Consider the following 57,671-nt stretch of genomic DNA (forward strand, 5'->3'; position numbering starts at 1 on the left):
TCTTTTGGAAACACAGATGCTAAGCAGGTAATGCATCCTCGTATGGATATTTTTGCATTAAATAGTGCAACTGCATATCAGGAAATTCTTCCTGTGGTTATCGAAAAAGGATACTCCAGGATCCCGGTATATGAGGATAGTATTGATAATGTAATTGGGGTTCTATATGTAAAAGACCTGTTACCTTATATTAATACACCTTCTTTTGATTGGACGTCTTTATTAAGATCGCCGTATTTTGTGCCAGAGAATAAAAAACTAGATGATTTACTTAATGATTTTAAAGATAAAAAAAATCATCTGGCTATTGTTGTGGATGAGTATGGGGGAACCAGTGGTTTGATTTCTCTCGAGGATATTATAGAAGAGATTGTAGGAGATATTAGTGATGAGTTTGATGATGAAGATTTAATATTCTCAAAATTGGATGATCGAAACTATGTTTTTGAAGGAAGAACAGCTTTAAAAGATTTTTATAAAGTACTGAAACTCGAAAACAATGGTGTTTTTGAAGAAAAAAAAGGAGATGCAGAAACCATAGCAGGATTGTTATTGGAGATTTCTGGGAGTTTTCCGAAACGTGGAGAAATTATCGTGGTAAATCAGTATGCGTTTAAAATAGAATCGTTGGATAACAAGCGAATAAAACAAGTGAAATTGACCATTAACGAAAATGAAAATAGTTAGATTTTTTATAGTGACCAGCGTATGTATGCTATTTTCTTGTGGAGGCGAAGTATTGCCTAAGCCAGAAGGAATGCTACGATTAAGTTATCCTGCTCCCGAGTATAAAGAGCTGGCATTGCCTTGCCCTTATTCTTTTGAAAAGAATGAATTTTCAGAACTTCGTAGAGCCAGAAGGAATAAAAATTGTTGGTATAATCTTGAGTATAAGAAGCTAAGAGCTACAATGTATATTTCTTATTATGAAATTAACAATAACCTGGATTCATTACTTAGGGATGCTCAAAACCTTACTCAGGAACATGTGATCAAAGCAGATGGCATCGTGCAAACGCCCTATGCAAATGAAGAAAATAAAGTATATGGTATGTTTTATGAGGTTTCTGGCGATGCTGCTTCTCCATCTCAGTTTTATGCAACCGATAGTATTAAGCATTTTATAGTAGGTTCTATGTATTTTAAGGTGAAACCTAATTACGATTCTATACTTCCTGCTGCAAATTATTTGCGTAATGATATGAGGTATTTTATGGAAACTCTTCGCTGGAAAGAGTAAAAACTTCAAATACGTTTATTAATAGAAGTGAAAAGAATCGTTTTGTGACAAATTGAAAAAAAACTAAACCATTTTATAGTTAATTTTCTTCCAAAAGGTATTCTGTGTACTTATAATTTTATCACTTTTGCAACTTACTTCGCAAAAATGCAAAACACAAAATTAAAATGGATATATCTGGCAGTACTTTCTCTGGTTTGGGGTAGCTCATTTATTCTTATCAAAAAATCATTGATCGGACTTACACCGTTGCAATTGGGTGCATTAAGAACGCTATTTGCGGCAACATTTTTATTCTTGATCGGGTTTAGGAGTATGCGAAAAATAGCAGCATCAGATTGGAAATGGATAATCATATCTGCATTTGCAGGAACATTCATTCCTGCGTTTTTATTCGCCTTTGCCGAGACAGAAATTGATAGTGGTATAGCGTCAATCCTTAATTCTACCACGCCATTGGTTACTTTGATCCTGGGGGTGTTGATTTTTTCTATGCGATTTAATAAAAACCAATTTTTTGGTGTGATTGTAGGGTTAATTGGTTGTGTTGCTCTGATATTAGAAGGCGCTTCGGTTAATCCCAATCAAAACTATTGGTATGCGTTATTAGTGCTTTGTGCTTCGGTATGTTATGCGGTAAATGTAAATATCATAAAAAGATATATGCAGCATATCTCACCTATGGCAATTGCTAACGGAAATTTTGTTGTATTAGTGATCCCGGCTTTAATCGTCTTATGTTTTTCAGGTTTTTTTAAAACAGAAGTAGTAACTAGTCCAAAAGTACATATGAGCTTAGGGTATGTTTCTATACTAGCGGTAGTAGGTACAGGTGTTGCCAAAGTATTGTTTAATAAACTGGTGCAGATCAGTACTCCGGTATTTGCGACTTCGGTAACCTATACGATTCCTATTGTAGCCATGCTGTGGGGGATATTGGATAATGAGAAATTTACATTTTATCAAGTGCTTGCTTCTGGAGTTATTATCCTGGGAGTATATTTGGCTAATAGGAATAGGTAGTTATCTTATGTTGCTGTTAAACAATAAATTAACAAGCTTTTAAGGTTAAAAAACTCTTAAATTTCTTACTTTTAAGAGAGAATCCTAAAGAGCGAAACCATGAAAAAATCAACTATTCCTGTTATATATGGACTCCTTATTGCTATTGGACTTATTGCGTATTTTTTAATCCTTTCTTTGATCGGTGTGCAAACAGAACCTGTTTTTAGTTTAGGAAATGGTGTTATAGTTGCTCTTGGTTTGTACAAAGCCATGAAAAACTACAAGCAGGAAAAAGGAAGTAATTTTGAATATCAAAAAGGATTTATGGCGGGACTTTTTACTGGGTTTAATGCTACAATTGTTTTTATCGTTTTCTTTGCGATCTATGTAACTAATATCAATACTGATTTCTTACCAGAAATGCTGGCGAATTGGAGTTCGCATTATCATGTGGGAGTAGGAATAGTTGTGTTTGTTGCAGCAGTTATGGGGTTTGCCACTACTTTTGTGCTTACGTTATCTTTTATGCAATTATTTAAAGAAAGTTGGAATCCAAAAAAAAACCACAATTCAAAGCCCGTAGAGGCATAAAATATTTGTCATTTAATTAATTAGCAGTATATTTGCACCCGCCTATTTAAAAATAGGTGCAGTTCTTTATTTATAAAAATAATTAATTAAACGTTACGCTATGTACGCAATTGTAGAGATAGCAGGGCAGCAATTTAAAGTTGCAAAAGACCAAAAAGTATTTGTACATCGTTTAGCAGGAGAAGAAGGAGACAAAGTCTCTTTTGATAAAGTTCTTCTTGCAGCAGATGGAGATAAAGTTACTTTAGGCGCCCCAGCTATAGATGGAGCTCAAGTAGGAGCAAAAATCACAAGACACCTTAAAGGTGATAAAGTTATTGTTTTCAAGAAAAAGAGACGTAAAGGATACCGTGTTAAAAATGGTCACCGTCAATCTCTTACAGAAATTATTATCGAAAGTATAGTAACTTCTGGAGCTAAGAAAACAGCAGCTAAAAAAGCTGAACCAAAAGCTAAGGCAGAGAAAGAAGTAAAAGCTTCTGCTCCAAAAGCTGAAACTAAAGCAGCCGCTCCTAAAAAAGAAGCAGCAAAGCCAAAAGCTGGTAAAGAAGATTTAAGCACTAAGACAGTAGCTGAATTAAAAGATATGGCTAAAGCTCAGGGAATCTCTGGTATTTCTTCTATGAAGAAAGCAGAATTAATTGAAGCTTTACAAGGAAAATAAAAAACGGCAGGTAACCCCTGTAAGTATTAACAATATAAAACCGAAAGAAAATGGCTCATAAAAAAGGAGTTGGTAGTTCGAAAAACGGTAGAGAATCAGAATCGAAACGCTTAGGTGTGAAGATATTTGGTGGACAAGCTGCCGTGGCTGGTAACATCATTGTAAGACAAAGAGGTACAGCTCACAAACCAGGCGAAAATGTATACGCTGGTAAAGATCACACCCTACATGCTAAAGTAGATGGTTTAGTGAAATTTACTAAAAAGAAAGACAATAAATCCTATGTTTCTATAGTTCCATTTGAAGCATAAAGGATCTTTCCTTTGTAATATAAAAAACCCTTTTCTTATATAGAAAAGGGTTTTTTGTTTGTTATAAGCTCTCTATGCGTACTTTGTGTTTAAAGAATTTCTGTTTTGACCTTTCAGAACCGAGTGGTTAAAGACTTTTTCCCTATTCTTAAAAAAAAGAAATATATTTATCATCAAATTTAAAAACCTAATCATGAAAAAGTTATTATTATTAACATTGCTAATGACTGTTACCCTTGCTTTTAGTCAAAAAAGAAAAGATCAAGAAGGAAGTATTAAAAATCTGAAAGGTATCACAGCGTATAATTTAGTTTTCGATTACGAAAATCTTAAAGTTGACAAGTTTGATACTGAAGAAGAATTCCTGAAAAATAAAATGGATAAGCGAGAAGCTAAAGAAGCTGGTAAAGGTGAAAGATTTAAAAAATCCTGGTTCGCTGATCGCGAAAATTTATATGAGCCAAAATATATAGAGTCTTTCAATAAACGTTTTGATGGAGGGGCTGTTAAAGTTGAAAAAAACCTAGATGGCGCTACCCATACTATGAAAGTTAAGACAACATGGATTTATCCAGGTTATAATGTAGGTGTTATGAAACAACCATCTAAAGTAAATGCAACAATTATTATATATGAAACTGGTAATCCTGATAAAATAATATTCTCTACAAAATACTTTAAGGTGCCAGGAAGTAATTTTTATGGAGCCGATTATAACTCTGGATACAGAATAGCCGAGAGTTATGCTAAACTAGCTAAGGAAATGGCTAAATATATCCTTAAAAAGGCAAAGTAATCCCTAAATATACATTCGAAATCAAAAAACAATGATGTTGAATGGATATGAGAAATAAAAAAATAAGTACACTTTGTGTTTTTATTTACTATTTAAAATGCAAAGTGTACTAAATACATAGAAAAACTATGAATACTATACTAACCAAAACAGTATCTTTTATCTTCTTTTTATGCATTGCCTTTACTGCTACTTCGCAAGATATTCCTAAATATGATTACCTCGAGGTTATTGTAATTCAAAAAGCAAACAATAGAGGTAAGATAAAAAGAATTAAGGTTGAAGAACAGGCATCTTTGGTAGGTAAACAAATAACCATTAAGCAACTAGAGGACATAGAGAGAACCTCGGATTTGTTGAATTATATGAATGCCGCTAATTGGGAGTTTGTAGATCGACAATCTATTGTTTCTGAAGAGAATGATCCAGTATGGATGAGCTATATCTTTAGAAAAAAGAAGTGACCCAATATTCTTTTCTTAAAAAAAGAGCATAACATAAAAATAATAAATACGTAACAGTAAAAAATTGTGTGCATCATAGATTTGTAAGATTTTGCAAAATCTAGGGGAATTATTTTTTTCACACAAAGTTTTATGAAACGTATACAGGAACCTATCTTCATTTTATATTGGTTAGTGATAACTATTTCTTTTAGTTCATTTACACAAATCAATCAGGTTCAAGAAGAAGAAAAGAAACAAGTAGATTCTGCATTTCTATCTTTGAGAAGAGAATTAGAAATTTCTCAACAAAATAAAATACCGCATATCATTGCCAAAAAACATCTCCAACTTGGTAAGTTTTATCATAAAGCAAGAGTGTATAATGAAGCTATAGAACACTATAATAGCGCACTTGCATTGATCAAAGAGAATGATACTTTGGCCATTCTTCTGAAAAATGAAATCGGTAAAATATATCTATCCTTAAAAAATAGAAGCAAAGCAAAGGTTTATTTTGATCAAAGCAGATCGATGTCTTCTAAGTATGGTTATGTAAAAGGAGAAGCTATAGCAAAAGAATTATTAGGTTCTTGTTATGAAAAAGAAGGAGAATATTTAGAAGCACTTAAGTATCAAAAAGAAAGCCTTGAATTGTTTGAAAAACTAAATGATAAGAAAGGCGTAGCGGTTGTAAATGAAAATATAGGAAGTATTTATGAAGACCTTGAGCAGTATGATCTGGCGTATACTTATTTTAAAAAATCAGCTGAATATTTTGAAAATGTTAATGGAAGTGAACGAATAAATGTTCTGAATAATTTGGGAGATATTAATCGAAAAACGGGTAATTATCCCGACGCTCTTGAGTATACTCTTAAAGCTTATAATTTGGCAGTAGAGGCTCAAGATATGTATCAGCTAAAAAGTGCTCATAAAGATTTGTCAAAGACATATGGGTTTATGAGAGATCATAAAAAAGCGTTTGATCATCTTTTAGAATCTGAACGAATTAATGAATCATTAATTTCTTCTCAAAATATAAATCAATTAAATACGCTTCAAGCTGTTTATGAAACGAAACAAAAAGAAGTACAAATCAATTTACTTTTACAACAAAAAGAAATAAGCCAGGCGAATCAGGATCTTCTACTTGTTAGCCTTGTAGCAACACTGCTTATTGCGATCATATCGTTTTTATATTTCAGAAGAAAAAGAAAAGAAAATTCAAAAATACAAGAATATAAACAGCGAATGTTGAAAGCAGAATTAGAAAAAAAGGCATTCGAAGAAAAGAATTTACAAGACGAAGTACATGTAAAAACATCTGCTTTGTCTAGATACAGTTTGCATTTATCGCAAAAAAATAAAATATTGTCTGATTTGTCTCTTAAGCTTACCAATATTGCAAATCGAAAGAACATTGATGTAAATACTAATATCAAAAAAATAGTAAAAGAAATTAATTTCGACCTGAAACAGGAACGAGAGTGGGGCGAATTCAATAACTTTTTTAGAGAGATTCATCCAAATTTCATCAAAAAATTATCCTCATTATCTGAAGAAAATTTATCTCCCGCAGAGTTACGTCTTGGTATGTTGCTGCGTCTTAATTTATCATCAAAAGAAATTGCATCAATTTTAAGAGTTACACCCGATAGTGTGAGAGTTGCCAGATATCGTCTAAGAAAAAAACTTCCGATAGATCAAAAAGAAGAGCTTGTTAATTTTATGATAGCCTTGTAAAAAGGTTATAAACCTGTCTTTTTTGTAAATGTTATTGCAATGTAAATAAATCTTAATTGTTGCCTTGTTGTTTCTCTTAATACAGCCAAATGTTTACCCTTTGTTGCTTTATGTTTTATCCTTATATCCTTTTGTGCATATAGCTTTGTCTCGACTTTTAAATTTATAAAAATGATACCATCCGGATTTTTAAAATTGACTTTTGTAACGCTAATAATGATTATAAGTTTTAATACATTATCAGCACAAAGTGGTTCTATAAAAGGAACTATTACAGATGAGTACGGGATATACATACCCGGAGCCTCAATATTGATAAGTTCAATAAAAAAAGCGACAGTTTCTGATCAAAATGGGATATTTACACTTGTAGATGTTCCCGAAGGAACTTACACTTTGAAAATAGAGTATTTAGGATTTTCAGATATTGAACAAGAAGTTAGTGTACATGCATCTAAGACAGTGTCTGCTTCTGTTGTGTTAAAACCAGAGAGTGTTCAGCTAGAAGATGTCCAAATTATAGGAAGAGCAATTAGCGGGCAAGCAAAGGCATTAAATACTCAAAAGAATAACATTAACATTACCAATGTAGTGTCTACCGATCAGATAGGAAAGTTTCCTGATGCAAACATAGGCGATGCAGTAAAGCGTATTCCTGGTATAACGATGCAAGTTGATCAGGGAGAAGCTCGTAATATAATTGTTAGAGGTCTTTCTCCACAGTTAAATTCTGTAACGCTTAATGGTAGTAGAATCCCTTCGGCAGAAGGGGATAATCGAAACATTCAAATGGATCTGATTCCTTCAGATATGATACAGACCATAGAAGTTAATAAAGCAGTAACACCCGATATGGAAGCCGACGCGTTAGGAGGATCGGTAAACCTAATCACCAGAACTGCTCCGCAAGGGTTTAGACTTTCTGCTACTTTAGGTTCAGGGATCAGTTTTATTACAGACAAAAGAATACTTAATGGATCATTTCTTATTGGAGATCGATCTAGAAACAAAAAATTTGGCTGGATGCTATCGGCCTCTATTACCGATAATGATTTTGGCTCTGATAATATAGAAGCAGAATGGACCAATGAATTCGAATATTATACTGGGGTTGATGATGCAGATGGAGAACCAATTCTCGAAGAGGTTTCTGTAAATCCTTATACTAAAGAATTTCAAATACGTACCTATTTGGTACAGCGCATAAGAAGGAGTTTTTCTGCCAATTTTGATTATCACTTTGATGATAACCATAGCATGTACTTAAAAACGATGTATAATTGGAGAGATGATAGAGAAAATAGATTTCGTTTGGAGCATGAAATTTTGGATGGTGAGGATATCGGAATTGATGATTTCACAGTTGTGAATAGAAATCTTACTCGTTTTCCGGTAGAAGTAAAGCGCCAAACCAAAGGTGGGATTGATAATAGCCGAAATAAAAATAGAAGGTTAGAAGATCAACGAATGCAAAATTACAGCTTAGGAGGGGATCATTTATTTGGTAATGTTAAGGTAGATTGGATGGCTTCTTTTGCAAAAGCATCAGAAGAAAGACTTAATGAAAGATATGCTAAGTATGAGTCTGAATATATTGTAAACAATGATAATTCTGATCCCGAATTTCCAGTTTTTACTCCTGTAAATGGTGCTGATGTCAATAATTTTTCTGGTTTTGAATATGGAGAAATCACTGAAGAAAACCAATATACAGAAGAAGAAGACATAAACTTTTTTGCCAATGTAGAACTCCCTTCTGATTTCTTTGGAAAAGGAAATGGAACTCTGAAATTTGGGGTAAGAAGCCGTTTGAAAAAAAAATTGAGAGATAACAATTTTTCTGAATTTGATTTAGAAGATAATTTTCCAACACTTGCAGATGTACCTGTGCGAAATTATACCGATCCAGATTTCTCGGCCGGAGATCAATATCAAGCAGGTTTATATGCTGATGAAAACTGGTTGGGAGGATTAAGTCTAGAGAATGGAGAATCTGTGCCTGATGAGTTTTTGAGAGCAAATTTTGATGTAGAAGAAGATGTGTTGGCGGGGTACGCAATGACGAACCAGAAGCTATCTGGTAAATTTGGTGTTCTGGCTGGTATTAGGGTAGAACATACGATGATTAATGCTACCGGAAATCAAATTGAAGATGAAGAGAACGTGATAGGTAAAATTACAGAAGAAAAATCGTACACCAATGTGTTGCCAGGTGTTCACTTTAAATATGATCTGTCTCCTCAAACAATTTTTAGATTTGCCTGGACCAATACACTGGCACGGCCTAATTATGTAGATTTGGTGCCTGCTTTGGATGTTGTATTGGGTGATGAAGAAATTTTTGTAGGGAATTCTGACCTTGACCCTACCACTTCTATGAATTTTGACTTGTTGACAGAGCACTATTTTAAATCTGTTGGTATCGTATCTGGAGGATTATTTTACAAAAAAATTGATAACTTCATATATACTTTTAGAGGAGAAACCACTGATGATACTTATGGAGCAGGAACCTCGGGATTTGATATTTTTCAACCACTTAATGGTGATAATGCTTCTATTTTTGGGGCAGAAATTGCTTTTCAGCGTAAAATGGATTTTTTACCTGGGTTTGCAAAGAATCTAAGTATCTACCTTAATTATACATACCTTACTTCTAGTGCAGATGGAATTCGTAATGAAGATGGTGAAGAGCGTTCTGATTTAGGTCTTCCAAATACAGCACCTAATATGTTTAATGGGTCATTGGGGTATAATGACAATAGATTTAGTATGAGGTTATCTGCCAATTTCTCTGATGCTTATATTGATGAGATTGGAGGGGATACTTTTGAAGATCGTTATTATGACAAACAGTTTTTCCTTGATTTTAATGCAAGTTATGCGATTACAAATAACCTTAGAGTATATGTAGATGTAAACAATATCACGAATCAGCCTTTGCGTTTTTATCAAGGAGTTTCACAACGAACGATGCAAGCAGAGTATTATGAGCGAAGACTTACTTTTGGTTTAAAGTATGATTTGTTTAAAAAATAAAATCACAAACTTTTTTTCTAATTAATTTATATCCATAATATTTCAGTAAGATTTTAAACACATGAGAAATTCTATTATACTAATTGTAGCCATTATATTTTTATCCTGTGATAAGAAACTACCTCCTGTAGATCCTGATATTGTTTCAGAAAAGGTGCAATATGATACCGATGACCCTGCTATATGGGTTCACCCTACAGATGCTTCAAAAAGTATTGTCTTTGGTACAGATAAGGATACCAATGGAGCAATTTATGCTTTTGATCTAAAAGGAAAAGTAATTGCAGGGAAAACAATAAGAAATATTAAATATCCCAATAATATTGATGTAGAATATGGCTTTAGGATTAATGATTCTATTACTGTTGATGTTATTGTTTTTACAGAAAGAGAACGAAATCGAATTCGCCTGTTTTCTGTTCCGGATATGAAACCTTTGGATAATGGAGGTTTTCAGGTCTTTGAAGAAGAAACTGACTTTGAATTAAGAAGGCCAATGGGGATAAGTTTGTATAAAGATCCCGTGAGTAAGAACATTTATGCAATCGTAAGTAGAAAATCTGGCCCTGCACATGATTATTTGCATCAATATCAGTTCATAAGTGATAGTACGGGGATAAGAACCAAGCTGGCAAGAAAGTTTGGAAAGTTTAGTGAAGAAAAGGAAATCGAGGCTATTGCGGTAGACGATGAATTAGGTTTTGTTTATTACTCTGATGAGGGAGTAGGGATTAGAAAATACTATGCAGACCCGGCAAAAGGGAATGAAGAACTGGCAGTGTTTGGAGGAGAGTATTTTAAAGATGATATAGAAGGAATTGCTATAGCTGCAAAACCTAACGGAGAAGGAGTTCTTATTGTTTCAGACCAACAAAAAGGACAGTTTAATTTATTTTCGAGAAAAGAAAATAGTTTTATTAGAGCAGTTAATTTAGGAACGATTGCAACAGATGGGTGTGATGTAGTTACGATTCCACTAAATACTATGTTTACCGAGGGGCTTTTTGTTGCTATGAACGAACAACGAGATTTCTATTTTTATAATTTAGAAAAATTAGGACTTTAATTTTTTTCAATCAAAAACCCCTTATCGAAAGATAAGGGGTTTCTTGATTTATTTCTAAAATCTAACCGCTACAGCGATCTTTTTTAGTATCTGTAATATTCTGGTTTGTAAGGTCCTTCAACAGTTACACCAATATATTCAGCTTGATCTTTGCTAAGGTCGGTAAGTTCTACTCCAATTTTAGCAAGGTGTAATTTTGCTACCTTTTCATCTAAGTGCTTCGGAAGCATGTATACCTTGTTTTCATAACTTTCGAGATTAGTCCAAAGTTCAATTTGTGCTAAAGTCTGATTGGTAAATGAATTACTCATTACAAAACTTGGGTGTCCTGTTGCGCAACCTAGATTTACTAAACGACCTTCGGCAAGAAGTATAATGTCATTACCTCCAATATTGTACTTATCTACTTGAGGTTTGATCTCAATTTTCTCGCTTTGCGAATTTAACCAAGCCACATCAATCTCATTATCAAAATGTCCAATATTACAAACAATGGTTTTATCTTTCATTGCTTGAAAGTGTTCTCCACGAACAATATCTTTATTTCCGGTAGTGGTAATAACAACGTCTGCTTTTCCAACAACAGTTTCTAGCTTTTTCACTTCAAAACCGTCCATGGCTGCTTGTAAAGCGCAAATCGGGTCAATTTCAGTAATAGTTACTATAGAACCGGCTCCTCTAAACGATGCAGCAGTACCTTTACCTACATCTCCATATCCACAAACAACAACACGTTTACCAGCAAGCATTACATCGGTAGCACGACGAATCGCATCTACAGCACTTTCTTTACATCCGTATTTATTGTCAAATTTTGATTTAGTAACACTATCGTTTACGTTAATCGCAGGCATAGGAAGCGTTCCATTTGCCATACGCTCATATAGTCTATGGACTCCAGTAGTTGTTTCTTCAGATAAACCATTAATTCCTTCTACTAATTCAGGATACTTATCTAACACCATATTAGTTAAGTCTCCCCCATCATCAAGGATCATATTTAAAGGTTTGCGATCTTCACCAAAAAATAGAGTTTGCTCTATACACCAATCAAACTCTTCATCATTCATACCTTTCCAAGCGTATACTGGGGTACCTGCTTCTGCAATAGCAGCTGCAGCTTGATCTTGAGTAGAAAATATATTACAAGAACTCCAAGTTACTTCTGCTCCAAGAGCCTGAAGTGTTTCTATTAACACTGCAGTCTGGATCGTCATATGAAGACAACCTGCGATACGAGAACCTTTAAGAGGTTGTTCATCTTTATATTCTTCACGAAGAGACATAAGCCCTGGCATTTCTGCTTCAGCTAATTCGATTTCTTTTCTTCCCCAGTCAGCTAATGAAATATCTTTCACCTTGTAAGGAACATAAGGTACAGTTTTGGTACTCATAGTAGTTAATTTTATGTTTATGAAGTGCTTTCTGGTATTTCGCACTAAATTGTTCTAAATTCGCTCCCGAAAAATCGAATAATATTCCTTTTTCGGTTTGCAAAGGTACATAATAACTTTAAGAATTTAAATGCCTCTTTACAAAACTATAACAGTAGATGAAAGTACTAATGTGTTGATTTGGAAGATTGAAGAATCTTACGAGTCCCTATGTCAGGGAATAGAATTAACACAACACTGCCAGAATAGAGTCGATAATATGAAATCGGATATGCATCGCAGAGGCTTTATGAGCGTTCGACATCTGCTAGCTGCATTTGGTTATACCGATCATGATCTGTATTATGATGAATTTGGAAAACCACATCTTAAGGATGGAAAACAAATTTCAATCACCCACTCTTATGAATTTGCAGGAATCATAATTAGTGATAAACTTGTTGGAATCGATATCGAAAAACAAAGAGAAAAGATTCATAAAATTGCGCATAAGTTTGTGAATGAATTTGAGAATGATTCTCTAGAAAAACAAAGCCTGGATAAGACTCGTGCATTAACTATAATTTGGGGAGCCAAAGAATCTTTGTATAAGTTATATGCAACGGCAGGCTTGAGTTTTGAACAGCATATTTTTATTTCTCCTTTTACATTAGAATATCCATTTGTTTATGGTGCTGTTAATTATAAAGATGAAATAACTCATTATGATATGGCATTTATAGAATTTGAAGGGTTTACCTGCGTATATGCTTTACCAGCTTCAGAAATATGAATTTTATAACCACGAATACATGAATATTTTATGGGATATATCATATATAAAAAGATAACATGCAAATATCAATAGAATTAACTCTTACTCCTCTTCAAGCTGATTTTGAAGAATATATTATTCGTTTTATAAAACGGTTACGAGCATCAGAGTTTACAGTTTTAGAAAACCCTTTAAGTACTCAAATTTATGGAGAGTATGATAAAGTAATGCCTTTTTTGACTTTAGAAATTAAAAATGCATTTGGCGATATGGATCACGTTTTGGTGTATATGAAAATGGTAAAAAGTAATAGAAGTAATTATGAACCCCATTTTTGAATTTTTATTTGGGCAGTATTCAGAATACTCCGATTTACACATAGCTCTCGAGATTATAGCGGCACTTTTTGGCTTGTTAAGTGTGATCTTTGCTTGGTTTAATAAGATTTGGGTGTATCCAACAGGTATTATTAGCACTGCAATTTATGTGTATTTATTATTGCAATGGTCATTATTAGGAGATATGATGATCAATGCGTATTATTTCATAATGAGTATTTATGGGTGGTATATCTGGACCCGAAAAGTAGATGAGACACATGTTACTCCAATTGCAAGAACAACTTCAGAAGAAAAGAACATATCAGCAATAATTTTTGTCATGACCTTGCTTTTTGTGTATGGAGTTTATGTTGTTTTTGATAAGCTAAATGATTGGACGGCCTATATAGATACTTTAACTACGGCAATATTCTTTGTTGGGATGTGGCTAATGGCAAAAAGAAAAATCGAAAACTGGGTATTTTGGATTATTGGAGATATTATTTCGGTACCGTTATATTTTTATAAAGGATTTACATTTACCAGTTTGCAATATGTATTATTTACGATTATCGCAATTTTTGGATATATCACATGGAAGAAAAGCTTAGACAACAACAACCCGGCAATTGTATAAAAGTAGTATTGTTTGGCCCAGAATGTACGGGCAAAACTACATTATCTAGGCAATTGGCAGCGTATTATAACACCGAGTGTGTACCAGAATATATGAGGGAATATTTGCAAAGAAAATGGGATGAGACCAAAGAAGTATGTGTATACGATGATATGCTTCAGATTGCAGAAGGTCAAATGAAATTAGAAAATGAAGTCGCCCAAAAAGTTAACACCCTGTTGTTTTGTGATACAAACCTTTTGGAATTAAAAGTATATTCAGAGGCATACTATGATGGGGCAGTTCCCGAAACCTTAAATAAAATTTCATTAGAAAATGTTTATGATTTGTATCTTTTGACTTATATTGACATTCCTTGGATTGCCGATGATCTAAGAGACAAACCCCACGAACGAGAAGAAATGTTTTTAAGATTTAAAGAATGTCTTGAAAAACATAATCTTCCATACATCGTCATAAAAGGAGATAAAACATCTCGTTTTGAAAAAGCATTGACACATATTAGCCAACTAATAGAAGATAAAAGTGAATATAACTGATAAAGATATTAAGTTAATTAAATCAAAAGGATTAACGATTGATAAAGTACTCTCACAAATAGAAATTTTTAAAAATGAAATCCCTTTTGTTGCATTAAGAAGTGCAGCAACACTGGATAATGGAATCCTTAAGTTTTCTGAACACTATCACTCAGAACTTACCAAGTTATACGATTCTAGAGTGTCGCATCTTGATACTATAAAGTTTGTTCCTGCATCTGGCGCAGCTACACGAATGTTTAAAGATTTATTCCGGTTTCTTGATAATTATGATTTTAAAAAAGAAAGCCTTAATTCTTATACAAATCATGAAAAAGCCAATGCAATACGTCTTTTTTTAATAGGCCTGGAAAAATTTCCATTCTATGATATAGTTATGGAAAAAGTAAAAAGCGCCTACCCTAAATTTAGATCCTTATCCGAAGGGAAGCAATTGTATATTTTTGTCGAAATGATGTTGAAGGAAAAAGGATTAAACTATGGGACTTTTCCTAAAGGGTTGTTTCCTTTTCATAAATATGATGATAGTATAGCAACCTCTTTTGAAGAGCATTTATATGAAGCAGCAGGTTATAATGCTAACAATAAAGGCGATTCTAAACTACATTTTACGATTTCTAAAGAACATCTCGAAGCTTTTAAGGGAGAATTTGAAAGAATTAAGAAAAAAGTTGAAGAGAAGACCAATACTAGTTTTAGTATTACATATTCATTTCAAAAAACAGAAACAGATACTATTGCAGTAACAGAGGATAATGAACCGTTTAGAAAAGAAGATGGATGTTTATTATTTAGACCTGGAGGACATGGAGCGTTGATCGAAAACTTAAATGATTTGGATGGGGATATCATTTATATTAAAAATATAGACAATGTAGTAGTGCGTAAATATCAGGATGAAGTTTCGGGATATAAGAAAGTGCTTGCAGGTAAGTTAATCGAAATTCAGGATGAAGTATTTAGGGTATTAAATGCGATTGATGAAAAGAAACCATCAGAGGCAGAATTAAAGGATATCAAGAAATTTTTAGTGAAGCAACTTAATGTTAGGTTACCATTAGATTTTGATAAGTTTTCTGATACATATAAACTTCAATTCTTAAGAGAATCTTTAAATCGACCTATTCGGGTTTGTGGTATGGTGATTAATGAAGGAGAACCAGGAGGAGGACCATTTTGGATAAAGCGCGAAAACGGAAGATTGGTGTTGCAGATTATCGAGGCACCACAAATTGATAAAAAAGATCGTAGGCAAGAAGAGATTCTTGGTAATGCTACTCATTTTAATCCAGTTGATTTGGTATGTGGTGTGCGGGATTATAATGGAAATAAATTTAACCTGCTCGATTTTGTAGATCCTGATGCAGGATTTATTACAGAAAAAACTATGAATGGTAAAATCCTAAAAGCATTGGAGCTTCCTGGATTATGGAATGGTGCAATGGCAAATTGGATTAGTGTGTTTGTAGAAGTGCCATTAACTACATTTAACCCTGTAAAAACAGTAAATGACTTACTTAAGTCGGCGCACCAGGTAACTCTTTTTTCGTGAATACTTCAGTAATTATAAATGAACTAAAATTTAAAGCCATTCGAAGCTCTGGGTCTGGAGGTCAACATGTAAATAAAGTATCTTCAAAAATAGAGTTAACTTTAGATATTATTACATCTACAGGATTTACCGATGATGAAAAATTAAGGTTAAACCAGAAACTGTCTTCCAGATTAACCAAATCTGGTGTTTTAGTATTACAATGTGACGATAGTAGAAGTCAACATAGAAATAAAGAACTGGCAATTAAAAGGCTTTTGGATATTCTTAAGACTAATCTCCATATTCCTAAAAAAAGAAAACGAACTAAGCCCTCTAAAGCAGCTATCAAAAAACGCCTAGATAACAAACAAAAGCATTCGTTAAAGAAAGCTAACCGTAAAAAACCTTCTTTATAAGTGAATTTCTTTTCTCAAAACGTGTAATATTTCTACACTTTTGTGTGGATTCTACATTTTCTACACTTAAAGGATTGTACATGTAAAAATAACAAAACACTGATATTCAGTGTTTTAAATTATTTTTCTTTTAGGTTGCATCTTTGGAACAATTATTACTATTTATTAACTGTAGAAATAATTCAGTAACCCAAAATGAAAAAGTTACCAATGATAGTAGCGATTGTAGTAAGTATCTTTTCGGCACAGGGTGTTGTAGCTCAGGACGAATTAGCCGTTCTAAGTGATGATCTCGAGTTTAGAGATTATGAGTATGAGCAGCAGGAATATACTGAAATCAATATTGTAGAACTGCCATTATCAATCCAAGAAGCAGCTGCCAAAGATTTTGCAGAGTTAAGGATTGTAAAAGCATATATGTCTAAGGATAATACATATAAAATTATCTTACAAGGTAAAGACGATAATACAAAAGTTGTATTTGCAAGCGCTAATGGCAAATGGATAAAGCCAAACGACAATAAATCTTAAATCTAGGGGTAGAAAAGAATATCGTTTTGCAACCAAGGACGATATAAAGTTGTTTAGTGCTAAAAAAGAGACTCAATCCCAAGGGTCTCTTTTTTTATGTTTTTATTCGAACTAAGTATTTTAAATTGTAATTTTATACAATAGCTTTTTTTAGGTAATAAATTTTTAAATATGTCTAAGATACTTATCGTTGAAGATGATGTGGCTTTTTGTACAATGCTCAAGACCTTTTTGCAAAAAAAGGAGTATAAGGTCTTTACAGCATTTTCTGGTAATGAAGCTATTCAAAAAATTAAGAAAGACACTTTTGATGTTGTACTTTCTGATGTAAGATTACCTGATAGTGATGGTATTACCTTATTAGCCGAAATTTTAAAACATAATTCGGATACTCAAGTGATTATTATGACGGGTTATGCCGAAATCAATATGGCCGTTAGTGCCATTAAGCAAGGAGCTTTTGATTATGTTTCAAAACCATTTAATCCAGATACTATACTACATACTATAGAAAAAGCACTATACAAACAAGGAGCGATATCAGACAAAACAGTTAAAGAAAAAGAAACGAGTGTAACACCGCCTAAAATACCAAAAAGAGCTAATAATTCTTTTGTTCGCGGAGTTAGCGATGCTTCCAAAAAACTAAACGAATATGTTGCTCTGGTAGCCCCCACACGTATGTCTGTTTTAGTAATAGGTGATAGTGGTACGGGTAAAGAATATGTTGCAAGTAGTATTCATAAGGCAAGTAAGAGAGCAGACAAACCATTTGTTGCAGTAGATTGTGGAGCTATTCCTAAAGAAATAGCCTCTAGTGAGTTTTTTGGCCATATAAAAGGATCCTTTACCGGTGCGGTAAATGATAAAGTAGGTCATTTTGAGGCTGCAAATAAAGGCACACTGTTTTTAGATGAAATCGGTAATCTAAGTTATGAGTTGCAAGTTCAATTGTTAAGAGCGCTACAAGAACGAAAAATTAAACCAGTAGGTAGTAATAAAGAAATAGAAGTAGATATTAGAGTAATAGTTGCTACTAATGAGGATCTTAGTCATGCTGTAAAGGAAGGAGATTTTCGAGAAGATCTATATCATAGATTAAATGAATTTTCTATCAAGGTGCCACCGTTGCGAGATAGAATTGAAGATTTGATGCTTTTTGCGAATCACTTTCTTGAAGAGTCAAATATCGAATTAGAAAAACATGTAGTTGGATTCGCTGATGAAGTATTAGAAGCGTTTAAAAAGTACAATTGGCCTGGCAACTTAAGAGAATTAAGAAATATGGTAAAACGATCTGTTCTTCTTTCTCAAAGCGATATGATTACACTAGATGTATTGCCAAATGATATTGCGTATGCTCCTCATAACGCAAAACAAACCTATGGTTTGTTTAAAAATCAGAATGAACAGGAGTTGATTCTTGATGCGTTAGAAAAAGCAAATGGAAATAAGGCTAAAGCTGCCAGAATGCTTTTAATAGATCGAAAAACATTGTACAATAAATTAAAACAGTACGATATTAGTCTTTAATTTTCTACCTTTAATTTATCAATTAAATCTTCAATTTTTTCGATACCATCATTTGTTAGATTCAGTATAGCTTTTTTATTGAGATCATATTGATCAGGGTGTTCTAGTTTTTCTAGAATAGGAACTACTTCTTTTGCCTTGATTTGTTTAAACATAGGAAGCATTTTGTGGGCAATCTTTTTAATATGATAGGTATCTTTTTTTCTGATTGTCATTTTTAATTCTTTAACATTGCCAATAGTGCTTTCATAAAATGTATCTAGAATTGCATATAGAGAATCAGAATCACCCTGTGCAAAAAGCATTAAATCGCTAAGAGAGTATTGCTCATCAGAAAGGTTAAGATCATTATGAGTTGTTCCATTATAATTGATTAAATCAACGTTAAGTACCTTGGCAATAAGGTTAATTAGTTCTGTTGGAGCATATGGTTTTCGTAAGCTAGCAGCAAATCCGGCTTCTTGGTACTCCATAAAAGAAGTATCTGTTCTACCAGATAATGCAACAACTGGTATGTTGGATTGGTTTGCATTACTTTTTATAGATTGTAAAAGTTCAAAGCCGCCCATTTTTGGCATTTGGATATCGGTGAGTACAAGATCGTATGTATTAGTCTGTAATAATGAGATGGCCTCAATACCGTTTTTACAAATATCATAAGTTAGACCGGCTAATGTAGCTACCTCGCTAGTTAAAGCTAATTGACTTGGGTCGTCATCAACAATCAAAACCTTCTTATTTGTAAAATTTTGTATTTCTGAAACTTCTGATTCTTCTTCTGGGATTGATATATCAGACTGTTTAAGAGGGATGTAGAAAGTGAATTTACTGCCTACATTGAGCTCGCTATCTAATTCAATCTTACCTTTTAAGAGTTTAATTATTTTTTTGGTAATAGCAAGTCCTAAACCAAAACCGCCATATTTTTTCTCAGTATTATCATCTCCTTGAGAAAATTCTTCAAAAATATAATGCTGTTGCTCCTTTGTAATTCCGATTCCTGTGTCTTTTACAGATATGACCAATTGTTTTTCTGATAAGCCGTTTTCGATAACCTTACTGTCAATTGTTATAGAACCTTCATTAGTAAATTTATAAGCATTGTTTACCAAATTTGTCAATACTTGTTTTATTCTAAAAGGATCTCCTAAATACTGTTTTTTTAATTGATTTTCTGTTATAATCCTGATATCAAGATTTTTCTTGTCATTTATAGGAATAACACTGGAAATTGTATTTTCTATTAATTTTTTTGGAGAGAACGGAAGCTCTTCAATTACCATTCGGCCAGCTTCAAGTTTTGATAAATCAAGAAGGTCATTTACCAGGTGAAGAATATAGTCAGATGATTTCTTTAAGTGATCCAGATAATGCTTTTGCTTATTGTCTAGCCCAGTTCTTTCTAACAAATCTGAATATCCAATAACCGTATTCAAAGGAGAACGAAGATCATGAGTAACCGTGTTAATTAAAGATTCTCGTGTTTTTAAAAGAGATTCAGTATATGTTTTTTCGGCTTCGAGTTCATTACGATATTTTTGACTTTTAGAAACATCTTTAGTAATCAAAAACAGAAATATAATTGCTATTAACAGGCTGATGGCAGCGATTACTACAATAATATCGGCAGTATTGTTTAAAACTTGATTTGAAGCCTCTAGACGTGCAAAATATTGATTTCTTTCATTACGTTCAATAGAAGCAAGTAAATCTCTTAGTTGTTTTGTAATGATTTGATCTTTTTTGAGAAGATTGTTCTCCTTTAGTGTTATTTCACGTCTATATTTTTTATCCTTTTGCTCAAGTTCTGCAAGTACTTGTTTTACAGAAGTAGCCAATGAATCCACAGTCTGATTGGTAAGTCGTTTTGCATTATCCTGTTTGGTCAATTCCAAAATGTTAATCAGCGCCCTTCTTGTGCGAGGGTCATATTTTTTAAATCGGATATCGTATTTAGTATATCCACCAAAACTTTTATTTACTTTTTCGAGTTCATCAATAGCGGTCTCGTATAACCCTTTTTGTTTTCGTTGCTCATAAACTTTAATAAGCTCTTCGAGGTTTTTATTTTTGCTATCAATAAGATGTTTGATACTATCGATTTTTCGAGTTTGCAGGGTATCATCAGAAATTTCAGAAACCTGATTAATCGTTTTTAGTATTGTGTCTATTTTGGTTTTATAAGTAATGAATTTTTTAACATCAGAAGTCTGAATGATATTTCTTGTTAAACTTTCAGCTTCATATAATCCTGTTATAGTTTCGCCAACAAGGAAGAGTTTTTCATTATTTTGATTTTTGATTTCGGCAATTTGGGTATAGTTTCCTAATTGCTGGTAGATAACCCAAAAAGCAGTTACAGCAAGTAAACCTGCAAGTAAGTAACCTGCAATAATTTTAAAAGTAACCGATCTTTTCGTATTCTTCATAACCCTTTTATAACTTCAAAAATCCCAAAGCATTGCTTTGTTTTAGTATAGATTCAACATTACATCAAATAAATGTACAATAAATCAATAAAACACAGTATTTTTGCGCCAAAATCTCAAAGGGGTGCTTTTTAAGTTTTTAACGTAAAAGGCTGAGATCATACCCGATGAACCTGGGCAGGTAATGTTGCCAAGGGACTGTGGAACCAAAAAAGGTACTATGTGCCTCTTTTGTGACATGCGAGATAACACTATAGAGAATACAGAAACCTTAGGTCGAGTGTATATTCTAAATGTTATTAAGCATTTTTTAATAACTAATTTTTAAAACAGAATAATAACCCCTTTTATTCGTAATGAATGTTTACGAATGAAAAACGTATTATTTTATCTTACACTTTTCGTATTGAGCATTAAACTCACAGCTCAGGAAAAATTAACAGATTCTACTCAAACTAAGATAGAAAAACTAGATGAAGTCTTAGTAAAATCTGTACGTGTAGAAGCAGATTCACCTATCACCCATTCTAATCTATCCAAAGAGGAACTGGCATCACGTAATCTAGGTCAGGATATCCCGATTTTATTAAACTATTTACCAGGAGTAGTTACTACTACTGATGCAGGAACAGGAGTTGGGTATACATATATTAGAGTAAGAGGTAGCGATGCATCAAGGGTAAATGTTACATTAAATGGGATACCATTTAATGATGCAGAGAGCCAGGGTACATTTTGGGTAAACCTTCCTGATTTTGCATCTTCTATCGAAAATCTACAGCTTCAGCGTGGAGTAGGAACTTCAACTAATGGTTCGGGAGCTTTTGGAGCTAGTTTAAACCTATTAACAGATGCCGTTTCTGAAAAAGCTAATGCAGAAATTTCGAATACCGTGGGATCCTTTGGTACCAGAAAACATAACCTGAAATTTAGTACAGGTTTAATCAATGAAAAGATAGAAATAGCGGGTCGGTTATCAGCTATTGCATCAGACGGTTATGTCGACCGTGCTTCTTCAGATTTAAAATCGTATTTCGTTCAGGGATCTTATGTAGATAATAACACTTTAATTAAAGCAATTACTTTTGGAGGACACGAGATTACATATCAATCATGGAATGGTATCGATAAGACTACTTTAGAAAATGACAGGCGATTTAATCCAATAGGATTTCAATATGATGCCGATGGAAATCTTCAAGGGTTTTATGAGAGTGAAGTAGATAATTATAAACAAGATCATTACCAATTACATTGGAATCAAAAATATAATAACAACTGGTCTACAAACTTAGGTTTAAATTATACGTATGGCCGAGGATTCTTTGAACAATATGTAGATGAGTGGCATTATAGTAATGTGTTATTTTCTGATCAGGCAACTTTGGCATTTCTGGGAGTAAATCCTGTTACTGTTAATGGAGAAGAAATTACACAAACCGATTACCTACGCAAAAGATGGTTGCAGAATGACTTTTATGTTGCAAATGCAAGTGTAAATTATAAAGATAATAGTTTTGATATCGATTTTGGGGGATTCTATAGTTATTACGACGGAGACCATTTTGGTGAAATTATTTGGACAGAAAACCCTATCGGTTTTCAGAGTGGGGACAAATACTATTATGGAAATGGGAAGAAAACCGAATACACTGTTTTTGGTAAAACAACCTATAGAGTCAATGATAAATGGAGTGCATTTTTAGACCTGCAAGGACGTTTTGTAAATTACGAAACCACAGGGTTAACTTCAAAAAGAGTCCCGCTTCAGGTAGATAAAAGCTACTCATTCTTTAACCCAAAAATGGGAGCAACCTTTCATGTAAATGATGCAAATCATGTATATGCATCCTATGCCAGAGCGAATAGAGAACCAAGAAGAGATGATTTTGAAAATGGTATTGATACAGCAGAGAGACTTAATGATATTGAATTAGGATGGCGATTAGCAAAAAACAAAATAATAGTAAATACCAACCTTTATTATATGTGGTATAAAGATCAATTGGTGTTAACAGGTGCACTGGATGATGTAGGTGCACCAATTCGAGCAACTAGTGGAGAAAGTTATCGTTTAGGAATCGAAATAGATGCAGATATTACACTTTCTGATCAATTTGTAGTTAAACCCAATGTTTCATTAAGTACGAATAAGAATAAAGATTTTGTAACCTCTAGAGATGGTAGTTTAGTCAATCTTGGAGATACAAACATCTCATATTCTCCTAATATTGTAGCAGGTAATATGTTTGTTTATCGCCCTATAAAAAACCTTCAATTAGGGTTGCTGTCTAAATTTGTAGGAGAGCAATACATGGGTAATATTGATAGTGAGACTTCGAAACTCGATAGTTTCTTTATAAATGATCTTAATGTGGTATATGAAATCAAAAACATTCCTGTTTTTAAATCTATAGTATTAACAGGATTGGTAAACAATGTTTTTGATGAGGAGTATGTATCTAATGGATACTTTTTTACTTTTGATGATGATTTTTCTGATCCAGGTACAGTAACTACTGTCGAAGGAGCAGGTTTTTATCCACAGGCAGGGATTAATTTTTTGCTTGGAGCAACATTAAAATTTTAATTAAAAACTCAGGTTTAAGAGTGCTTTTAAACTTGAGTTTTATTACTTTTATAACATAAACTTTAGGGGTGTCCTTAACTTCGGTTAGGTCTGAGAAATACCCTTTGAACCTGATGCGGTTAGTACCGACGAAGGGAAAAGTAAATATCACATTTTTACAGGTGTGATTTTTCTTCTCTATTTAGGCAATTAGTACCTAAAGTTTATGGAATTAATCTAAAAAAGATGACCGTAAACGTTAATAATCAATCTCAATCAATTTTAAAAAATAGCTCAGTAAAAAAGTTGTTAGAACAATTGGATATTGTTCCTAACGGAATTGCTATTGCTATTAATAATAAAGTCATTTCTAAAGAAAAATGGGAACAGACAATGATTGAAAACGATGATGATATAGTAATTATAAAAGCTACTCAAGGCGGGTAGGATTAACTATAGATCATTAAGAATATTATAAAAAACGAATAGCAAAGAGTATAATCAAAACCTGAAACACAATATTTATGAAGAAAAAAGATACAGCACCGCAGGATACTGTAATTAGTACTACACCTTTTCCGAGTTCAGAAAAAATCTATGTATCTGGAGCTATTCATCCAGAAGTTAAGGTAGCAATGCGAGAGATCAGGTTGAGTGATACCGTTGATAGTGTTACAGGAAAAAGAACGGCTAATCAATCTGTCACCGTATATGATACAAGTGGACCATATACAGATCCTTCAAAAAAAATCAATGTTCATAATGGGATCGAACCTATACGAGAACCATGGGTTTTAGATCGTGAAGATGTAGAAGAATTAGATAGTTTTTCTTCAGAATATTGTAATGAGAGACTACAGGATTCTAGTTTGGATCACTTGCGGTTTAATCATCTTCGTAAACCAAAACGAGCTAAAAAAGGAAAAAATGTTTCCCAGATGTATTATGCGAAACAAGGTATCATTACTCCCGAAATGGAGTATGTAGCTATACGCGAAAATCAAAAACTTCAAGAAGTAAAACGCCTTTCGAAACAACACCCCGGGCAAGATTTTGGAGCAAGTATTCCAGAGATAATTACTCCAGAATTTGTGAGAGAAGAAGTTGCCAGAGGAAGAGCAGTGATTCCATCAAACATCAATCACCCAGAAAGTGAACCGATGATATTAGGGAGGAATTTTTTGGTAAAAATAAATGCAAATATTGGTAATTCTGCTACAACATCAAGTATCGAAGAAGAAGTGGAAAAGGCAGTGTGGGCATGCCGCTGGGGAGCAGATAATATTATGGATCTTTCTACAGGAAAAAACATACACGAAACCAGAGAATGGATTATTCGTAACTCACCTGTACCGATAGGAACTGTACCTATTTATCAGGCATTAGAAAAAGTGAATGGCAAAGCCGAAGATTTAACGTGGGAGATCTTTAAGGATACATTGATCGAGCAAGCAGAACAGGGAGTAGATTATTTTACTATTCACGCAGGAGTACGTCTGGCATATGTTCCGATGACAGCAAAACGTATCACTGGTATCGTTTCTAGAGGAGGATCTATTATGGCAAAATGGTGTCTTGCACATCATCAAGAGAGCTTTTTGTATACGCATTTTGAAGAAATATGCGAGATCATGAAAGCCTATGATGTAGCATTTTCACTAGGTGATGGATTACGTCCAGGTTGTATTGCAGATGCTAATGATGAAGCACAGTTTGCAGAATTAGAAACTCTGGGAGAGTTAACAAAAATTGCATGGAAACATGATGTGCAAACTTTTATTGAAGGGCCAGGACATGTCCCAATGCATATGATCAAAGCAAATATGGATAAGCAGTTAGAAGCTTGTGGAGAAGCGCCTTTTTATACCTTAGGGCCTTTGACTACTGATATCGCCCCTGGTTATGATCATATCACTTCGGGAATTGGAGCCGCCATGATTGGTTGGTATGGGACAGCAATGTTGTGTTATGTGACCCCAAAAGAACATTTGGGATTACCCAATAAGGAAGATGTACGTACAGGAGTGATTACCTATAAATTGGCAGCGCATGCCGCAGATTTAGCAAAAGGACACCCGGGAGCACAACATCGGGATGATGCTTTAAGTAAGGCACGTTTTGAGTTTCGATGGGAAGATCAATTCAATTTATCTCTGGATCCAGAACTAGCAAGAGAATATCACGACGAAACACTACCGGCAGAAGGTGCGAAAATTGCTCATTTCTGTAGTATGTGTGGTCCAAAATTCTGTTCGATGAAAATATCTCAGGAGGTACGTGATTATGCTGCAAAAAAAGAAATTGATGACCGAAAAGCACTCGAAGCAGGAATGCAGGAAAAAGCAGAAGAGTTTAAAGAAAAAGGAAGCGAAGTATATTTGTAGATTATAGTAATCAAGACATCAGGTTTCCATAATTTACTGATACCCGATATTTGAGCGCCGAAACCTAATATATAAAACCTATGTTAATCATATTAACCTCAGAACGAGAATTAGAGAACGAAGCAGGTAAAATCAATAAACTTTTCGATAATGGTCTGGAGATATTGCATTTTCGCAAACCAACATTAGATGTAGAAGGATATAGAACTTTGCTCAACCAAATTGACACAAAATACCATAGCCGTACTATGGTACATCAATTTCATGAGTTATGCGAAGAATTTAATTTGAGAGGAACTCATATTCAGGAACAACCACGGTTAGACTTGGGAGAAAAGTTAGAAGAATATGTTAATGATTATAAAACGAAAGGTTTTAAAATAAGCAGCTCTTTTCATTCTAAAGAGGATATTAAAAACTGTCTTGTTGATTTTGAATATGTTTTGTTGAGCCCCGTTTTTGGTTCAATTTCTAAAGCGGGATATAAAGGAAAAGGATTTGATGTCAATGATCTAGATGAATTTGTTATAGGAATGGGCGGAATTAATGAAAACACATTGCAAGCAACATTCGATCTAGGGTATAGAGGAGTCGGTGTTTTAGGCGGGATATGGAATACAGAAGATTCATTAAAAAGTTTCAAAATAATTTATGATAAACTTAAAACGATACAAATTACTTAAAGTTGATTCTTAATAAGAATGGTAAAAAGACCATATATACTTACTATTGCAGGTTTTGACCCGTCAAACGGAGCTGGACTTACTGCAGATATTAAAACGATTGAAGCATTAAAAGGCTATGGTTTGTCTGTTTGTACTGCAAATACTATCCAGAATGATGTTGAATTCAAAACATGTTACTGGACGGATATTGATGTGATAAAAAGTCAAGTAGAAATACTATTTGATCGTTTTGCAATAGCGTATGTAAAAATAGGAATCGTTCAGAGTTGGAAAATACTTAATACAATTATCGATGTTTTATTAGAAAAAAATAATGCCATTAAAATTGTTTTAGACCCGGTATTAAAGTCTAGTTCAGATTTTGATTTTCATTCTTCTAACGGCAATTCAGATGATCAGGATAATATCGAGAAACAGTTTGAGGCTATATTAGGTAAAATCTATCTTTTGACACCAAATTATGATGAAATAGAGAAGTTGTACTCAAGTAAAACTATCGAAGAAACAATTGCCGATATCTCTAGTAAAACTAATCTTTTTCTAAAAGGAGGGCATAGAAAAGAAGCAGTTGGAAAAGATGAACTATTCACTACAAGTGGAAAGAATTTTATGTTTAATCCCAAAAGGCAAAATGTATCGGAAAAACACGGAAGCGGTTGCGTACTTTCTTCTGCTATTACTACATATTTGGCATTAGGATTTCCATTAATAAAAGCTTGTTATAGAGGAAAAAGATATACCGAAAAAGTACTGAATTCTAATGGTAGTTTGCTAGGGTATCATAGAATTTAATAATAAAGATTATGAAAGAAGTAGGTTTACAATATATTTCACAAGGCAAAACTCCAGAGGAACATCTTAAAAATATGGAGAATGCTTGCAAAGCTGGTTGCAAATGGATACAACTACGCCTTAAAGAGGTTGATATGGCTACATATTTAAATACAGCGTTGCAATGTAGAAATATCTGTGATCAATATGATACAATTATGATTATCAATGATAATGTAAGTGTGGCAAAAGCTGTTCTGGCCGATGGCATACATTTGGGATTAAATGATATGAATCCTCGGGAGGCACGAAAAATTCTGGGAGATAATTTTATTATTGGCGGTACTGCAAATACTATAGAAAACTGCTTACAACATATTAAAGATGGTGTAGATTATATAGGTCTTGGGCCTTATAAACATACAATAACCAAGAAGAAACTAAGTCCAGTATTAGGGATTGATGGTTACACAAGTATTCTTACCAAATTGAAAAATCAAAATTTAGAATTACCCATAATTGCGATTGGAGGAATTATAGAGAAGGATGTTGCAACACTTATGGAGACAGGAGTTTCAGGAATTGCCATTTCGGGAGAATTGACAAACCAGGTGAATCTGGAGAAAAAAATAGAAACTATAAAAAAGCTAATGGTTCAAAAGCTATTGACCAATCGTTAAGAAATGGAAAAATTAAAAATTGCAGATAAAGAATTTTCATCTCGTCTATTTACAGGAACGGGAAAGTTTAGTTCTTCTCGATTAATGAAAGAAGCGCTACTTGCTTCAGAAAGTGAGCTGGTAACGGTAGCATTAAAACGGGTTGATGTTAATGATGAAAATGATGATATATTAAAACATTTGGATCATCCGCGAATTAATTTACTCCCTAATACATCTGGAGTTCGGGATGCTAAAGAAGCAATCTTTGCTGCTCAATTGGCAAGAGAAGCACTAGGGACCAATTGGATAAAATTAGAAATTCATCCGGATCCAAAATATTTATTACCAGATCCTATTGAAACCTTAAAAGCAGCTTCAGAGTTGGTGAAACAAGGGTTTGTGGTCATGCCTTATATTCACGCAGATCCTGTTTTATGTAAACGATTAGAAGAAGTAGGAGCACAATGTGTGATGCCACTAGGTGCACCTATAGGAAGTAACAAAGGCTTAAAGACATTAGAATTTTTAGAAATTATAATAGACCAAAGTAATGTCCCTGTTATTGTAGATGCTGGTATCGGGAGTCCGTCACATGCAGCACAGGCGATGGAGATTGGCGCAGATGCTGTATTGGTAAATACGGCTATTGCAGTATCACAGCAACCAATAACGATGGCAAAAGCATTTAAAATGGCCGTAGAGGCAGGCCATATGGCGTATAATTCAAAATTAGCCCCTATTAGACAGCATGCAGAGGCGAGTAGCCCGTTAACGAGTTTTTTAAATGAATAGTTTCAAAGATTTATTCGAGCAATATGATTGGGATGAAACACTTTCCAGTATTTTTTCTAAGACAGAAGCAGATGTTACGAATGCTCTTGCCAAATCCAAAAGAGATCTCGAAGATTTTAAAGCGCTAATTTCTCCCGCTGCAAAACCATATTTAGAATATATGGCGCAAATAAGTAGCTATACTACCAAAAAACGTTTTGGCAACACCATCCAGATGTATACTCCAATGTATCTGAGTAATGAATGTCAAAATATATGTACGTATTGTGGGTTTAGTATGACTAATAAAATTCCGAGAAGAACATTAACCGATAAGGAGATTCTAGAGGAGGTAGATTTCTTGAAATCAAAAGGGTATGATCATATCCTTCTGGTTACCGGTGAAGCAAATAAAAAAGTAGGAGTAGATTATGTTAATAATGCAATACAACTCATACAATCAAAGTTTGCCAATATTACTATAGAAATACAACCATTAGATCAGTCTGATTATGAATTATTGATCAAGAATGGTTTGTATGCAGTATTAGTGTACCAGGAAACATATCATAAAGAAGAGTATAAAAAACATCATCCAAAAGGAAGGAAATCTAATTTCGATTATCGATTAAAAACACCGGATCGATTAGGTAAAGCAGGAATTCATAAAATAGGATTAGGAGCTCTTTTTGGTTTAGAAGATTGGAGGGCAGATAGCTTTTTTACAGCGTTACATCTTAACTACTTGCAAAAAACGTATTGGAAAACAAAATATTCGATATCCTTTCCGAGACTAAGGCCATACAGTGGCGGACTAGAACCAAAAGTAGAAATGACAGATTCAGATTTGGTGCAATTGATATGTGCTTTTCGATTGTTAGATGAAGATGTAGAATTGTCTATGTCTACCCGAGAGAGTGAAGTATTTAGAGAGCATATTGTAAATCTCGGAATCACTTCTATAAGTGCTGAATCTAAAACTAATCCGGGTGGTTATGTTGTAGAGCCGCAATCTTTAGAACAGTTCGAAATTTCGGATGAACGTTCTACAGGAGATATAGTGAAAATGCTTAAAAATAAAGGGTTAGAAGTAGTTTGGAAAGATTGGGCTTATAATTGGAAATAAATTGTAATATATTTAAGGGCTAAAAAAACACACTATTGTGAACATGGGATGCATAATTTTATTTTTATGAGTAAGATAATTACTGTAATTTCTTTTCTTTTCTTTTGGAGCCATTCAAACTATGCTCAGCAAGAACAGGATACAGAAACGATAAAGTATACAAACCCAATACTGGTGGAGTTAAAGCCTGATATACCAGTAATGCTTACAGATTCTTTGTCTATTCTATTGACGGGTTTTTCTCATAAACGTCCGCCATATCCTGGTGCTAGTGGTCCAACAAAAACATCTGTTCAGCTATCGCTTTCTAAAGGGAATAGTTGTGGAAAAATAGAGGTTTGCAGGTATGGTTTACAAGGAAAAACAGAATATACATATGCACCTTCATTATGGAACGAGTATGAATTTAAGTTAAAGGATTTTGATTTTCTACTGTCTTTTAAAGTTATGATTTCAAAAAAAGAAGATACAGATTAAAAATATGCTGGTTTTTTTTCTTTTTATAATTAGTTAGAGATAAATAACGTATTTCCTTCTCTTCGCACACTATATCGTCTTAATCCAAATTGACCATCTCCAGAGGTTTGTTGTCCTGTAACAATATTGTAACTGTTTCCATCATCACAATTGCAAGTTGAGGTAATCCCATCTATTGTCTGGGCAGAACAAGAACTAGGAGAATGATTAGGATCGCTAAGCTCAAAAGCAGAATACTGTGTGTTATCAATATTATAAATGATGACTCCTTTAATACTTCCATTTTCTGAGATATCTACAAAATGATTACTCGGGAATTTAAGCTTGTTAAATTGAGGTAAATTAAGATTGATTTGATAATTAACACTCGAAGGAGGTAGAAATTGATTATTGTCTCCATTATCATCACTACTACATGATAAAATTAAAAGAACACTTGCTAAAAATAAAGTCTTTTTCATAACACTAATATTGTATTGGCAAATTACGTAAATTTGTAGTCTTCAGTAAAATTTTTGTTATCTTTGAATAACAAATCCCATTCTTATGGGATTTTTTGTATTTATATAAACGATGAAGTTATGAGCAAAGTATCTTATTATACTGCAGAGGGGCTTAAAAAACTAAGAGACGAACTAGGTCAACTTAAGGATGTAGAGCGCCCAAAAGCTTCTCAGGCAATAGCTGAAGCGCGTGATAAAGGGGATTTAAGTGAAAATGCCGAGTATGATGCCGCAAAAGAAGCACAGGGATTATTAGAGATGAGAATTTCTAAATTGGAAGAAACTCTTTCAAATGCACGTTTAATTGACGAATCTCAATTAGACACATCTAAAGCCCTTATACATTCTACTGTAAAGATCAAAAATCAAACTAATGGTGCCGAAATGACCTATAAATTGGTAGCACAAAGTGAAGCAGATCTTAAAACAGGAAAAATATCTGTAGATTCTCCTATCGGAAAAGGGCTCTTAGGGAAAAGTGTTGGCGAAATAGCCGAAATACAGGTCCCTAACGGGATTATGAAGTTTGATGTTGTAGAGATTTCAAGAGAATAAAAGAAGTAATTTTTTAGATTTTATTACAAGCCTTTTTTAATTTTTTAAAAAAGGCTTTTTTATGGTTTTGACTTACAGATAAATAAACTATATTTCCAAAACCGTAACCCAACTAAAATTTAATTAATGTCTACCCTATTTACTAAAATTGTAAATGGCGAAATTCCATCGTATAAAGTGGCCGAAGATGAGAATTATTACGCCTTTTTGGATATTAGTCCAAATGCAAAAGGACATACACTTTGTATTCCTAAAAAAGAAGAAGATAAAATCTTTGATCTGGCCGAAGACGAATATCTGGAGTTAATGCGCTTTTCTCGTAAAGTAGCTAAAGCTATAGAAAAAACAGTCTCTTGTAAACGTGTTGGTATTGCCGTTGTAGGTTTAGAAGTACCACATGTACACGTGCATTTAATTCCGTTAAATGAAATGAAAGAAATGACTTTTCAGCATAAAATTTCTATGACAGAGTCTGATTTTAAAGCACTGGCAAAAGAGATTCATTCGAATTTATAAAGACATATGCAAGAATCTGATTTTAAATTATCTCTACAACTTCGTATTGATTGGAGTGAGATGGATACCTATCAGCATGTGAACAATGTAAATTTCATGAAATATATGCAAAGTGCACGTGTTCAATTTTGGGAAGTAACAGGTTTGGCAAAATTATATGCCGAAACTAAAAAAGGACCAATGCTGGTTTCTACCCGGTGTGATTTTAAAAACCCTTTGTTTTTTCCAGGAAATGTAGTAATTAAAACTAGAGTCGAATTTATTAAAAACTCTAGTTTTGGATTATATCATCAATTGTATAATGATGAGGGTGTACTTTGTGCAGAAGGTCACGATGTAGCAGTTTGTTTTGATTTTAATACAGATAAAACCTTTCTGGTTACAGATGAATTACGAGAGGTTATGAAACAATATTAGATTCCTAAAAGATCAGGTCTGTAAAGGTAGGTATACAGAAAAGCTGCTATAGCTATCGCAAGAAGTATTAGAATATAAAACAATTTGGTAAAATGTAATGATCCAGATTGACGAGTGATTGTTTTTTTATGATAATCATAGACTCTCTCTATATCTGTGGTCCACTGTCCTGGAAAAATTTGATTTTCACATTTGTTACAATTAATACTTTCGACAATATTACTTTTGGTTTTTACCAGAAATTTTGATTTTAGTCTTTGCTGTTTGAAAGAAAGTATCATACCATCAGTAGAGTAACATTCTGGACAATTATTGTTAAGAGTTGTTTCTTTTAAAATAATATACTCAGTTTTCACTTTGTTTTAGATTTGGTGTTAAATAGGTATTCTATAACGTTGCGAAAAAAATATTGTTATACCCTTTTAGGAAAATTTAAGATTAAGAAGTAACTCCAGATTTGCGAAGTGTGATTTGAAAAGTAGTGCCTTTACCAATATCGGATCTAAGAACTTTAATTTTTCCTAAGTGATATTCTTCTATAATTCTCTTTGATAAGGATAGACCTAAACCCCATCCTCTACTCTTAGATGTATACCCGGGCTCAAAAATTTTAGTAAACTTACTTTTAGGAATACCCTTGCCAGTATCTTTAATTCGTATAAATACCCGTTTTGCATCATCTATAAGGTCAATTTCGAGGTCCCCTTTTCCTCGCACCGCATCAATAGCATTTTTTACGAGATTTTCGATTGTCCAGCTATATAATTGGGAGTTTAATGATACTTGAATAGGTTTATCGGGTAAATTAAGCGAAAAATTAATGAGTTTAGAGCTTCTGGATTGAAGATATGTATAAGCGTTTCGGGTTTCTTCTACAATATCAACGTCTTCAAGATTGGGAATAGATCCAATTTTAGAAAAACGTTCTGTAATTATCTTTAATCGTTCAATATCTTTTTCTATTTCTACGATATATTCTGGGTTTACATTTTCGGTTTTAAGGATTTCGTTCCAACCTACTAACGAGGATAATGGTGTGCCGATTTGGTGAGCAGTCTCTTTAGCCATACCTGCCCATAGTTTATTTTGTTCACTAGCTTTAGAAGTAGTAAAAAAGAAATAAATTACTCCAATTAGCAAAAATATAATGATGGCAATGGTCATTGGGTAATATTTCAGTTTATTTAAAATATCCGAATTTCCATAATAAATATATTGAACGGTATCTTTAAGATCGAGTTCTATTGGATCATTTTCTGATTTTAACGTTTTTAAAAATGATTTAAGCTTATCTTCATCTGTTACTTCATTTTTAGATAAATTTTTAAAATAACTTGGATCAGGTTTTCCTAAAGAATCTCTAATAAAATCACCTTTAGAATCTGTAATGATGATAGGAATAGATTTGTTTGTCGTATTTATGACAATAGATAACTCGAGGTAGTCATCGGATTGTTCGCTATCTAATGCTTTCTGGGATTGCACCCATATTTCAACTTTAGTTCGTTCATCATCCTTAAGACGTTGCATGAATAACGATGTATTCCATAAAACGAGACCGGTTATTACTAAAACAGCTATAATGATGAAATAGCTCGAAAAATTACGCTCATCAGAAAAATTCATACAGACTAGTTAACTAAATCCTAAATATAAACGTTTTAAAACGATTTTATTGTTTATAAAACAGATTCTAAAACCTGTTCATTTAATGATTCTAAAACCAAACTTTGGTTATATTTGCTCAATATAAAACAAATTATGATTACAATTGATCCATCACAGGTTACTACTGGAAAATTACATGGTTTAATTCTTGGAGCAATTGGTCCCAGACCTATAGCTTTTGCTAGTACGATGGATATAAATGGCAATGCTAATTTATCTCCGTTTAGTTTTTTTAATGTATTTAGCGCGAATCCACCGATTCTTATTTTTTCTCCGGCAAGAAGAGTAAGAGATAATACTACAAAACACACATTAGAGAATGCAAAATCTACCAAAGAAGTAGTCATTAATATAGTGAATTATGATATTGTCCAGCAGATGTCATTATCAAGTACAGAGTATCCAGAAGGGGTTAATGAATTTGAAAAGTCCGGGCTTACCATGGTGCCTTCAGAAAAAATCAAAGCGTATCGTGTAGGAGAGTCTCCGGTACAGTTTGAATGCAAGGTTAATCAGGTAGTTCCTATGGGTGATGAAGGAGGAGCTGGTAATCTTATTATTTGCGAAGTAGTTCTTATGCATATTAATGAGAATGTGATGGACGAGGATAATAGAATAGATCAGCATAAGATAGATCAGGTTGCCCGTATGGGGGGTAATTGGTATAGTAGAGCTAATATGGGGATGTTTGAAGTGCCTAAACCATTAAGTTCAATAGGGATTGGTGTAGATGCATTGCCAGAAGAAATAAGAAGCAGTACTGTTTTTACAGGAAACGATTTAGGTAAACTAGGAAATGTAGAAGGAATACCAACAAAAACTGAAGCTTTAGAATTTGTTAATAACCATAATGATATTAAGGGTAAAATTCGGGAGGCTAACCTAATAGAAATTCATAAATTTGCAAAGCAGTATCTTGATCAGGACGATATAGATACAGCATGGAACATTTTAGCAGCAAAATAATAATTCAATAAGATGGAAGTACAAGGTAAAGTAAAGATGATCGGTGAGACTCAAACCTTTGGAAGCAATGGTTTTAGAAAGAGAGAAGTTGTAGTTACTACTGAAGAGCAATACCCACAACATATCATGGTAGAGTTTGTTCAGGATAAATGTGACTTATTAAACCCTTTTCAAGTAGGTCAGGATGTAAAAATAAGTATTAATTTACGTGGTCGTGAGTGGGTAAATCCACAAGGAGAAACTAAGTATTTTAATTCTATTCAGGGATGGAGAATTGAGAGTTTGCAACCTGCAGCTCAGAATGCTTCTGCTCCTCCAACTCCACCAGTAGATGCCTTTGAGCCTGCAAAAGATTTTTCTGAAGAAGAACATGATGATTTACCGTTCTAAATAGGTTTTTTAGTACAGTATTTTAATAAAAAGAAAAAAGTCCGATATAAATAATATCGGACTTTTCATTATTGTGGTTTTAGGTTAACCTTTTAATAAAACTCAAAAAAGCAATGATGAACAAAATTTATCTTAAAAGGTCCTAACAAATATTGCGATTTTTTTGGTCAATTCAAACAACTGATTGATATTTAACGTTGTATAAAGATTTATAAATATATTTTGTACATTTTAACAGATACAATACAATTTCCGTCAGTAACTCTTGCCGATACTAATGGTCTTTTGGCTATAGGAGGAGATCTTTCGGTTGATAGATTACTGGAGGCATACCATAACGGAATTTTTCCCTGGTATGATAAGGATCAACCTATTCTATGGTATAGTCCTGATCCAAGAATGGTGCTTTTTCCTTCAGAACTTAGAGTAAGTAAAAGTATGCGTCAACTTATCAGAAAAAATAAGTTTGAAGTAACATTTAATAAAGCTTTTGAAAGTGTTGTACAACACTGTGCAACAATCAAGCGTCCAGAACAAGAAGGTACCTGGATCACAGACGATATGCAAAAGGCATATAAAAAACTTCACGAGCTAGGATATGCTATCTCTGTTGAGGTTTGGCAAGAATCAGTTTTGGTAGGTGGGTTGTATGGGATTTTGTTAAGAGAGAAAAAAGTGTTTTGTGGTGAGAGTATGTTTTCTAAAGCTAGTAATGCTTCTAAATATGGTTTTATTACTTTGGTAGAGTGGTTAATAGCAAAAGAAATACAGTTGATCGATTGCCAGGTGTATACTGATCATTTGGCAAGTTTAGGTGCCAGAGAAATTACTAGGGCAGCGTTTATAAAATATTTGAGGTAAGATGAGTTAGAGATTAATTTTTCATCTGATTTCAAAAATAATTTCAAAAAGATTTTTAATAACTTCTTAAAATGTATCATCAATGGTTATTCATAATTTAGGATTAAAAAACTCAATTTTAAATCAATTTATTTTAGAACTAAGAGATGTTACTATACAGAAAGATGCAATGCGTTTTAGGAAAAATATTGAACGAATAGGCGAAATTCTAAGTTACGAATTAAGTAAAACTTTGGATTATGAGATCAAAACAGTTCAAACACCTTTAGGAACTAAGGAAATTTCTGTACCTAAGAATGCGCTTGTGTTATGTTCTATTCTTAGAGCTGGATTGCCATTGCATCAAGGGCTATTAAATTATTTTGATACTGCAGAAAACGGATTTATTTCAGCATATAGGGATCATCAAAATGATGATGATTTTGAAATTGTGGTAAAATACTTGGCTTCGCCTTCTTTGGAAGGTAAAACCTTGATCTTGGCAGATCCAATGTTGGCAACAGGAAAAACCCTGGAGAATACTTTTACTGTGATGAAAAGACATGGTATGCCAGAACAAGTACATATTGTTTCTGTAATTGGATCAGAGCAAGGGATATCATATATTAAAAATGTGTTTCCAGAAAATACTCATCTTTGGATTGCTGCAGTTGATGAAAAACTAAATGATAAGAGCTATATTATTCCTGGCCTCGGTGATGCCGGAGACTTATCTTTTGGGGTAAAACTTTAAATTATTCTTCATAATTTTCGGATAGTTTTTTTAGAACATTAATTGCTTTGTTTTCATCTTTTTTGTCAACAAAAATATGGTCATGATAATAGCCGGCAATTACATTACAACTAATCTTATGTTTTGCTAATTCTGTCGAAAAAATAGCCGTAAGACCTACAGCATCTAGAGAAGAATGGATTTTTAGAGTTATCCATGAGGCAATATATTCATAAGAAAGATTAAGTTGTTCTGCTTTTTTGCGATCAAGTATAATAGTTACTCCTTCCTGTTCTTTAAATTCACCAATACAATCTTCTCTGGGAATATGATCTGTATTTTTTACCGTAGAAAAAACAAACTCACCAGCCTGTAATACAGGAGACATGTTTCTGATTAAAGTAGTTAAATTAGTTTCTCCACTCATTTTTGATGTTTTTAATGTGTCTCTAAACTTCTTTGTATCTAAAACAACCGACTTCGTGATCATTTACCATACCAATAGCCTGCATAAAAGCATAAATAACGGTAGAGCCTACAAACTTAAACCCTCGTTTTTTTAAATCTTTACTTACGATATCAGAAGTTTCTGTAGTAGCTGGGCAATCTTTATAATGAGGCCAATTGTTCTGAACCTGTTTCCCATTTACAAAGCTCCAGATATATTCATTAAAACTACCAAACTCTTCTTGGATTTTGATAAAATTCTGAGCATTAGTTATTGCAGAATTTACTTTTAGTTTATTGCGAATGATTCCGGCATTTTGTAATAATTCTTCTTTCTTTGTGTCGTTATATTTAGCGACGATTTTATAATCAAAATTATCAAAAGCTACCTTAAAATTTTCTCGTTTTCGTAAAATGGTAATCCAGCTCAATCCAGCTTGAAAAGTTTCAAGAATTAAAAATTCGAATAAAAGTCGTTCGTCGTGTAATGGTACTCCCCACTCAGTATCATGATAGGCTTCATATAATGGATCGCCAATACACCAACCACATCTGTGTTTTTGCATAGTATATACTTAGTATGTTTTATAGATCAAATTTCTAAAATACTGTTTATTTTAAAAAGAAATCGAACAATCAGGCAGTAGTTTTTTAATTTTTTCTTTTTCTAGATCAGATAAATTATTACCAGATAGATGAATGATTTTTAATTTTTTTAAATCTTTTATAGACTCTGGTAAAGAAGAGAGTTTATTGCTATCCAAATAGAGTTGTTTTAAGTTTTTAAGCTTGTATAGGGACTCTGGTAGACTTGCAATACTATTATAGGATAAAGAAAGGGTTTCCAGTTTTTTTAGTTTCTCAAAGGATTTTGGTAATTTCTTAAGTTGATTGCTTATGAGATATAGTTTTTGCAAATTTTTAAGCTCTCCTATTGATTCTGGGAGCTCTGTTAATTCACTATCTGAAAGATACAGGATGTCAACATTTTTTTTGTTTTCTAAGGCCTTCTTCAAGGAATAGTAACTGTTTTCAAAATTAATTTCACAATTTGGTAATAGTTGTTTGCTTGTTTCTTTTTCTGCTTTAGAAAGTCTATTACCAGATAGGTTGAGGTCTTTTAAATTGGTAAGATTCTGAAAGGATTTTGGGAGCTTACTTATTTTATTAGCATTTAAATACAGAAGTTTTAATTTTGAAAGGTTTCCGAAGGTTTCAGGAATACGATCCAACTTATTTTCTTTACAAATCAACCATTCCAGATTGTTTAGATTTCCGAAAGATTCTGGCAATTCATCAATCTGATTGTCTGATAGGTTTAATGCTTCTATGTTTTTTAGATTCCCAAATGTAAGAGGCAATTCAGAAAGTCGATTTCCTTCTATAAGAAGTTCTTGTAAGCTGGTAAGGTTACCAAAAGTATTAGATAGCTCGATAAGCTGATTCTGTCTCAGGTCTAATTTTTTTAGATTTGTAAGATTACCAAAGGATTCGGGCAAGACCTTGATCTGGTTATTTTTTAGAAATAACCATCCTAGTTTTTTTAAATTCCCAATAGATTCAGGTAGTGTGAGAATCAGATTTTCAGATAAAAGTAAAACCTCTATATTTTGTAAATCACTAAGAGACGCAGGTAGGTCGACAAGCTTGTTCTTTTTTATGTTAAGTGTTCTTAGTTTTTTTAGATTTGAAATAGATTCAGGTAATTGACTTATTTCATTCCCTTCTAGGTTGAGGTAGTGTAGCTGTTTTAATTGTATTACAGACACCGGTAGTTTTGTGAGCTTGGTATGACTAAGGTCTAACTTGTATACCTGATCTTTATTGGTCAATGCCTCTTGCAATGAGTTGTAAATTTTATTTTCCTGACCAATAGCAGTTATATACCCTATTAATAGTATAATTATAGTAAATAATTTTTTCATGTATTTAAAATTTTCTATCGAAAACCCCTTGAAATGATGCTATAAGTCTGTAGTGTGTAAAGTGTATAATGTCCCTCTTGTAAAGTTATTATTTAAATTCCTGACTGTTAGCTTCAAAACCATTTTTTTTGTCTTTATATCAAAGATTTATTAGAAATTGAATACAAAGATTGAAATCTAATCGCACGTAGAGTACACTATTAACAGTAAAAACAAACTCACTGTTTTCAGGGTGTATATAATATTTGTAAGTTTTAAGGATAACTATCGTCCTATGTATAAGAAACCTTTAAGAATTGACAATTATAAGGTTTTGATATAAAAAGATGATTTTTTAGACATTATCCGATAATGTAATAATAAATTAAAATGCTCATAAGCTTGATATTAGAAGCTAAACATTTTAGACATTAAATATATTGTTTTACCTATTTTTGAAACCCATAATTATGGAACAACCTACTACTATGACGATACCCGAATTAATAACTCAAGGAATTGATAATTCATACACATACCAGGAATATAAGAGTCTGATTAGTGACTTGTTAACCGAAGATAAATCTACGGGTCACGAACAATCTGAAGCATTAACAAATTATAGTATGCTTAATGACCGTAGAATGAAACGATGGGATAAGACCTTGAAAATAGACGAATCAATTACCGCTTCATTTTCTAATGCCAATCTAAATGTAACCTGGGTAGTATTAACGGAAGGATGGTGCGGGGATGCTGCACATGTATTACCTGTGTTGAATAAACTTGCAGAATTAAATGAGGGGATAGATTTAAAAATCATCTCTAGAGATGATCACGATGAATTGATGAATAATTTTTTGACTAACGGAGGAAAATCAATACCTAAATTAATTGTATATGATAATCAAAGCAAAGAGGTGCTGAATTCTTGGGGTCCAAGACCTTCTGTGGCAACACAAATGGTAAATGATTATAAGGAACAGCACGGTAGCTTAGATCCAGAATTTAAACAGGATTTACAAGTTTGGTATAACAAGGATAAAGGCACAAATATTGCCGAAGATGCATTAAAACTACTGTAGTTTAAGATCCATAATTAAAATAATATGTAATAGTGCCTTCTTGTTCTTCTATATCAGAACGAGAGAATAAAGCCTTTCTGGCATAATCCATTGCATTGTCAAAAAGACATTCGTTTCGAGTAGTAGAATTTCTCTTGTCAACTTTGGTGTTAACTACATATCCATTTTTATTAACTTCGATTTTTACGACTACTTTACCGCTTCCGTTACATGTGTATACAGGATTAGGTAGATCTATAGATTTTCTGTTTTTTAAGCTATAAGTAAGAGAGCTATTTCTATTGTTAGTTTCTTTACCTTCTGGTTCTGGTTTTTCCTTTTTTTCATTTTCATTTTTCTCTTCTTCATCAATAGGAACTTCACCTTCTGTAGGTGTAGCTTCTTCACCTTCTTCGGAAGCAGCTTCGGTTTCTGTTAATGATTTCATTCGTTGTTCAAACTCTTCAGGATCTTCAAAGTCTTCATTAAAGGCCGAATGTGTTCTTTTGGCAGCAATTAATTGTCGATCTTCCTGAGCGATTAATTCTTCTTCAGGTTGTTCTTCTTCGGCAAGAAACTCTTCAGGGATTTCCATTAGGATTTCAGATTGTTCTTTTTGCTTGTTTATCATATTGATATTGTAAAGGCTTAGAACAACGATCCCCATCAACATTGATGTGATAATCAGAGCTTTATGTTTTTCTACAAATTCCATAGGTATCTATAACTGCTTTTATTCTACAATATTTTATGTAGTCTCAATTTTTGGGTGTAACTGTTTTTCAAAAGATTCAATTGTAGTAGCATCTTCAACCGAAAATGATCCTATTTTAGTCCTTCTTAAAACAGTTAAGTGAGCCCCACTATTTAATGCTTTTCCAAAATCATGTGCTAGTGATCTAATATATGTCCCTTTGCTGCATACAACTCTAAAATCTACTTCTGGTAATTTGATTTTGGTGATTTCAAATTCATTTATAGTAATTTTTCGAGAGTTAATTTCTACAGTTTCTCCTTCACGGGCATATTCATATAATCGTTTACCGTCTTTTTTTAAAGCCGAAAAAATAGGAGGATACTGATCTATTTCTCCAATAAAAAGAGGTGTTGTTTCGTGTATAGTTTTTTCAGAAATATGGTCTATAGGAAAGGTCTTATCAATCTCGGTTTCCAGATCATACGAGGGTGTTGTTGCTCCAAGCAATATTGTCCCAGTGTATTCTTTGGCTTGTCCTTGAAATTCCTGTATGCGCTTAGTAAATTTTCCTGTGCAGATAAGAAGTAATCCTGTGGCAAGAGGATCAAGTGTTCCTGCGTGACCTACTTTAATTTTTTTGATACCAAAATTCTTCCGGATAAGCCAACGAAGTTTATTTACAACTTGGAAAGATGTCCATTGCAACGGTTTATCGATCAAAAGGATTTGACCGTCTTTATAATTTTGTTCGGTTAGCATTATAGATGGGGGCTATTTAATAAAACCAAAACTGATGGCTAATAAGCCAACAAGAATACAATATACGGCAAAATAAGTTAACTTACTCTTTTTTACCAAGGAAATCATCCATGTACATGCAAAAAGCCCCGAGACAAATGCAGCCAGAAAGCCAAGAGCTAATGGGACACTGTTTTCTGATGAAAAAGTAAGATCGCCACCAAGTATATCTTTAGCAATTTTCCCTATAATCAACGGAACAACCATTAAGAAAGAAAAACGAGCGGCTTTGGTTTTGTCATTTCCTAACAATACCGATGTAGATATTGTTGCACCACTTCTTGAAATCCCCGGGAGCATTGCAATTGCCTGTGCAATACCAATTACAAATGCATTTGAATTGCTTACTGATTTTCGGGTGCTTTTAGCCTTATCTGCAAACCATAATAGTGCAGCTGTAATGAGTAGCATAAAGCCAACAAACATAATATTGCTTCCAAAAAGTTTTTCTAATTGTTCTTCAAAAAATAAACCTACTAAAACAGCAGGAATCATAGAAATGATGATTTTAAAAGAAAAGAGGGTTTCTTGGTTTTTTTTGAATTTCAATACTCCTTTTATAATCTCTAATATATCTTTTCTAAAGACTACTATGGTACTAAGTGCAGTTGCAAAATGTAACACTACGGTAAAAAGTAAAGATTCTTCTGGTACACTTTGATCGCCTAAAATAGCTTTGCCAAGTTCGAGATGTCCACTAGAAGAAACAGGTAAGAATTCGGTAAGCCCTTGTATTATGCCTAGAATAATTGCATCAATGATTTCCATAGAGAATTTTGGGATTTCTTAAATTTGACGCAAAGATATAACTACCGGAAAATAAAATGTCAAATTACTGTTTTTTCTTCTTATCAGGATTTAGAAGAATAGCATATACTTCGATACCAAAACCAATTAAAACAATAGTTGGTGCTAATCGAATCCTTCTAAAATTATAAATATCAGGATTAAAAACATTAGGATCATCGCTTCCTCCTCCTGCCATGAGAATAAAGCCAAGAGCAATTACTGCTATTCCTATGGCCATAACGATATAGTTTTTCTTTCCAAAAACAAAATCAGGTTTTGGAGGTGTATTTTTATTGGATTGTTTTTTCATGCTCATCGTTATCAATTTCGTTAAATATCACATTATTATCAATCATTAATTTTGATATATGTCCCATATTTTTATCACGGGTAAATATAGTCCATCTTTCTATACCATACAAAGTAACTTTTTTATTAAGAATATCAGAGCGCAATTGTTCTAGTGTTAGTTGATATTGCAATCCACGATTAATATAGTAGTGATGCTCATCATTCTTAAGAATAATCACGATATCAAATCCTGGTCCTTCTTGTATGTCGGTTACAACTCCTTCGATTTTCATAACATCCTCAGGCTGCACATTGCGTACAGGTCGAAATGTTTGTATCACTGCTATCATAAAAGCAACAAAAAGTACAAAAATGATCGAAAGATATATTTTAGCGATTTTACCCATTAATTCATCTTGATTAGTAGTTTTAACCTAATGCGTTTAGCTGTTGTACCCTATTAGATTTAATTTTCTGCACAGCTACAACTATTGGTTTAATTTAGTTATTTGCGTAGATATATTTAATTAGATTAATAATATAATTCATCAGTTCTTAGATTCAAGAACCGTTGTGTAGCAAAGAATGTACTGATCCAGGTGATGAGCACACCAATCCCAAAAATACCGGCAAATAAAATAATAAGTAAGATTTCATCATCAAGTAATGCCAGTTCTGGGAATGTCTTATTAAGGTAATACAATACAATCCCAACTCCGATTAAAGCTACAATTGCTCCTATCATTCCTAATCGCACGCTTTTCCATACAAAAGGCTTGCGAATAAATTTCTTTGTAGCACCTACCATTTGCATAGTCTTAATAATAAATCTTTTAGAATATACCGATAAACGGATAGAACTATTAATTAGTAATACAGCAATAAAAGTAAAAATACCACTAATGAGAAGTACCCAAAAACTAATACGCTTTATATTATCGTTTAATAATGAGATCAAAGGTTTGTCGTAGATTACTTCATCCACAAAATCTTTTTTGATGATAGAAGCATTTATTTCTTCAATTTTTGCCTGATCGACAAAATCAGCTTTTAGATAAACATCAATAGAATTTTGAAGCGGATTATATCCTAGAAAATCCATGAAATTCTCTCCTATGTCCTTACTATGCTCTTCGGCAGCTTCATCCTTAGAAATAAAAGTAGTTGATTTAGTATATTCTGCCAGAGCCAGAGTTTTTTCCAGTTGCTTGATTTCAACATCTTTGGCGGTATCTTTTAAGTAAATTGTAAGTGCAATTTTTTCTTTAAAATGATCCGCTACTTTTTTAGTATTTAATACTAATAAGCCTAATAAGCCCAATAAAAATAATACCAAAGAAATACTAATAACAACAGAAAAATAAGAGGAGATTAGTCGTCGTTTTTGGTATTTTTCAAAAGATGAGCTCATAAATAAATTGATTTGTGCGTAAAAATAATAAAGTTAGTGAGATTTTTTATTCTAAAATGCACCTCATTTTAGAATAAATTACTCGAATTAACCCCGTTGCAGAACGGGATCTGTTTTTATTATATGGTTTGATTGCATTTGATTTACATATGAATAACGTATACTTTGCTACAACCTTGCTTAAATCCATTTTATTATATTAAAATAAGTTTTAAAGATTCAGCACTGAATTCCGGTTGCTTTTTTATTGTAAGCATAAGGTATTGAAACTTGTGATTAAGTTGCAAGAGAGGCCTTAGTGATTATGAAAAGATGTTTAAGATTACTTTGTGTTTTGTTGATACCAGTATTATGACCTTTGCTATAAAGAGTAAATGTATTAGTTACTGAAATTTACATTTTTTAACACTTCAGTGTTAAAATTTATATTTTTTATTTACGGATTTAAATCAACACTACTACGGTTAAACAACAATGTAAAGTTCATCGAGATTTATTTTAATTTGTAAATTATTAAATAAGTATAGTTTACACTTTTTTTTCTTCATATCTATTTCATTTTAGCAAATAAAAAAAATGTTAAATACGAATTGTGATCAATGTCTTAATGCTTTGATTGTCATAGGATAAAATAATTACCTGTATTATATTTGCCGCCAGAATTTAAATAAGATCATGTGTACAATCATATGATATAGAAAGTAATACTAGTTCTCTTTTGAATTTAAATTCTTAAAAGAGGTAAAAGTTTTTAAGCAGTAGATTACATGTTCAGAATTCATTTTGTAGAGGTATTTTAAAACAAAAAAAGCAATGTTTTTTATCCGTAATGGTTTTTAGAATATGCATAATGACTTATTGTGCATAGCACAAAAAGGCGATTAAACTACTGATTAAACTAAATGATTTAAAATTTTATTTAATGAAATATACAAATATTACTTTATTGGGGCTTTCTTTGGCAATACTAGTATCTTGCCAAAACGATGATAAATTAGATGATCAGGCCGTTACAAAACTAGAATCAAAAGCTCAGTATCTCTATGAGGATATTCCTGATGGTGTTAGCAATTTGGTTATAAAAGAACAAGGTGATAAAAGCAAATCTGCAAAAAGCTTAGTAGAAGAAAATTGTGTTACAAAAGAAGTTTCTTTCAATCAAAGTGATTCAGATTTTTTTCTGTTAGATCCTAATGGTTCTTTGCTTTGGCCGGGTAATCTAATAGCTTCTAGGTCGATACAAGAAGGAGCGCCTACATCAATTCCAATTTATGGAGAGAGCCGAAACCCTATAGAGGTAAGGGTAAATGTTTTATCAGGAACATCTGCTTCTACATATAGAAATGTTGATACTCCAACACCAGGAAAAGTACAAGACAACTTAAATGAAATCCTGAATAATTATTATGATAGTAACGCAAGTTTTCCTGCAAGCTTTGAAGTGTCTATAGAGAGAATACATAGCGAAAAACAACTACAATTTGCGCTAAAAGCAGGATATTCTGGACCAAGTATTAATGTGTCAGGACAATTAGGAATTAATTTTAACGAACAAAAAACCAGGTTTGCCGTTACACTTAAGCAACGTTTTTTTACTGCTTCTGTTTCCCCAAAAGAGAATATAATTGGTCAATATGGCTGGTTAAGTAATAGTGTTGCCCCAGAAAGACTTGATCCGTATGTAACCGATTTTAAAGAAGTTGCTGCGGATCAGGCAAACCCATCTTCATATATAGAGTCAGTAACTTATGGAAGGTTATATACCATGATATATGAGTCTAATGAGAGCGCTTTAGAGGTAGAGGCAGCATTGAAATTTGCGTATAAAGGAGTAGGAAATGTCAATGTTGATGTGTCTGCTCGATATAAAGAAATTTTTCAAAACGCCAATGTAAAGGTTAAACAATTAGGAGGTAACCCTGAAGCAGGAATCTCTTCATCTTTGTCGGCACTAGCTAATGATTTAGAAGGGGTTGTAGGATTTTTGGCAAAAGGAGCAAATGTATCTCGTCAAAATCCAGGATACCCAATCTCATACAAAGTAAATTATGTTCATGGAAACAGAACTTTTAATGTAGTTCAAAATATAAATTATACAGTTAAAAACTGTGATCTAGTAAACTATGATAAAATCAGGATAGATCCTATAACAGTTGCTTTGTATAAAGCATCAGATCATGGTACTAGTGGAGCAGAGCTTTTTGGTAGATTATATGTAGAGAAATACGATTCAGAATTAGGACAATGGTACCAGGCGGGTAAAAAACTACGTTGGGGGTATGGTATAGAGCATTCTATAAGAGATTATTATCCTTTAACAGGGAAAAAGGAATTTGCAGTAGGTAAAGTGATAGATTTTGATGTGAAGTCAGCCATTGGCGAACGTTTTAGAGTGGTGTCAGAAGTGGGTGAGTGTGATGCAAGTTGCAATCCATATTATGATACTGCAAGTGAAGGAAGACGTTATGTTATCTATGAGTATAATGCTAATCTCAAAAAATGGGTAGATGTTGATCGTCACAATCCATATGTTCCGGATTATACGATAGGGAAATCTTTTGATCAACAAACGTGGAATGGCGCTTTTTCTACAGTTGAAGGCGCTCCATTTGTTGCGGATTATGCATCTTATATATTAAAATAAGAATTTGTTCATAATGTTTTATTAGCAGTTTGTAAAGGCGTTTAATAGATGTCTAGAATAAGCTGCCATATAAAAAAGAGAGTGTTTGTACAAACACTCTCTTTTTTGTTGTTTTAAACTTTAGTGATGAACTAAGGTTAGGAAAATAAAGAATTCATTAGATTTGAGTTTATATTTTTAAGATCATTAAAATAGCATCATAATATGCATATAGTCATCATAGGAGTTGGTGGAGTCGGTGGGTACTTTGGAGGGAAAATTGCTAATTCTGGTCAGAAAGTAACCTTGGTAGCCAGAGGAAAACATCTCGAAGCTATTAAAAAAAGTGGATTGCAAGTTAAAAGTATCAATGGGGATTTTGTAACTCACCCGTTTTATGCAACAGATCAGATTGATACTGTAGAAAAAGCAGATGTAGTATTGATCTGTACAAAATCCTGGCAGGTTGCAGAGGCAGCAAAATCTATTCAACCTATTTTAAAAGAAAATACTATTGTTATTCCATTACAAAATGGAGCCGATAATGCAGAAAAAGTAGGTTCTGTAGTAGATGCAAAGCATGTTTTGGGAGGATTATGCAAAATCTATAGTAAGATAGAAAGTCCAGGCGTTATTTCTCATTTTGGTCATCAACCCGAAGTTGTTTTTGGCGAATTAGACAAAAGTAAAACAGATCGCCTGGAGATAGTAAAAGAAGTGTTTGATAGAGCAGGCTTTAACAATGTAATTTCTGAAGATATAGATGTAGATATCTGGAGTAAATTTATGTTTATTACTACGGTTAGTGGCATTGGAGCACTTACCCGAGCTACTATTGGAGAAGTATATGAAAATCCAGAGACCTATCGTATTTTAGAACAAACGGCTACCGAAATTTATAAGGTAGGTACTGCTAAAGGAGTTTCATTACCAGAGGATGTTGTATCTCGGATTATGGCTTTTATCGGTAAACAACCCTATGATTCTACTGCTTCTATGCAACGTGATATTATGCAAGGCAGACCTTCAGAATTAGATAATTTTAATGGTTTTATTGTAAAGGAAGGTATCAAACTAGGAGTTCTAACACCTGCAAATACGTTTATATATAGTTGTTTATTACCCATGGAGGCTAAAGCCAGAACTTTATAAAATTAATAAAAGACTTCTAATATTATTACATTTCTTCAAATTAGACACAATAATATTAGTATATACCATATTTTTGCACTTCTCATAAAAATGGTAATACAGAAATAAACGTAATGAGCTACGATTTTAATATTATTGAAGCCAGATGGCAAAAATATTGGGCAGAAAAAAACACTTTTAAAGCTGAAAACAACAGTGATAAACCTAAATATTATGTATTGGATATGTTCCCATATCCATCAGGGGCAGGATTACACGTTGGACACCCGTTGGGGTATATCGCCAGTGATATCTATGCACGCTATAAACGTCATAAAGGATTTAATGTATTACACCCGCAAGGATATGATTCTTTTGGATTACCGGCAGAGCAGTATGCGATCCAGACAGGACAGCATCCTGCGATAACAACCAAAGAAAATATAGCTCGCTATCGTGAGCAATTAGATAAAATCGGATTCTCTTTTGATTGGAGTCGTGAAGTAAAAACCAGTGATCCTAATTTTTATAAATGGACACAGTGGATCTTTATAGAGCTTTTTAATTCGTGGTACGATAAAGATGCTGATAAAGCAAGAGCGATTGATGATCTGGAAACTGTTTTTACATCAGAAGGAAATGCAAAAGTAAATGCGGTTTGTGATGAAAATATAACACCATTCACTGCCGGGGATTGGAATAGTTTTTCCTCAAAAGAAAAGCAAGAAGTACTATTAAAATACAGGTTGACCTATTTGGCAGAGACCGAAGTAAACTGGTGCCCACAATTAGGAACAGTACTAGCAAATGATGAAATAGTAAATGGAGTTTCTGAGCGAGGAGGATATCCTGTGATTCGTAAAAAAATGACACAGTGGAGCATGCGTATCTCTGCCTATGCAGAACGATTATTGCAAGGATTAGAAACCATCGATTGGACAGATTCTCTAAAAGAATCACAACGCAACTGGATCGGAAAATCTGTAGGAGCTAGTGTAACGTTTGCTATAAACGAACATGATGAGATAATCGAAGTGTTTACCACACGTCCTGATACTATTTTTGGCGCTACGTTTATGACATTAGCTCCAGAACATGAATTGGTTGCTAAGATAACAACTCCCGAACAGAAAGCTGATGTAGAAGCTTATATCGAAGCAACAGCCAAACGTAGCGAACGTGAGCGTATGGCAGATGTAAAAACCATTAGTGGAGTGTTTACAGGAGCATATGCAGAGCACCCATTTACCAAAAAACCTGTACCCATCTGGATCGGAGATTATGTATTGGCAGGATATGGTACCGGTGCTGTAATGGCAGTACCATGTGGAGATCAGAGAGATTATGATTTTGCAAAATATTTTGCTGCCAAACCGAGTATGCCGGCTATCACTAATATTTTTGAAGGTGTAGATATCTCTGAAGAAGCTTTTGCCGATAAAGAAAAGACCATTATAGCCAATTCTGATTTCCTTAATGGTTTAAACTATAAAAAAGCAACCAAAACTGCTATTTATGAGTTAGAAAAACTAGGTCAAGGGCAAGGTAAAACCAATTACAGATTACGTGATGCGGTATTTAGCCGTCAACGATATTGGGGAGAACCGTTTCCGGTATATTATGTAGATGGGATGCCACAAATGATTGATGTAGCACATTTACCGTTAGCACTACCCGAAGTAGAAAAATATCTCCCTACAGAAACAGGAGAACCACCATTAGGTCGTGCCGATGTTTGGGCATGGGACGCACAGAAGAATGAGGTGGTGTCTAATGATAAAATTGATCATAAAACAGTCTTTCCTTTAGAGTTAAATACGATGCCTGGTTGGGCAGGGAGCTCATGGTACCCGTTTCGATATATGGATGCTGGTAATGATGCTGAATTCGCTTCCGCAGAAGCGATGCAGTACTGGCAAAATGTAGATTTATACATTGGTGGTAACGAACATGCAACCGGTCACTTATTATATTCTCGTTTCTGGACCAAATTTTTAAAAGACAGAGCATACCTTACCGTTGATGAGCCGTTTAAAAAACTGATCAACCAAGGTATGATTTTAGGAACTAGTGCTATTGTGTATAGGATTAGCGGTTCTAATACGTATGTTTCTAAAGGGTTAAAAGATCAATATGAAACAGAAGAACTTCGTGTGGATGTAAGTTTGATCAATAATTCGGATGAACTAAATGTGGATGCTTTAAGAAAATGGCAACCACAATTTAATGATGCTGATTTTGAGCTTGAAGATGGAAAATACATCGTCGGTAGAGAAGTAGAGAAAATGTCGAAACGATGGTTTAATGTGGTCAATCCAGATGGTATTTGCGAGCAGTATGGAGCAGATAGTTTACGTTTGTATGAGATGTTCCTTGGGCCATTAGAACAAGCAAAACCGTGGAATACTGCAGGAATTACCGGAGTACATTCTTTCCTTAAAAAATTATGGAAATTATACCACGATGGCGAAACATTTGGTGTAACCGATACAGAACCTACCAAAAACGATTTAAAAACATTGCATAAAACCATCAAAAAGGTAGAAGAAGATATCGAGAATTTCTCGTTTAATACATCGGTAAGTACCTTTATGATTGCGGTAAATGAATTGACAGCTCAAAAATGTACTTCTAGAGCGATTTTAGAATCCTTGATCGTGTTAATTTCTCCTTATGCTCCTCACATCGCAGAAGAGTTATGGTGCAAATTAGGACATAAAGAATCTATATCGACGGCAGCATTTCCTGTATTCGAAGAGAAACACCTGGTAGAAAGTACTAAGCAATACCCAATTTCGTTTAATGGTAAAATGCGTTTTACGATGGAGTTATCGTTAGACCTAAGCAAAGATGAGATCGAAGAAGCGGTTATGGCGCATGAAAAGACGCAAGAACAACTTGCTGGTCGAGAACCTAAAAAGGTAATCGTAGTACCTGGTAAAATTGTAAATGTGGTTGGGTAGGGTGTTGATTTTTAATATATTACTTCATTGAAATGTTTAACGGTAAAAGTAGGATTGTCAACCTCACTTTGTGTGATGGTTTTACCGTTATTTGATGTTAATTTATTGTTTTTTTTATTTTTTAATCAAAAAAATAATTAGTGGTGTAAAAACAGAAAATATCGATCTGTAAGCGATTTTTGATTTCTGCCGAAAAAATTTCAATAAAAATGAAATAAACTGTTGAAAATCTAATTTTTTTAGGAAAAATCAAAGATTCTTCAAAATTGTTAAGATTGTATTTTTTGGAGTTTTTTAATTGTGTATTTTGCGAAAAACATATATTTTCGGCACAAAAATTAGAGATATGGTAATTGGTGTTCCCAAAGAAATCAAAAATAACGAGAACAGAGTAGGTGTAACACCTGCCGGGACTATGGAGCTTGTTAGACATGGTCATGCTGTTTTCATACAGCAGAATGCTGGTCTTCAAAGTGGTTTTGAAGATGAAGAATATATCAAAGCAGGTGCTAAAATTTTGCCTACTATAGAAGAGGTATATAACACTGCCGAAATGATTATTAAGGTCAAGGAGCCTATTGAACCAGAATATAAATTGATCAAAAAAGATCAATTGGTGTTTACATACTTTCATTTTGCATCGGGAGAAGCATTAACTAATGCAATGATTGCAAGTGGTTCGGTTTGTGTTTCTTATGAAACTGTTGAAGATCCAGATCGAAGTCTTCCATTATTAACTCCGATGAGTGAAGTAGCAGGACGTATGTCTATCCAACAAGGAGCTAAGTTTTTAGAAAAACCATTAAAAGGAAGAGGAGTTCTTCTAGGTGGTGTTCCCGGTGTTCCACCAGCAAAAGTATTAGTACTTGGTGGAGGTGTAGTAGGAACTCAAGCTGCTAAGATGGCTGCAGGAATGGGAGCTGATGTAACGATTTTGGATATTAGTATGAAGAGATTACGTTACTTAGATGATGTAATGGCTGCAAATGTTAAGACAGAATATTCTAACGAGTATAATATTCGTAAGCATATAAAAGATTCTGATTTAATTATCGGAGGAGTATTAATACCAGGTGCAAAAGCACCAAAATTGATCACTCGCGATATGCTTAAAGAGATGCGTCCAGGAACTGTGGTAGTAGATGTAGCAGTAGATCAGGGAGGTTGTTTTGAAACAACAAAACCAACAACGCATCAAGATCCAGTATATATTATTGATGATGTTGTACATTATTCTGTTGCAAATATGCCAGGTGCAGTACCATATACGTCAACTTTGGCATTAACTAATGTCACTTTGCCATATGCAGTACAATTGGCAAATAAAGGCTGGAAAAAAGCTTGTAATGAAAATATACCACTTAAAAAAGGACTAAACGTGATTAACGGTGATGTCGTATATCCTGCGATATCCGAAGCTTTTAATCTTCCTTTAAAAGATGTAAATGCATATTTGAATTAAACTCGATTTATTGGCTAACTCAAGTTTATTTAATCAAAAACCTCGTTATTATGGCGAGGTTTTTGTATTTTATATACCAAGTTTAATTACAATAAAAAAAGTGAATAGTTATGATGGGATATTATATTATTGCGGGAGTCATATTTTTGGTGAGCACCTATGTAAGCAATAAACTCAAAAGTAAATTCAAGAAATATTCTAATATCAGTTTGCAAAATGGCATGAGTGGTGCAGAGATTGCTACAAAGATGCTACAGGATAACGGGATTCGTGATGTGCAGGTGGTTTCTACAGCAGGAATGCTTACAGATCATTATAATCCAAGAAATAAGACAGTAAATTTAAGTGAAGGAGTGTATAGTCAACGTAATGCAGCGGCAGCGGCGGTAGCTGCTCATGAATGCGGTCATGCTGTGCAACATGCCAGATCATATAGTTGGTTAACAATGCGATCAAAGATAGTACCCGCTGTAGGAGTTGCAAGTAAACTCTCTAATTTTGTGATTATGGGAGGGCTTATTCTTTCAGCATCCGGAATGATCTTTGGGAATACTATTTTCCTGATTGGGATTATATTATTCGGAGTAACTACGTTATTTGCATTTATTACACTTCCTGTAGAGTATGATGCTAGTAATAGAGCATTAGCATGGTTAGAAAATAATAATATGCTTACTACCCAGGAGCATGCAGGGGCAAAAGATGCATTGAAATGGGCTGCCCGTACCTACGTAGTAGCTGCTTTAGGTTCTTTGGCAACCTTACTGTACTTTATCTCTATCTTTATGGGTAGAAGGGATTAAATTTTATAGAAATATGATCTGTCCGGAATACTGAGTCAAGTTTGATATAAAGCCTGGCAGATCATATTTCTATTATATCTTAATCTGGCGATCGATTTGTTGGTCTAATGAAATAAAAGTCTCTGTACGGGATACACCTTCTATAGCTTGAATATTTTTATTCAATACAACCATTAGATGCTCGTTATCCCTACATAGTATTTTGATAAAAATAGACCAATTTCCTGTAGTGTAATGGCATTCGATTACTTCTGGGATGTCTCGTAATTGTTTTACTGCTTTTGGGTTACTTACGGCTTTGTCCAGATGCACACCTACAAAAGCCATTGTTTTATATCCTAGGACTTTGGGATCGATTATAAACTTTGATCCAGCAATAAGCCCTGAAGCTTCGAGTTTACGAAGTCTTTGATGAATAGCAGCACCAGATATTCCTACTTTTCTGGCGATTTCCAGGATAGGTCTTCGGGCATCTTCCATAAGATTACGTAAAATCTCTTTATCAATACCATCAATTTTTAAGTTATTGTTTTGACCTTTCATAGGATATAAAATTACAATTATTAACTAAAAATACAATTAATGGTTTTTAATTGAAACGTAAAACTGGAAATTGTTAAAAAATTAAATCAGATAACAATTCAATAGATTTTATATGAACTTAAAAAACGATAATTCTTTAATTCAATTTATCCTTTTACACCATCAGGATTATAGCCAAGATAATCACGTTCTCTTTCCTTAAATACAATACCATACTCTTCAAGTTCTTTGAGTATAGGAGTATATACCTCTTCCTGAATAGGGATCTGTACTCCTGGGGTGGTAATTTGTTTGTTCAGAATGCGTAATGTGGCCATTGCTACCGGTAAACCTACAGTTCTGGCCATCGCTGTATACGATTGATCTTTGCCAATACTTACCATAGTAGCATCTATCTGCTTGTGTTTGCCGTTAATCTCATAACCAAACTTATGATACATCACGATCATATCTTTATCTCCTTCATCCAAAGTCCAGTTGTCCATCAAGATTTTCTGAAGAATCTGCGCAGGAGTAGCATTAGGAATGCCGACTTTTTTATCTGGATTAAAAAGATCAAGTTCCAGAAGTTTATCCCACATAATATCATCTTGATCAATTTTAAGGTAATGACGAAGTTTTAGCTCTACCGAATCCGAAGGAGAATAGGCGAGAAAACAATTTGTGAAATCACGATAACTCATATCTTCTGAATTCGCAAGAGTGTAATCATCTGCAGTCATACCTAATTGTACAAAGGTATTCCATGCTCTAGAAAACCCTACTCTTCTTATAGTTCCTCTGTATAGAGTTAAGATATCATCTAATCCATAAATACTTTGATATTTTAAAGAATTTCGATTTGCATAGGCTTCAAAACGGCCATAACCTTCGACTTCAAGAAATTCTGTTCTTCTAAATAATTTATGATAAGGTATATACTTATATGTTCCTTCTTGTAGGAATTCTGCACCACCACCTTGTCCGGCAATAACAACATTTCGAGGATTCCAGGTAAATTTATAATTCCATAAGTTAGTATCACTTTCGGGGGCGACCAATCCACCCGTAAAAGATTCAAATAAAATTATTTTACCACCTTGATTTCTAATCCTATCGATGACCTGCATTGCACTCATGTGATCGACACCAGGATCTACGCCAATCTCATTCATAAAAACGAGTCCTTTTTTACGAACTTCTGCATCAAGTTCCTGCATTTCTGGGCTAACATATGATGCGGTGACCATACATTTGCCAAATAGCAAGCAGTCTTTAGCTACTTCGATATGAAACCGTGCAGGAAGCATTGATACTACAATATCTGCATTTTGAATAGCTTTTTCTCGTGAATTCTGATCAAAAACATCCAGAAGTACTGCTTCTGTATTAGAATGATCGCCAGCTAGCTTTTTTGCGTTTTCAATAGAAATATCACCAATAGTGATATATAGATTTTCTGAAATAGATTTATCCTTGAAATATTTAATGAGAACCGCAGTAGATTTACCTGCACCAATAACTAAGATCTTTCGCATACCTTCTGATATTTTGATAACTTTGATACGAATGTAATAAATACCGCAAAGATTAGGTTCTCTACAACTGTGGATTAATTATATTTTTGAAAAATTTTTGTCTAAAGTTTAAAATTTAATACTAGTTATAGTCAATTATGGATAAAATATCAGCAAACAAAACAATTTTGATTACCGGTGCCGTGATGGGATTACTTGCGGTACTATTAGGAGCTTTTGGAGCTCATGGATTAGAGAAATTAGTAGATCCGGAAAGTATTAATTCTTTTACAACTGGGGTACGATATCAAATGTATCATGCTATCGTTTGTATTATTTTGGGGAATATGTCTGTTTTACAAGAGGTTACCAGAAAGCGTATTTTTTACTTTTTCATGGGGGGAATAACCCTTTTTTCAGGGTCAATATACCTTTTGGTGATCGATGAGGTTTTAGGGATTTCTCTGTCAAGTATTGGTTTTATTACCCCTTTGGGAGGTCTTCTATTGATACTTGGATGGACTTTCTTAGTAATTTCATTGGTAAAGATTAAGTGATTTTTTTGTCGGTTAGTGTAATTATTATTTATAATTTTGCACGTACATAACAAACACAACATATTATATATGGAACCACTGTATCCAACTACGAAAACGTTTTCGTTAAAGAATTACGGTATTGAAAATGCTACAATGCGCTACCAGTTATCTTCTGAAAATCTTCAAGAAGAAGTAGTGCGAAAAGGTCAAGGGAAAATTACCAAATCAGGTGCATTAACAATTAACACAGGAGAATTTACTGGTCGATCCCCTATGGATCGTTTTATTGTTAAAGATCATGTCACACAAGATAAAGTGTGGTGGGGAGATATTAATATTCCTTTTGATCAAAACGCATTTGATGCATTGTATGATAAAGTAACAAATTATCTTTCAGGGAAAGAAGTATTTGTACGTGATAGCTATGCATGTGCCGACCCAGAATATAAATTAAATATTCGGGTACTTAATGAATATCCATGGTCTAATATGTTTGCATATAACATGTTTTTAAGGCCGGAGAAGAAAGAATTAGAGTCTTTTGATCCTGATTGGTTGATCGTTAATGCACCTGGATTTATGGCAGATCCAGAAGTAGATGGTACACGACAGCATAATTTTGCAATCCTTAATTTTTCTAAAAAGATAGCTTTAATAGGAGGAACCGGATATACAGGTGAGATTAAGAAAGGGATTTTCTCTGCTTTAAATTTCATTCTTCCTGTAGAACGTAATTGTTTACCTATGCATTGCTCTGCAAATGAAGGAGAAGATGGTAAAACAGCTCTGTTTTTTGGATTATCAGGAACTGGTAAAACTACTTTGTCTACAGATCCTAAAAGAAGGCTAATAGGAGATGATGAGCATGCCTGGACAGAAGAAGATACAGTATTTAATTTTGAAGGAGGATGCTATGCAAAAGTAATAGACCTTTCTTCAGAAAAAGAACCTGAAATTTATAATGCTATTAAGAAAGGAGCATTATTAGAAAATATAATCATTGATGATAATGGAGTTGTAGATTATACAGACTCCAGTATTACTCAGAATACAAGAGTAAGTTATCCGATTGATCACATAGAAAATATCAAGGTACCTAGTAGAGGTAAAACGGTAACTAATATCTTTTTCCTTACTGCAGATGCTTTTGGGGTATTGCCTCCTATCTCTAAACTAACCAAGGAGCAAGCTTCTTATCATTTTATTAGTGGGTATACAGCTAAGGTTGCAGGAACCGAAGCAGGAGTTAATGAACCATTACCAAGCTTTTCTGCTTGTTTTGGAGCTCCTTTTATGCCATTGCATCCTAAAGAGTATGGAGATATGCTAATGAGTAAGATCGAAAAAACCGGAGCTAATGTATGGTTGGTAAATACAGGATGGACTGGTGGAGCATATGGTACAGGAAGCCGAATGAAATTGAAATATACCCGTGCAATGATCAATGCTGCCTTAGAAGGTAAACTTAATGATGTAACCTATGTTACTGATAATTATTTTGATCTTAGCATGCCAGAAAGTTGTCCTGATGTACCTTCGGATATTCTGAATCCAAGAAATACATGGGCAGATAAAGATGCTTATGACACTAAGGCTGGAGAGCTGGTAAATTCTTTTAAAAAGAATTTTAAACAATTTGAATAAGATTTTTTACTTTAATACTAAAAAAGGGATCGATATTCGATCCC

General features: G+C 33.5%; 59 protein-coding genes and 2 riboswitches (1 of these 61 only partly in view). Of the genes, 43 read left to right on the forward strand and 16 right to left on the reverse strand.

Going from position 1 to position 57,671, the window contains the following annotated elements:
* From DG435_RS18505 to DG435_RS18555, 11 genes are all read left to right on the forward strand, one after another.
* Nucleotides 1-687: the 3' portion of a gliding motility-associated protein GldE gene (locus tag DG435_RS18505; protein ID WP_234387031.1), read on the forward strand. It extends 645 nt beyond the left edge of the window; only the last 687 of its 1,332 coding nucleotides appear in the window; its start codon lies off the left edge, out of view; its stop codon occupies nt 685-687.
* Entirely contained in the window at nt 674-1,240 is a 567-nt protein-coding gene (gldD, locus tag DG435_RS18510; RefSeq protein ID WP_106790960.1) for a gliding motility lipoprotein GldD, read from the forward strand. Before DG435_RS18505 ends, gldD begins: the two co-directional genes overlap by 14 nt.
* Nucleotides 1,241-1,387: 147 nt before the next feature.
* Nucleotides 1,388-2,263 carry a DMT family transporter gene (locus tag DG435_RS18515; protein ID WP_106790959.1) on the forward strand — a complete coding sequence of 292 codons (876 nt, stop codon included), beginning with the start codon at nt 1,388-1,390 and terminating at the stop codon, nt 2,261-2,263.
* A gap of 99 nt (nt 2,264-2,362) precedes the next feature.
* Nucleotides 2,363-2,836 carry a DUF4199 domain-containing protein gene (locus DG435_RS18520; protein WP_106790958.1) on the forward strand — a complete coding sequence of 158 codons (474 nt, stop codon included), beginning with the start codon at nt 2,363-2,365 and terminating at the stop codon, nt 2,834-2,836.
* Between the two features lie 100 nt (nt 2,837-2,936).
* Nucleotides 2,937-3,500, forward strand: coding sequence for a 50S ribosomal protein L21 (gene rplU / locus DG435_RS18525; protein WP_106790957.1), 564 nt, complete (start codon nt 2,937-2,939; stop codon nt 3,498-3,500).
* Between the two features lie 50 nt (nt 3,501-3,550).
* A complete protein-coding gene (rpmA, locus tag DG435_RS18530; RefSeq protein WP_024768273.1) occupies nt 3,551-3,811 on the forward strand; it encodes a 50S ribosomal protein L27 in 261 nt (86 codons plus the stop codon).
* Between the two features lie 193 nt (nt 3,812-4,004).
* On the forward strand, nt 4,005-4,607 hold the full coding sequence (locus DG435_RS18535) for a hypothetical protein (RefSeq protein WP_106790956.1): 603 nt from the start codon (nt 4,005-4,007) through the stop codon (nt 4,605-4,607).
* A gap of 128 nt (nt 4,608-4,735) precedes the next feature.
* Nucleotides 4,736-5,071 (forward strand): hypothetical protein, encoded by a 336-nt coding sequence (locus DG435_RS18540; protein WP_106790955.1) that lies wholly within the window; start codon nt 4,736-4,738, stop codon nt 5,069-5,071.
* A gap of 132 nt (nt 5,072-5,203) precedes the next feature.
* Entirely contained in the window at nt 5,204-6,796 is a 1,593-nt protein-coding gene (locus DG435_RS18545) for a tetratricopeptide repeat protein (protein WP_106790954.1), read from the forward strand.
* A gap of 171 nt (nt 6,797-6,967) precedes the next feature.
* Nucleotides 6,968-9,835, forward strand: a complete 2,868-nt coding sequence (locus DG435_RS18550; RefSeq protein ID WP_199852620.1) for a TonB-dependent receptor — start codon at nt 6,968-6,970, stop codon at nt 9,833-9,835.
* Nucleotides 9,836-9,896: 61 nt separating this feature from the next.
* Entirely contained in the window at nt 9,897-10,901 is a 1,005-nt protein-coding gene (locus DG435_RS18555) for a phytase (RefSeq protein WP_106790951.1), read from the forward strand.
* An 83-nt stretch (nt 10,902-10,984) separates the two neighbouring features.
* Here the strand turns inward: DG435_RS18555 and ahcY are convergent, their stop codons facing one another.
* Complete coding sequence (gene ahcY, locus DG435_RS18560; RefSeq protein WP_106790950.1) at nt 10,985-12,295, reverse strand: adenosylhomocysteinase; 1,311 nt, start codon at nt 12,293-12,295, stop codon at nt 10,985-10,987.
* Nucleotides 12,296-12,425: 130 nt separating this feature from the next.
* Between ahcY and DG435_RS18565 the strand changes: the two genes are divergently transcribed.
* The 8 genes from DG435_RS18565 to DG435_RS18600 all read left to right on the forward strand — a co-directional run bounded on the left by DG435_RS18565 (nt 12,426) and on the right by DG435_RS18600 (nt 18,559).
* Entirely contained in the window at nt 12,426-13,067 is a 642-nt protein-coding gene (locus DG435_RS18565) for a 4'-phosphopantetheinyl transferase superfamily protein (protein WP_106790949.1), read from the forward strand.
* A 59-nt stretch (nt 13,068-13,126) separates the two neighbouring features.
* Nucleotides 13,127-13,387, forward strand: a complete 261-nt coding sequence (locus DG435_RS18570; RefSeq protein WP_106790948.1) for a thiamine-binding protein — start codon at nt 13,127-13,129, stop codon at nt 13,385-13,387.
* Complete coding sequence (gene pnuC, locus DG435_RS18575; protein ID WP_106790947.1) at nt 13,371-14,006, forward strand: nicotinamide riboside transporter PnuC; 636 nt, start codon at nt 13,371-13,373, stop codon at nt 14,004-14,006. Before DG435_RS18570 ends, pnuC begins: the two co-directional genes overlap by 17 nt.
* Entirely contained in the window at nt 13,964-14,545 is a 582-nt protein-coding gene (locus tag DG435_RS18580; RefSeq protein WP_106790946.1) for an AAA family ATPase, read from the forward strand. The genes pnuC and DG435_RS18580 overlap by 43 nt, the downstream gene beginning before the upstream one ends.
* Nucleotides 14,532-16,097, forward strand: coding sequence for a DUF4301 family protein (locus tag DG435_RS18585; protein ID WP_106790945.1), 1,566 nt, complete (start codon nt 14,532-14,534; stop codon nt 16,095-16,097). Before DG435_RS18580 ends, DG435_RS18585 begins: the two co-directional genes overlap by 14 nt.
* The gene (gene arfB, locus DG435_RS18590) at nt 16,094-16,495 is read left to right on the forward strand and encodes an alternative ribosome rescue aminoacyl-tRNA hydrolase ArfB (RefSeq protein WP_106790944.1); all 402 of its coding nucleotides are present in this window, start codon (nt 16,094-16,096) and stop codon (nt 16,493-16,495) included. Before DG435_RS18585 ends, arfB begins: the two co-directional genes overlap by 4 nt.
* 195 nt (nt 16,496-16,690) lie before the next feature.
* Nucleotides 16,691-17,026 (forward strand): hypothetical protein, encoded by a 336-nt coding sequence (locus tag DG435_RS18595; RefSeq protein ID WP_024768263.1) that lies wholly within the window; start codon nt 16,691-16,693, stop codon nt 17,024-17,026.
* A 171-nt stretch (nt 17,027-17,197) separates the two neighbouring features.
* On the forward strand, nt 17,198-18,559 hold the full coding sequence (locus tag DG435_RS18600) for a sigma-54 dependent transcriptional regulator (protein WP_106790943.1): 1,362 nt from the start codon (nt 17,198-17,200) through the stop codon (nt 18,557-18,559).
* On the opposite strand, the gene DG435_RS18605 is transcribed toward DG435_RS18600, so the two are convergent.
* Nucleotides 18,556-20,988, reverse strand: coding sequence for an ATP-binding protein (locus DG435_RS18605; RefSeq protein WP_106790942.1), 2,433 nt, complete (start codon nt 20,986-20,988; stop codon nt 18,556-18,558). The genes DG435_RS18600 and DG435_RS18605 overlap by 4 nt on opposite strands.
* A gap of 110 nt (nt 20,989-21,098) precedes the next feature.
* A riboswitch (TPP riboswitch) is annotated at nt 21,099-21,203 on the forward strand.
* A gap of 155 nt (nt 21,204-21,358) precedes the next feature.
* Between DG435_RS18605 and DG435_RS18610 the strand changes: the two genes are divergently transcribed.
* The 9 genes from DG435_RS18610 (at nt 21,359) to DG435_RS18650 (ending at nt 30,434) form a co-directional block, all read left to right on the forward strand.
* A complete protein-coding gene (locus DG435_RS18610; protein WP_106790941.1) occupies nt 21,359-23,578 on the forward strand; it encodes a TonB-dependent receptor in 2,220 nt (739 codons plus the stop codon).
* 54 nt (nt 23,579-23,632) lie between these two features.
* Nucleotides 23,633-23,732, forward strand: a riboswitch (TPP riboswitch).
* 71 nt (nt 23,733-23,803) lie between these two features.
* The gene (gene thiS / locus DG435_RS18615; protein WP_106790940.1) at nt 23,804-24,004 is read left to right on the forward strand and encodes a sulfur carrier protein ThiS; all 201 of its coding nucleotides are present in this window, start codon (nt 23,804-23,806) and stop codon (nt 24,002-24,004) included.
* A 77-nt stretch (nt 24,005-24,081) separates the two neighbouring features.
* On the forward strand, nt 24,082-25,941 hold the full coding sequence (gene thiC, locus DG435_RS18620; RefSeq protein ID WP_106790939.1) for a phosphomethylpyrimidine synthase ThiC: 1,860 nt from the start codon (nt 24,082-24,084) through the stop codon (nt 25,939-25,941).
* A gap of 80 nt (nt 25,942-26,021) precedes the next feature.
* On the forward strand, nt 26,022-26,624 hold the full coding sequence (locus tag DG435_RS18625; protein WP_106790938.1) for a thiamine phosphate synthase: 603 nt from the start codon (nt 26,022-26,024) through the stop codon (nt 26,622-26,624).
* Nucleotides 26,625-26,642: 18 nt separating this feature from the next.
* Nucleotides 26,643-27,419: a hydroxymethylpyrimidine/phosphomethylpyrimidine kinase gene (locus DG435_RS18630; RefSeq protein ID WP_106790937.1), complete on the forward strand. Its 777-nt coding sequence runs from the start codon at nt 26,643-26,645 to the stop codon at nt 27,417-27,419.
* A gap of 11 nt (nt 27,420-27,430) precedes the next feature.
* Nucleotides 27,431-28,078 carry a thiamine phosphate synthase gene (locus tag DG435_RS18635; protein WP_106790936.1) on the forward strand — a complete coding sequence of 216 codons (648 nt, stop codon included), beginning with the start codon at nt 27,431-27,433 and terminating at the stop codon, nt 28,076-28,078.
* A gap of 3 nt (nt 28,079-28,081) precedes the next feature.
* Nucleotides 28,082-28,852: a thiazole synthase gene (locus DG435_RS18640; protein ID WP_106790935.1), complete on the forward strand. Its 771-nt coding sequence runs from the start codon at nt 28,082-28,084 to the stop codon at nt 28,850-28,852.
* Nucleotides 28,845-29,957, forward strand: coding sequence for a 2-iminoacetate synthase ThiH (gene thiH, locus DG435_RS18645; protein WP_106790934.1), 1,113 nt, complete (start codon nt 28,845-28,847; stop codon nt 29,955-29,957). Before DG435_RS18640 ends, thiH begins: the two co-directional genes overlap by 8 nt.
* Before the next feature lie 66 nt (nt 29,958-30,023).
* On the forward strand, nt 30,024-30,434 hold the full coding sequence (locus DG435_RS18650; RefSeq protein WP_108840648.1) for a hypothetical protein: 411 nt from the start codon (nt 30,024-30,026) through the stop codon (nt 30,432-30,434).
* Between the two features lie 29 nt (nt 30,435-30,463).
* On the opposite strand, the gene DG435_RS18655 is transcribed toward DG435_RS18650, so the two are convergent.
* Nucleotides 30,464-30,895 (reverse strand): hypothetical protein, encoded by a 432-nt coding sequence (locus DG435_RS18655; RefSeq protein ID WP_106790932.1) that lies wholly within the window; start codon nt 30,893-30,895, stop codon nt 30,464-30,466.
* A gap of 120 nt (nt 30,896-31,015) precedes the next feature.
* Between DG435_RS18655 and greA the strand changes: the two genes are divergently transcribed.
* From greA to DG435_RS18670, 3 genes are all read left to right on the forward strand, one after another.
* Complete coding sequence (greA, locus tag DG435_RS18660; protein ID WP_106790931.1) at nt 31,016-31,492, forward strand: transcription elongation factor GreA; 477 nt, start codon at nt 31,016-31,018, stop codon at nt 31,490-31,492.
* 126 nt (nt 31,493-31,618) lie between these two features.
* Nucleotides 31,619-32,008, forward strand: coding sequence for an HIT family protein (locus DG435_RS18665; RefSeq protein WP_106790930.1), 390 nt, complete (start codon nt 31,619-31,621; stop codon nt 32,006-32,008).
* Nucleotides 32,009-32,014: 6 nt separating this feature from the next.
* Nucleotides 32,015-32,425, forward strand: coding sequence for a thioesterase family protein (locus DG435_RS18670; RefSeq protein WP_106790929.1), 411 nt, complete (start codon nt 32,015-32,017; stop codon nt 32,423-32,425).
* Here DG435_RS18670 and DG435_RS18675 read toward each other — a convergent pair.
* Nucleotides 32,422-32,781 carry a hypothetical protein gene (locus DG435_RS18675; RefSeq protein ID WP_106790928.1) on the reverse strand — a complete coding sequence of 120 codons (360 nt, stop codon included), beginning with the start codon at nt 32,779-32,781 and terminating at the stop codon, nt 32,422-32,424. The genes DG435_RS18670 and DG435_RS18675 overlap by 4 nt on opposite strands.
* Before the next feature lie 82 nt (nt 32,782-32,863).
* Nucleotides 32,864-34,051 carry a HAMP domain-containing sensor histidine kinase gene (locus tag DG435_RS18680; protein WP_106790927.1) on the reverse strand — a complete coding sequence of 396 codons (1,188 nt, stop codon included), beginning with the start codon at nt 34,049-34,051 and terminating at the stop codon, nt 32,864-32,866.
* A gap of 135 nt (nt 34,052-34,186) precedes the next feature.
* Between DG435_RS18680 and DG435_RS18685 the strand changes: the two genes are divergently transcribed.
* The 4 genes from DG435_RS18685 (at nt 34,187) to upp (ending at nt 37,043) form a co-directional block, all read left to right on the forward strand.
* Nucleotides 34,187-35,059, forward strand: a complete 873-nt coding sequence (locus DG435_RS18685) for a flavin reductase family protein (protein ID WP_106790926.1) — start codon at nt 34,187-34,189, stop codon at nt 35,057-35,059.
* A 12-nt stretch (nt 35,060-35,071) separates the two neighbouring features.
* On the forward strand, nt 35,072-35,449 hold the full coding sequence (locus tag DG435_RS18690; protein ID WP_024768244.1) for a DUF3127 domain-containing protein: 378 nt from the start codon (nt 35,072-35,074) through the stop codon (nt 35,447-35,449).
* 222 nt (nt 35,450-35,671) lie between these two features.
* Nucleotides 35,672-36,310: a leucyl/phenylalanyl-tRNA--protein transferase gene (gene aat, locus DG435_RS18695; RefSeq protein ID WP_106790925.1), complete on the forward strand. Its 639-nt coding sequence runs from the start codon at nt 35,672-35,674 to the stop codon at nt 36,308-36,310.
* Nucleotides 36,311-36,392: 82 nt separating this feature from the next.
* On the forward strand, nt 36,393-37,043 hold the full coding sequence (gene upp, locus DG435_RS18700) for a uracil phosphoribosyltransferase (RefSeq protein ID WP_106790924.1): 651 nt from the start codon (nt 36,393-36,395) through the stop codon (nt 37,041-37,043).
* A gap of 1 nt (nt 37,044) precedes the next feature.
* On the opposite strand, the gene DG435_RS18705 is transcribed toward upp, so the two are convergent.
* Genes DG435_RS18705 through DG435_RS18715 form a run of 3 tightly spaced genes read right to left on the reverse strand, consistent with a single transcriptional unit; the run spans nt 37,045 to nt 39,394 of the window.
* A complete protein-coding gene (locus tag DG435_RS18705) occupies nt 37,045-37,449 on the reverse strand; it encodes an ACT domain-containing protein (RefSeq protein WP_106790923.1) in 405 nt (134 codons plus the stop codon).
* Nucleotides 37,450-37,471: 22 nt separating this feature from the next.
* Nucleotides 37,472-38,035, reverse strand: coding sequence for a DNA-3-methyladenine glycosylase I (locus DG435_RS18710; protein WP_106790922.1), 564 nt, complete (start codon nt 38,033-38,035; stop codon nt 37,472-37,474).
* A 51-nt stretch (nt 38,036-38,086) separates the two neighbouring features.
* On the reverse strand, nt 38,087-39,394 hold the full coding sequence (locus DG435_RS18715) for a leucine-rich repeat domain-containing protein (RefSeq protein ID WP_106790921.1): 1,308 nt from the start codon (nt 39,392-39,394) through the stop codon (nt 38,087-38,089).
* A gap of 449 nt (nt 39,395-39,843) precedes the next feature.
* Between DG435_RS18715 and DG435_RS18720 the strand changes: the two genes are divergently transcribed.
* A complete protein-coding gene (locus DG435_RS18720; protein WP_106790920.1) occupies nt 39,844-40,458 on the forward strand; it encodes a thioredoxin family protein in 615 nt (204 codons plus the stop codon).
* Between the two features lies 1 nt (nt 40,459).
* Here DG435_RS18720 and DG435_RS18725 read toward each other — a convergent pair whose 3' ends face one another.
* The 6 genes from DG435_RS18725 to DG435_RS18750 form a co-directional block, all read right to left on the reverse strand.
* The gene (locus DG435_RS18725) at nt 40,460-41,152 is read right to left on the reverse strand and encodes a hypothetical protein (RefSeq protein WP_106790919.1); all 693 of its coding nucleotides are present in this window, start codon (nt 41,150-41,152) and stop codon (nt 40,460-40,462) included.
* 33 nt (nt 41,153-41,185) lie between these two features.
* Complete coding sequence (gene truB / locus DG435_RS18730) at nt 41,186-41,893, reverse strand: tRNA pseudouridine(55) synthase TruB (protein WP_106790918.1); 708 nt, start codon at nt 41,891-41,893, stop codon at nt 41,186-41,188.
* A gap of 12 nt (nt 41,894-41,905) precedes the next feature.
* On the reverse strand, nt 41,906-42,700 hold the full coding sequence (locus DG435_RS18735; RefSeq protein ID WP_106790917.1) for an undecaprenyl-diphosphate phosphatase: 795 nt from the start codon (nt 42,698-42,700) through the stop codon (nt 41,906-41,908).
* A gap of 64 nt (nt 42,701-42,764) precedes the next feature.
* Nucleotides 42,765-43,031 carry a DUF3098 domain-containing protein gene (locus DG435_RS18740; protein ID WP_369872245.1) on the reverse strand — a complete coding sequence of 89 codons (267 nt, stop codon included), beginning with the start codon at nt 43,029-43,031 and terminating at the stop codon, nt 42,765-42,767.
* On the reverse strand, nt 43,012-43,419 hold the full coding sequence (locus DG435_RS18745; protein WP_234387030.1) for a hypothetical protein: 408 nt from the start codon (nt 43,417-43,419) through the stop codon (nt 43,012-43,014). The genes DG435_RS18740 and DG435_RS18745 overlap by 20 nt, the downstream gene beginning before the upstream one ends.
* Before the next feature lie 125 nt (nt 43,420-43,544).
* Entirely contained in the window at nt 43,545-44,423 is an 879-nt protein-coding gene (locus DG435_RS18750; RefSeq protein ID WP_024768231.1) for an ABC transporter permease, read from the reverse strand.
* Between the two features lie 922 nt (nt 44,424-45,345).
* On the opposite strand from DG435_RS18750, the gene DG435_RS18755 reads away from it, so the two are divergent.
* The 5 genes from DG435_RS18755 (at nt 45,346) to DG435_RS18775 (ending at nt 53,405) form a co-directional block, all read left to right on the forward strand.
* Nucleotides 45,346-47,067: a thiol-activated cytolysin family protein gene (locus DG435_RS18755; protein WP_106790915.1), complete on the forward strand. Its 1,722-nt coding sequence runs from the start codon at nt 45,346-45,348 to the stop codon at nt 47,065-47,067.
* A gap of 204 nt (nt 47,068-47,271) precedes the next feature.
* Nucleotides 47,272-48,198, forward strand: a complete 927-nt coding sequence (locus DG435_RS18760) for a 2-dehydropantoate 2-reductase (RefSeq protein WP_106790914.1) — start codon at nt 47,272-47,274, stop codon at nt 48,196-48,198.
* A 113-nt stretch (nt 48,199-48,311) separates the two neighbouring features.
* Entirely contained in the window at nt 48,312-51,140 is a 2,829-nt protein-coding gene (gene leuS / locus DG435_RS18765; RefSeq protein WP_106790913.1) for a leucine--tRNA ligase, read from the forward strand.
* Nucleotides 51,141-51,486: 346 nt separating this feature from the next.
* Nucleotides 51,487-52,602, forward strand: coding sequence for an alanine dehydrogenase (gene ald, locus DG435_RS18770; RefSeq protein WP_106791078.1), 1,116 nt, complete (start codon nt 51,487-51,489; stop codon nt 52,600-52,602).
* A 110-nt stretch (nt 52,603-52,712) separates the two neighbouring features.
* A complete protein-coding gene (locus tag DG435_RS18775; protein WP_106790912.1) occupies nt 52,713-53,405 on the forward strand; it encodes a zinc metallopeptidase in 693 nt (230 codons plus the stop codon).
* A 72-nt stretch (nt 53,406-53,477) separates the two neighbouring features.
* On the opposite strand, the gene DG435_RS18780 is transcribed toward DG435_RS18775, so the two are convergent.
* Both DG435_RS18780 and DG435_RS18785 read right to left on the reverse strand, forming a co-directional pair.
* Nucleotides 53,478-53,948 carry an Lrp/AsnC ligand binding domain-containing protein gene (locus DG435_RS18780; protein WP_106790911.1) on the reverse strand — a complete coding sequence of 157 codons (471 nt, stop codon included), beginning with the start codon at nt 53,946-53,948 and terminating at the stop codon, nt 53,478-53,480.
* Nucleotides 53,949-54,094: 146 nt separating this feature from the next.
* On the reverse strand, nt 54,095-55,465 hold the full coding sequence (locus DG435_RS18785; protein ID WP_106790910.1) for a saccharopine dehydrogenase family protein: 1,371 nt from the start codon (nt 55,463-55,465) through the stop codon (nt 54,095-54,097).
* 137 nt (nt 55,466-55,602) lie between these two features.
* On the opposite strand from DG435_RS18785, the gene DG435_RS18790 reads away from it, so the two are divergent.
* Nucleotides 55,603-56,001, forward strand: a complete 399-nt coding sequence (locus DG435_RS18790; RefSeq protein WP_106790909.1) for a DUF423 domain-containing protein — start codon at nt 55,603-55,605, stop codon at nt 55,999-56,001.
* A gap of 69 nt (nt 56,002-56,070) precedes the next feature.
* Nucleotides 56,071-57,627, forward strand: a complete 1,557-nt coding sequence (gene pckA, locus DG435_RS18795; protein WP_106790908.1) for a phosphoenolpyruvate carboxykinase (ATP) — start codon at nt 56,071-56,073, stop codon at nt 57,625-57,627.
* Nucleotides 57,628-57,671 lie beyond the last annotated feature (44 nt).

This window comes from Aquimarina sp. Aq78, from assembly GCF_900299525.1.
GTDB lineage: Bacteria > Bacteroidota > Bacteroidia > Flavobacteriales > Flavobacteriaceae > Aquimarina.

Bases quoted from the DNA above. Each gene is read 5' to 3' on its own strand.
- DG435_RS18760 (WP_106790914.1), top strand. From the start codon at position 47,272: ATGCATATAGTCATCATAGGAGTTGGTGGAGTCGGTGGGTACTTTGGA.
- DG435_RS18540 (WP_106790955.1), top strand. From the start codon at position 4,736: ATGAATACTATACTAACCAAAACAGTATCTTTTATCTTCTTTTTATGC.
- DG435_RS18655 (WP_106790932.1), bottom strand. From the start codon at position 30,895: ATGAAAAAGACTTTATTTTTAGCAAGTGTTCTTTTAATTTTATCATGT.
- greA (WP_106790931.1), top strand. From the start codon at position 31,016: ATGAGCAAAGTATCTTATTATACTGCAGAGGGGCTTAAAAAACTAAGA.
- pckA (WP_106790908.1), top strand. From the start codon at position 56,071: ATGGAACCACTGTATCCAACTACGAAAACGTTTTCGTTAAAGAATTAC.
- DG435_RS18520 (WP_106790958.1), top strand. From the start codon at position 2,363: ATGAAAAAATCAACTATTCCTGTTATATATGGACTCCTTATTGCTATT.
- gldD (WP_106790960.1), top strand. From the start codon at position 674: ATGAAAATAGTTAGATTTTTTATAGTGACCAGCGTATGTATGCTATTT.
- DG435_RS18640 (WP_106790935.1), top strand. From the start codon at position 28,082: ATGGAAAAATTAAAAATTGCAGATAAAGAATTTTCATCTCGTCTATTT.
- rpmA (WP_024768273.1), top strand. From the start codon at position 3,551: ATGGCTCATAAAAAAGGAGTTGGTAGTTCGAAAAACGGTAGAGAATCA.
- DG435_RS18725 (WP_106790919.1), bottom strand. From the start codon at position 41,152: ATGGAATTTGTAGAAAAACATAAAGCTCTGATTATCACATCAATGTTG.
- DG435_RS18555 (WP_106790951.1), top strand. From the start codon at position 9,897: ATGAGAAATTCTATTATACTAATTGTAGCCATTATATTTTTATCCTGT.
- DG435_RS18680 (WP_106790927.1), bottom strand. From the start codon at position 34,051: ATGAATTTTTCTGATGAGCGTAATTTTTCGAGCTATTTCATCATTATA.
- DG435_RS18685 (WP_106790926.1), top strand. From the start codon at position 34,187: ATGATTACAATTGATCCATCACAGGTTACTACTGGAAAATTACATGGT.
- upp (WP_106790924.1), top strand. From the start codon at position 36,393: ATGGTTATTCATAATTTAGGATTAAAAAACTCAATTTTAAATCAATTT.
- DG435_RS18785 (WP_106790910.1), bottom strand. From the start codon at position 55,465: ATGCGAAAGATCTTAGTTATTGGTGCAGGTAAATCTACTGCGGTTCTC.
- DG435_RS18535 (WP_106790956.1), top strand. From the start codon at position 4,005: ATGAAAAAGTTATTATTATTAACATTGCTAATGACTGTTACCCTTGCT.
- DG435_RS18605 (WP_106790942.1), bottom strand. From the start codon at position 20,988: ATGAAGAATACGAAAAGATCGGTTACTTTTAAAATTATTGCAGGTTAC.
- DG435_RS18720 (WP_106790920.1), top strand. From the start codon at position 39,844: ATGGAACAACCTACTACTATGACGATACCCGAATTAATAACTCAAGGA.
- ald (WP_106791078.1), top strand. From the start codon at position 51,487: ATGGTAATTGGTGTTCCCAAAGAAATCAAAAATAACGAGAACAGAGTA.
- pnuC (WP_106790947.1), top strand. From the start codon at position 13,371: ATGAACCCCATTTTTGAATTTTTATTTGGGCAGTATTCAGAATACTCC.
- DG435_RS18740 (WP_369872245.1), bottom strand. From the start codon at position 43,031: ATGAAAAAACAATCCAATAAAAATACACCTCCAAAACCTGATTTTGTT.
- DG435_RS18775 (WP_106790912.1), top strand. From the start codon at position 52,713: ATGATGGGATATTATATTATTGCGGGAGTCATATTTTTGGTGAGCACC.
- DG435_RS18625 (WP_106790938.1), top strand. From the start codon at position 26,022: ATGTTAATCATATTAACCTCAGAACGAGAATTAGAGAACGAAGCAGGT.
- DG435_RS18790 (WP_106790909.1), top strand. From the start codon at position 55,603: ATGGATAAAATATCAGCAAACAAAACAATTTTGATTACCGGTGCCGTG.
- thiS (WP_106790940.1), top strand. From the start codon at position 23,804: ATGACCGTAAACGTTAATAATCAATCTCAATCAATTTTAAAAAATAGC.
- truB (WP_106790918.1), bottom strand. From the start codon at position 41,893: ATGCTAACCGAACAAAATTATAAAGACGGTCAAATCCTTTTGATCGAT.
- DG435_RS18705 (WP_106790923.1), bottom strand. From the start codon at position 37,449: ATGAGTGGAGAAACTAATTTAACTACTTTAATCAGAAACATGTCTCCT.
- leuS (WP_106790913.1), top strand. From the start codon at position 48,312: ATGAGCTACGATTTTAATATTATTGAAGCCAGATGGCAAAAATATTGG.
- DG435_RS18570 (WP_106790948.1), top strand. From the start codon at position 13,127: ATGCAAATATCAATAGAATTAACTCTTACTCCTCTTCAAGCTGATTTT.
- DG435_RS18710 (WP_106790922.1), bottom strand. From the start codon at position 38,035: ATGCAAAAACACAGATGTGGTTGGTGTATTGGCGATCCATTATATGAA.
- DG435_RS18735 (WP_106790917.1), bottom strand. From the start codon at position 42,700: ATGGAAATCATTGATGCAATTATTCTAGGCATAATACAAGGGCTTACC.
- DG435_RS18545 (WP_106790954.1), top strand. From the start codon at position 5,204: ATGAAACGTATACAGGAACCTATCTTCATTTTATATTGGTTAGTGATA.
- DG435_RS18550 (WP_199852620.1), top strand. From the start codon at position 6,968: ATGATACCATCCGGATTTTTAAAATTGACTTTTGTAACGCTAATAATG.
- thiH (WP_106790934.1), top strand. From the start codon at position 28,845: ATGAATAGTTTCAAAGATTTATTCGAGCAATATGATTGGGATGAAACA.
- DG435_RS18780 (WP_106790911.1), bottom strand. From the start codon at position 53,948: ATGAAAGGTCAAAACAATAACTTAAAAATTGATGGTATTGATAAAGAG.
- rplU (WP_106790957.1), top strand. From the start codon at position 2,937: ATGTACGCAATTGTAGAGATAGCAGGGCAGCAATTTAAAGTTGCAAAA.
- thiC (WP_106790939.1), top strand. From the start codon at position 24,082: ATGAAGAAAAAAGATACAGCACCGCAGGATACTGTAATTAGTACTACA.
- ahcY (WP_106790950.1), bottom strand. From the start codon at position 12,295: ATGAGTACCAAAACTGTACCTTATGTTCCTTACAAGGTGAAAGATATT.
- DG435_RS18565 (WP_106790949.1), top strand. From the start codon at position 12,426: ATGCCTCTTTACAAAACTATAACAGTAGATGAAAGTACTAATGTGTTG.
- DG435_RS18635 (WP_106790936.1), top strand. From the start codon at position 27,431: ATGAAAGAAGTAGGTTTACAATATATTTCACAAGGCAAAACTCCAGAG.
- DG435_RS18665 (WP_106790930.1), top strand. From the start codon at position 31,619: ATGTCTACCCTATTTACTAAAATTGTAAATGGCGAAATTCCATCGTAT.
- DG435_RS18595 (WP_024768263.1), top strand. From the start codon at position 16,691: ATGAAAAAGTTACCAATGATAGTAGCGATTGTAGTAAGTATCTTTTCG.
- DG435_RS18745 (WP_234387030.1), bottom strand. From the start codon at position 43,419: ATGGGTAAAATCGCTAAAATATATCTTTCGATCATTTTTGTACTTTTT.
- DG435_RS18630 (WP_106790937.1), top strand. From the start codon at position 26,643: ATGGTAAAAAGACCATATATACTTACTATTGCAGGTTTTGACCCGTCA.
- DG435_RS18610 (WP_106790941.1), top strand. From the start codon at position 21,359: ATGAAAAACGTATTATTTTATCTTACACTTTTCGTATTGAGCATTAAA.
- DG435_RS18750 (WP_024768231.1), bottom strand. From the start codon at position 44,423: ATGAGCTCATCTTTTGAAAAATACCAAAAACGACGACTAATCTCCTCT.
- DG435_RS18715 (WP_106790921.1), bottom strand. From the start codon at position 39,394: ATGAAAAAATTATTTACTATAATTATACTATTAATAGGGTATATAACT.
- DG435_RS18515 (WP_106790959.1), top strand. From the start codon at position 1,388: ATGCAAAACACAAAATTAAAATGGATATATCTGGCAGTACTTTCTCTG.
- DG435_RS18580 (WP_106790946.1), top strand. From the start codon at position 13,964: ATGGAAGAAAAGCTTAGACAACAACAACCCGGCAATTGTATAAAAGTA.
- DG435_RS18600 (WP_106790943.1), top strand. From the start codon at position 17,198: ATGTCTAAGATACTTATCGTTGAAGATGATGTGGCTTTTTGTACAATG.
- DG435_RS18690 (WP_024768244.1), top strand. From the start codon at position 35,072: ATGGAAGTACAAGGTAAAGTAAAGATGATCGGTGAGACTCAAACCTTT.
- DG435_RS18755 (WP_106790915.1), top strand. From the start codon at position 45,346: ATGAAATATACAAATATTACTTTATTGGGGCTTTCTTTGGCAATACTA.
- DG435_RS18670 (WP_106790929.1), top strand. From the start codon at position 32,015: ATGCAAGAATCTGATTTTAAATTATCTCTACAACTTCGTATTGATTGG.
- DG435_RS18650 (WP_108840648.1), top strand. From the start codon at position 30,024: ATGAGTAAGATAATTACTGTAATTTCTTTTCTTTTCTTTTGGAGCCAT.